This window comes from Streptomyces tanashiensis (assembly GCF_014648895.1).
GTDB classification, from domain to species: Bacteria; Actinomycetota; Actinomycetes; order Streptomycetales; family Streptomycetaceae; genus Streptomyces; species Streptomyces tanashiensis.
The window spans coordinates 56,290-113,960 of the sequence record NZ_BMRZ01000017.1 but is presented as its reverse complement, the minus strand read 5'-3'; the positions used below and the strand labels follow the sequence as shown (position 1 = coordinate 113,960).

47 protein-coding genes (2 of these 47 only partly in view) are annotated in these 57,671 nt (G+C 73.2%); 30 read left to right on the top strand and 17 right to left on the bottom strand.

Annotated features, from left to right (window positions below):
- A protein-coding gene (locus tag IE237_RS33440; RefSeq protein ID WP_189805917.1) for a siderophore-interacting protein crosses the window boundary here: on the bottom strand, window positions 1-411 show its 5' end (the start). The gene continues 438 nt to the left of window position 1, outside the view; the window shows 411 of its 849 coding nt (coding positions 1-411); its start codon is at window positions 409-411; its stop codon lies off the left edge, out of view.
- Window positions 412-571: 160 nt separating this feature from the next.
- On the opposite strand from IE237_RS33440, the gene IE237_RS33435 reads away from it, so the two are divergent.
- Together IE237_RS33435 and IE237_RS33430 are read left to right on the top strand one after the other, a co-directional pair.
- The gene (locus IE237_RS33435) at window positions 572-772 is read left to right on the top strand and encodes a hypothetical protein (protein WP_189805916.1); all 201 of its coding nucleotides are present in this window, start codon (window positions 572-574) and stop codon (window positions 770-772) included.
- A 188-nt stretch (window positions 773-960) separates the two neighbouring features.
- Complete coding sequence (locus IE237_RS33430; protein WP_189805915.1) at window positions 961-2,139, top strand: acyl-CoA dehydrogenase family protein; 1,179 nt, start codon at window positions 961-963, stop codon at window positions 2,137-2,139.
- Window positions 2,140-2,146: 7 nt separating this feature from the next.
- Here the strand turns inward: IE237_RS33430 and ppnP are convergent, their stop codons facing one another.
- The 3 genes from ppnP to IE237_RS33415 form a co-directional block, all read right to left on the bottom strand.
- Window positions 2,147-2,428, bottom strand: coding sequence for a pyrimidine/purine nucleoside phosphorylase (gene ppnP, locus IE237_RS33425; protein ID WP_189805914.1), 282 nt, complete (start codon window positions 2,426-2,428; stop codon window positions 2,147-2,149).
- A gap of 129 nt (window positions 2,429-2,557) precedes the next feature.
- Entirely contained in the window at window positions 2,558-3,124 is a 567-nt protein-coding gene (locus IE237_RS33420; RefSeq protein WP_189805913.1) for a YciI family protein, read from the bottom strand.
- A 52-nt stretch (window positions 3,125-3,176) separates the two neighbouring features.
- The gene (locus tag IE237_RS33415) at window positions 3,177-4,055 is read right to left on the bottom strand and encodes a potassium channel family protein (RefSeq protein ID WP_189805912.1); all 879 of its coding nucleotides are present in this window, start codon (window positions 4,053-4,055) and stop codon (window positions 3,177-3,179) included.
- Window positions 4,056-4,251: 196 nt separating this feature from the next.
- On the opposite strand from IE237_RS33415, the gene IE237_RS33410 reads away from it, so the two are divergent.
- From IE237_RS33410 to IE237_RS33370, 9 genes are all read left to right on the top strand, one after another.
- Window positions 4,252-5,160: an oxygenase MpaB family protein gene (locus IE237_RS33410; protein WP_189805911.1), complete on the top strand. Its 909-nt coding sequence runs from the start codon at window positions 4,252-4,254 to the stop codon at window positions 5,158-5,160.
- Entirely contained in the window at window positions 5,142-7,373 is a 2,232-nt protein-coding gene (locus IE237_RS33405) for a serine/threonine-protein kinase (protein WP_189805910.1), read from the top strand. The genes IE237_RS33410 and IE237_RS33405 overlap by 19 nt, the downstream gene beginning before the upstream one ends.
- A gap of 147 nt (window positions 7,374-7,520) precedes the next feature.
- The gene (locus IE237_RS33400; RefSeq protein WP_189805909.1) at window positions 7,521-7,745 is read left to right on the top strand and encodes a peptidoglycan-binding domain-containing protein; all 225 of its coding nucleotides are present in this window, start codon (window positions 7,521-7,523) and stop codon (window positions 7,743-7,745) included.
- Window positions 7,746-7,879: 134 nt separating this feature from the next.
- Window positions 7,880-8,155 (top strand): hypothetical protein, encoded by a 276-nt coding sequence (locus IE237_RS33395; RefSeq protein WP_189805908.1) that lies wholly within the window; start codon window positions 7,880-7,882, stop codon window positions 8,153-8,155.
- Window positions 8,156-8,233: 78 nt separating this feature from the next.
- Window positions 8,234-9,802, top strand: coding sequence for a phytoene desaturase family protein (locus IE237_RS33390; protein WP_189805907.1), 1,569 nt, complete (start codon window positions 8,234-8,236; stop codon window positions 9,800-9,802).
- Window positions 9,803-10,026: 224 nt separating this feature from the next.
- Entirely contained in the window at window positions 10,027-11,061 is a 1,035-nt protein-coding gene (gene tdh / locus IE237_RS33385; protein ID WP_189805906.1) for an L-threonine 3-dehydrogenase, read from the top strand.
- Window positions 11,062-11,064: 3 nt separating this feature from the next.
- Entirely contained in the window at window positions 11,065-12,264 is a 1,200-nt protein-coding gene (locus tag IE237_RS33380) for a glycine C-acetyltransferase (RefSeq protein ID WP_189805905.1), read from the top strand.
- 61 nt (window positions 12,265-12,325) lie between these two features.
- Window positions 12,326-13,234 carry a LysR family transcriptional regulator gene (locus tag IE237_RS33375; RefSeq protein ID WP_189805904.1) on the top strand — a complete coding sequence of 303 codons (909 nt, stop codon included), beginning with the start codon at window positions 12,326-12,328 and terminating at the stop codon, window positions 13,232-13,234.
- An 80-nt stretch (window positions 13,235-13,314) separates the two neighbouring features.
- The gene (locus IE237_RS33370) at window positions 13,315-14,091 is read left to right on the top strand and encodes an alpha/beta fold hydrolase (protein WP_189805979.1); all 777 of its coding nucleotides are present in this window, start codon (window positions 13,315-13,317) and stop codon (window positions 14,089-14,091) included.
- A gap of 24 nt (window positions 14,092-14,115) precedes the next feature.
- Here IE237_RS33370 and IE237_RS33365 read toward each other — a convergent pair whose 3' ends face one another.
- Both IE237_RS33365 and IE237_RS33360 read right to left on the bottom strand, forming a co-directional pair.
- Window positions 14,116-14,259: a hypothetical protein gene (locus IE237_RS33365; protein ID WP_189805903.1), complete on the bottom strand. Its 144-nt coding sequence runs from the start codon at window positions 14,257-14,259 to the stop codon at window positions 14,116-14,118.
- 108 nt (window positions 14,260-14,367) lie between these two features.
- Complete coding sequence (locus tag IE237_RS33360) at window positions 14,368-16,164, bottom strand: serine hydrolase domain-containing protein (protein ID WP_189805902.1); 1,797 nt, start codon at window positions 16,162-16,164, stop codon at window positions 14,368-14,370.
- Between the two features lie 117 nt (window positions 16,165-16,281).
- Here IE237_RS33360 and IE237_RS33355 point away from each other — a divergent pair, with 117 nt between their 5' ends.
- Window positions 16,282-17,394 carry an NAD(P)H-dependent flavin oxidoreductase gene (locus tag IE237_RS33355; protein WP_189805901.1) on the top strand — a complete coding sequence of 371 codons (1,113 nt, stop codon included), beginning with the start codon at window positions 16,282-16,284 and terminating at the stop codon, window positions 17,392-17,394.
- Window positions 17,391-18,968, top strand: coding sequence for an acyl-CoA synthetase (locus IE237_RS33350; protein ID WP_189805900.1), 1,578 nt, complete (start codon window positions 17,391-17,393; stop codon window positions 18,966-18,968). Before IE237_RS33355 ends, IE237_RS33350 begins: the two co-directional genes overlap by 4 nt.
- Here IE237_RS33350 and IE237_RS33345 read toward each other — a convergent pair whose 3' ends face one another.
- Entirely contained in the window at window positions 18,969-19,808 is an 840-nt protein-coding gene (locus IE237_RS33345) for a nitroreductase/quinone reductase family protein (RefSeq protein ID WP_189805899.1), read from the bottom strand.
- Between the two features lie 153 nt (window positions 19,809-19,961).
- Here IE237_RS33345 and IE237_RS33340 point away from each other — a divergent pair, with 153 nt between their 5' ends.
- Window positions 19,962-20,366: a MarR family winged helix-turn-helix transcriptional regulator gene (locus IE237_RS33340; protein ID WP_189805977.1), complete on the top strand. Its 405-nt coding sequence runs from the start codon at window positions 19,962-19,964 to the stop codon at window positions 20,364-20,366.
- Between the two features lie 40 nt (window positions 20,367-20,406).
- The gene (locus IE237_RS33335; protein WP_189805898.1) at window positions 20,407-21,504 is read left to right on the top strand and encodes a calcium:cation antiporter; all 1,098 of its coding nucleotides are present in this window, start codon (window positions 20,407-20,409) and stop codon (window positions 21,502-21,504) included.
- Window positions 21,505-21,575: 71 nt separating this feature from the next.
- Here IE237_RS33335 and IE237_RS33330 read toward each other — a convergent pair whose 3' ends face one another.
- Window positions 21,576-24,023: a penicillin acylase family protein gene (locus IE237_RS33330; RefSeq protein ID WP_189805897.1), complete on the bottom strand. Its 2,448-nt coding sequence runs from the start codon at window positions 24,021-24,023 to the stop codon at window positions 21,576-21,578.
- A gap of 156 nt (window positions 24,024-24,179) precedes the next feature.
- Here IE237_RS33330 and IE237_RS33325 point away from each other — a divergent pair, with 156 nt between their 5' ends.
- Window positions 24,180-25,688 (top strand): fatty acyl-CoA synthetase, encoded by a 1,509-nt coding sequence (locus tag IE237_RS33325; RefSeq protein ID WP_189805896.1) that lies wholly within the window; start codon window positions 24,180-24,182, stop codon window positions 25,686-25,688.
- Window positions 25,689-25,724: 36 nt separating this feature from the next.
- On the opposite strand, the gene IE237_RS33320 is transcribed toward IE237_RS33325, so the two are convergent.
- Window positions 25,725-26,105: a VOC family protein gene (locus IE237_RS33320; protein ID WP_189805895.1), complete on the bottom strand. Its 381-nt coding sequence runs from the start codon at window positions 26,103-26,105 to the stop codon at window positions 25,725-25,727.
- Between the two features lie 23 nt (window positions 26,106-26,128).
- Entirely contained in the window at window positions 26,129-27,415 is a 1,287-nt protein-coding gene (paaK, locus tag IE237_RS33315; RefSeq protein WP_189805894.1) for a phenylacetate--CoA ligase PaaK, read from the bottom strand.
- Window positions 27,416-27,605: 190 nt separating this feature from the next.
- Between paaK and IE237_RS33310 the strand changes: the two genes are divergently transcribed.
- Window positions 27,606-28,382, top strand: a complete 777-nt coding sequence (locus IE237_RS33310; protein ID WP_189805893.1) for a GNAT family N-acetyltransferase — start codon at window positions 27,606-27,608, stop codon at window positions 28,380-28,382.
- Window positions 28,383-28,402: 20 nt separating this feature from the next.
- Here the strand turns inward: IE237_RS33310 and IE237_RS33305 are convergent, their stop codons facing one another.
- The gene (locus IE237_RS33305; protein ID WP_189805892.1) at window positions 28,403-28,756 is read right to left on the bottom strand and encodes an ArsR/SmtB family transcription factor; all 354 of its coding nucleotides are present in this window, start codon (window positions 28,754-28,756) and stop codon (window positions 28,403-28,405) included.
- A 149-nt stretch (window positions 28,757-28,905) separates the two neighbouring features.
- Here IE237_RS33305 and IE237_RS33300 point away from each other — a divergent pair, with 149 nt between their 5' ends.
- A complete protein-coding gene (locus IE237_RS33300) occupies window positions 28,906-29,910 on the top strand; it encodes a zinc-dependent alcohol dehydrogenase family protein (RefSeq protein ID WP_189805891.1) in 1,005 nt (334 codons plus the stop codon).
- Between the two features lie 12 nt (window positions 29,911-29,922).
- Here IE237_RS33300 and IE237_RS33295 read toward each other — a convergent pair whose 3' ends face one another.
- Complete coding sequence (locus IE237_RS33295; RefSeq protein ID WP_189805890.1) at window positions 29,923-30,738, bottom strand: pentapeptide repeat-containing protein; 816 nt, start codon at window positions 30,736-30,738, stop codon at window positions 29,923-29,925.
- Window positions 30,739-30,868: 130 nt separating this feature from the next.
- On the opposite strand from IE237_RS33295, the gene IE237_RS33290 reads away from it, so the two are divergent.
- The 3 genes from IE237_RS33290 to IE237_RS33280 all read left to right on the top strand — a co-directional run bounded on the left by IE237_RS33290 (window position 30,869) and on the right by IE237_RS33280 (window position 38,241).
- Window positions 30,869-32,392 (top strand): alpha/beta fold hydrolase, encoded by a 1,524-nt coding sequence (locus tag IE237_RS33290; protein ID WP_189805889.1) that lies wholly within the window; start codon window positions 30,869-30,871, stop codon window positions 32,390-32,392.
- A gap of 76 nt (window positions 32,393-32,468) precedes the next feature.
- A complete protein-coding gene (locus IE237_RS41425) occupies window positions 32,469-37,229 on the top strand; it encodes a DUF6531 domain-containing protein (RefSeq protein WP_189805888.1) in 4,761 nt (1,586 codons plus the stop codon).
- Window positions 37,230-37,236: 7 nt separating this feature from the next.
- Window positions 37,237-38,241, top strand: a complete 1,005-nt coding sequence (locus IE237_RS33280) for a hypothetical protein (protein ID WP_189805887.1) — start codon at window positions 37,237-37,239, stop codon at window positions 38,239-38,241.
- Between the two features lie 5 nt (window positions 38,242-38,246).
- Here IE237_RS33280 and IE237_RS33275 read toward each other — a convergent pair whose 3' ends face one another.
- A complete protein-coding gene (locus tag IE237_RS33275; protein ID WP_189805886.1) occupies window positions 38,247-39,884 on the bottom strand; it encodes an acyl-CoA synthetase in 1,638 nt (545 codons plus the stop codon).
- Between the two features lie 174 nt (window positions 39,885-40,058).
- Between IE237_RS33275 and IE237_RS33270 the strand changes: the two genes are divergently transcribed.
- The 8 genes from IE237_RS33270 to IE237_RS33235 all read left to right on the top strand — a co-directional run bounded on the left by IE237_RS33270 (window position 40,059) and on the right by IE237_RS33235 (window position 48,810).
- Window positions 40,059-40,859 (top strand): crotonase/enoyl-CoA hydratase family protein, encoded by an 801-nt coding sequence (locus IE237_RS33270; RefSeq protein WP_189805885.1) that lies wholly within the window; start codon window positions 40,059-40,061, stop codon window positions 40,857-40,859.
- A 125-nt stretch (window positions 40,860-40,984) separates the two neighbouring features.
- Window positions 40,985-41,947: a Zn-ribbon domain-containing OB-fold protein gene (locus IE237_RS33265; RefSeq protein WP_189805884.1), complete on the top strand. Its 963-nt coding sequence runs from the start codon at window positions 40,985-40,987 to the stop codon at window positions 41,945-41,947.
- The gene (locus IE237_RS33260) at window positions 41,944-43,002 is read left to right on the top strand and encodes a thiolase family protein (protein ID WP_189805883.1); all 1,059 of its coding nucleotides are present in this window, start codon (window positions 41,944-41,946) and stop codon (window positions 43,000-43,002) included. Before IE237_RS33265 ends, IE237_RS33260 begins: the two co-directional genes overlap by 4 nt.
- On the top strand, window positions 42,995-44,161 hold the full coding sequence (locus tag IE237_RS33255; RefSeq protein ID WP_189805882.1) for a thiolase family protein: 1,167 nt from the start codon (window positions 42,995-42,997) through the stop codon (window positions 44,159-44,161). Before IE237_RS33260 ends, IE237_RS33255 begins: the two co-directional genes overlap by 8 nt.
- Window positions 44,162-44,194: 33 nt before the next feature.
- Window positions 44,195-44,605, top strand: a complete 411-nt coding sequence (locus IE237_RS33250; protein ID WP_189805881.1) for an ACT domain-containing protein — start codon at window positions 44,195-44,197, stop codon at window positions 44,603-44,605.
- 106 nt (window positions 44,606-44,711) lie between these two features.
- On the top strand, window positions 44,712-47,870 hold the full coding sequence (locus IE237_RS33245; RefSeq protein WP_229843250.1) for an ATP-binding protein: 3,159 nt from the start codon (window positions 44,712-44,714) through the stop codon (window positions 47,868-47,870).
- A 56-nt stretch (window positions 47,871-47,926) separates the two neighbouring features.
- Entirely contained in the window at window positions 47,927-48,427 is a 501-nt protein-coding gene (locus IE237_RS33240; RefSeq protein ID WP_024757478.1) for a hypothetical protein, read from the top strand.
- A gap of 17 nt (window positions 48,428-48,444) precedes the next feature.
- Window positions 48,445-48,810 (top strand): RNA-binding S4 domain-containing protein, encoded by a 366-nt coding sequence (locus tag IE237_RS33235; protein ID WP_189805880.1) that lies wholly within the window; start codon window positions 48,445-48,447, stop codon window positions 48,808-48,810.
- Between the two features lie 46 nt (window positions 48,811-48,856).
- On the opposite strand, the gene IE237_RS33230 is transcribed toward IE237_RS33235, so the two are convergent.
- From IE237_RS33230 to IE237_RS33220, 3 genes are all read right to left on the bottom strand, one after another.
- Complete coding sequence (locus IE237_RS33230) at window positions 48,857-51,055, bottom strand: terpene synthase family protein (RefSeq protein ID WP_189805879.1); 2,199 nt, start codon at window positions 51,053-51,055, stop codon at window positions 48,857-48,859.
- Window positions 51,056-51,214: 159 nt separating this feature from the next.
- A complete protein-coding gene (locus IE237_RS33225; RefSeq protein WP_189805878.1) occupies window positions 51,215-53,134 on the bottom strand; it encodes an N-acetylmuramoyl-L-alanine amidase in 1,920 nt (639 codons plus the stop codon).
- Window positions 53,135-53,525: 391 nt separating this feature from the next.
- Complete coding sequence (locus tag IE237_RS33220) at window positions 53,526-54,653, bottom strand: aminoglycoside phosphotransferase family protein (protein WP_189805877.1); 1,128 nt, start codon at window positions 54,651-54,653, stop codon at window positions 53,526-53,528.
- Between the two features lie 232 nt (window positions 54,654-54,885).
- Here IE237_RS33220 and IE237_RS33215 point away from each other — a divergent pair, with 232 nt between their 5' ends.
- Complete coding sequence (locus tag IE237_RS33215) at window positions 54,886-56,376, top strand: DNA-binding protein NsdB (protein ID WP_189805876.1); 1,491 nt, start codon at window positions 54,886-54,888, stop codon at window positions 56,374-56,376.
- 174 nt (window positions 56,377-56,550) lie between these two features.
- Here the strand turns inward: IE237_RS33215 and IE237_RS33210 are convergent, their stop codons facing one another.
- Window positions 56,551-57,671: the 3' portion of a PP2C family protein-serine/threonine phosphatase gene (locus IE237_RS33210; protein WP_189805875.1), read on the bottom strand. Its footprint extends 361 nt past the window's final position; only the last 1,121 of its 1,482 coding nucleotides appear in the window; the start codon falls outside the window, past its right edge; the stop codon is at window positions 56,551-56,553.

Below are 57,671 nucleotides of genomic sequence, written 5' to 3'. Positions count from 1 at the left end.
CGCCGCCGAGGGCCCGAACATGCCCAGCCTGTCCCCGGGCCGCGCGGACCGGGCCCAGGCCGTCGCGGGGCCCGCGTCCTCGCCCTCCCCGTGGAGGAAGAAGTCGATGTCGAGGGTCCCGGCGGCCGGGTCGTGCGCCCGGAGGGTGTAGCTCCGCATCCACGGGCGCTCCGCCTCGGGGAGCGCCGCGTAGGCCGCGTACCAGCGCATCGCGTCGCCGTCGGGCCCGGGCACCGGCAGTACCGGCTCCGTCTGGCCCGGCCGGGGGAAGAACAGCTTCACCTGCTGGTCGGGGCCGGCCAGGACGAAGCCGTCGAGGCCGGGGCCGCCGAGGGTCACCCGGCGCATGCGTGGGGTCACCGGGCGGACGGCGGTCACCCGCAGGCGGTGCAGGGGCAGGGGCTGGGGCATCGGGTACTCCTCGGGGCGGCGGGGCTGGGCCCCCACCCTTCCCGTACCGGTCGACACGCCGCCGACAGCCCGTCGACACGTGAGGACCGACGGCCCCGGATGCGCGCACGGGGACCGGACACGAGAATGGCGAGTGCCGGACGAACACGTAGGAGGCGGCATGAACGCTGAGCCCGACAAGACGTCCCCGGGGGACTTCCCGACGCCCGACCGGCTGCTGCACACAGGGTCGGAGGGCGAGTACACGCCGGAGGACGTCGTCCTCGCCTCCGGCCGCGACGTGAATCCGAAGAACCTCGCCTGGGCGGAACGCCGTATGGCGGAGAAGGGCCGCGCCTGTATGGACGAGCTCCTGCCGTAGGACGCCCCTCACCCTCCCGCAGGCCCCGGATCGGTCACTCCGAGCCGGGGTCGCGGGCGTTCCGGGAGAGTCCCGAGGCTTCCGCATTTGTGGAACACGTTCTACCGTGTGCGCCGTCGCACGTCGCACCGCACGAGGACGCCGCGGTTGCAGCAGGACGCCGCAGGACGCCGCCACGGGAGGACGCCATGCACCTCGAGTACACGCCCGCACAGAACAGCCTGCGCGCCGAGCTGCGGGCGTACTTCGCCGAGCTGGTCCCGGACGACGTCCACACCCGCTACGAGGACCCGGCCGCCCAGAAGCGCTTCTACCGCGAGACCGTGCGGCGCCTTGGCACCGACGGCTGGCTCGGGGTGGGCTGGCCCACCGAGTACGGCGGGCGCGGGCTGACCCCCATGGAACAGTTCATCTTCTTCGACGAGGCCGCGCAGGCCGGCGTGCCGCTGCCGCTGATGGCGCTGAACACCGTGGGCCCGACGATCATGCGGTACGGCACGGACGAGCAGAAGGCCTACTTCCTGCCCCGGATCCTCTCCGGCGAGATCGACTTCGCCATCGGCTACAGCGAGCCCGACGCGGGCACCGACCTGGCGGCCCTGAAGACCCGCGCGGTGCGGGAGGGGGACACGTACGTCGTCAACGGGCAGAAGATCTGGACGACGAACGGCGACACCGCCGACTGGGTCTGGCTCGCCGTCCGCACGGACCCCGACGCCCCGCCGCACAAGGGCATCACCATGCTCCTCGTGCCGACGAGCGACCCCGGCTACTCCTGCACGATCATCAACACCCTCGCGTCGCACGACACCACCGCGAGCTACTACGACGACGTCCGCGTCCCGGTCTCCCGCCGCGTCGGCGAGGAGAACAAGGGCTGGCGGCTCATCACCAACCAGCTCAACCACGAACGCGTCACCCTCGCCGCCCACGGCACCATGGCGATCCGCGCCCTCCACGACGTGCAGCGCTGGGCCGCCGGCACCCCGCTCTCCGACGGCCGCCGCGTCATCGACCTGCCCTGGGTCCGCCGCACCCTGGCCCGCACCCACGCCCGCCTCGACGCGATGAAGCTCCTCAACTGGCAGATGGTGAACGCCGTCCAGCACGGCACCCTCACCCCGCAGGACGCCTCCGCCGTCAAGGTGTACGGCTCCGAGGCCCGCCGTGACGCCTACGCCGCCCTCATGGAGGTGGTCGGCTCTGCGGGCGCCCTCAAGGAGGGCTCGGCGGGCGCCGTGCTCCACGGCGAACTGGAACGCGGCTACCGCTCGGCCGTCATCTTCACCTTCGGGGGCGGCAACAACGAGATCCAGCGCGAGATCATCTCCTGGATCGGCCTGGGCATGCCCCGCGTCCGCCGTTAGGGAGTGCTCAGCGGTACTCGCAGAGGTAGGCGGTGTCCACCGCGACCTTGAGCTGGAACCTGCTGTCGCCGGGGACCTCGAAGTGGTTCCCGGCCGTGAAGGTCTCCCACTCCTCGGCGCCGGGCAGCCTGACCGTCAGAGCGCCGCTGACCACGTGCATGATCTCCGGGGCGGCCGTGCCGAACTCGTACTCTCCGGGGGCCATGACGCCGATCGTCGCCGCGCCTTCCTCCTGGGTGAAGGCGATCGACTTGACCGTGCCGTCGAAGTACTCGTTGACCGTAAACATGGACATCCTCGGGGAAATCGAGCGGAACAGGCGGCCGGAGCATCGCCCGCCGGCCACGGGTAGGGGCACTGTAACGGCGCGGGGGCGCCCGGCCCGCAGCCCCCGCGCCCGGTCTCACGTGCTGGACGGTCAGGTCGTCGGGCGGCCGCCGAACGACCAGTCGTGGACCTCGATGTCGGCGTACCGCTCGGGGGTTCGCAGCACGGCCGCGGCCGTCGCCGCGTCCGTGGCGCGGACCAGAGCCGCCGTGCCCACCCAGGTGGTGCCGTCGTCGGCCAGCAGCGGCCCGTAGGCGATCAGGTCGTCCCGGTCCGTGAAGGCGGGCGGGGGCGTGAGGTCGGCGGGCTCGCCCTCCCCGAGGCCCAGGACCAGATAGCGGTTGCCGCCCTCACGGCCGCCGGGAAACTCCCACATCGTCCGTCCCAGCGTGTTGCGCCACCGCCGCAGCAGGACGTCCCGGTACACCCCCGCCTGGTAGTTGGGCTCGTCGAAGGCGAAGCCCCGGGCCGCGGCGGCATCGGGCAGATCGACGATGTGCACGCTCCCGGTGCACGCCTCGCCGGACGCGTCGAAGGTGGGGCCGCGCGCGATCAGCTGCTTCGCGAAGCCGTCCATGTACGCCCAGTGCGCCTCGAGGAGGGCCTGCCGCAGGGGCATCGACGCGGACCGGTCACGGTGGTAGCAGAGGAATTCCATGGGACCAAGGATGTGGTGCCCGAAGCGATCATGTCGAGAGGATTCGCCCTCGTCACGGCTCTGCCGGGGAGCGGCCGTGGTCCGCCGCGTACGCCGCGAACACCTCCTCGGGAGGGCGCCCCGTGCGCAGGAAGCGCTCGTCGAGGACGGTGGCCAGGTCGTCGAGTGCCGTGCGCAGGACGGACGCGGAGAGCCGCACGTCCGGATGGCGGGCCCGCTCCGCCCGGTCCGCCAGACCGACGACGAGGCCGAGCTGTTCGGCCAGGGAGATCTTCTCGTCGCCGTCGTAGAAGTAGTAGGACTCGGCGTACTGCAGGAAGTCCACGGTCGCGGTCGAGAGCGCCGAGGCGAGACCGTCCAGGATGGCGGCACCCCCGGCGGAGTCCAGGGCCCCGGCCGTGACGCGGCTGCCGCGCAGGTGGGACAGGCGCAGGGCGAGCGCCCTGCGCCGGGCCAGGGCAGGGTAGACGCCGAGGACCCAGGCGACGGTCGCGGAGAGCAGGGCGAAGCCCACGAGTGCCTCCACCGGCGCGAGGACGCGCAGCCACCCCGAGGTCGGCGCGATGTCCCCGAGACCGAGGGTGGCCAGGGTGACCAGCGAGACGTACAGCGCGTCGACCGGGCCCGCGTGCTCGCCGGGGGTGAGCCCCGTGGCGTACGAGAAGTCGTCCGGCATGTGGGGCCAGTAGATGAGGCCCCAGCCGACGGCGACGGCCAGCGCCCAGAGGGCGACGACCGCCATCATGCCCAGCGGCCCCGCGAGACCGACGGGCCGCCGGCGCACCCCGCGGAGGGACGACAGCCGCCACATGCCCCGCATCACCAGCCTGCTCAGTCCGCCGTGCCGGGTGGGGTGCCAGATCGTGTGGAAGACGTCCCGCAGGATGAACAGGATCAGGACCGCTCCGGCGAGGACGGGCAGCCACGTCATGCCGGCACCGTCCGTCCCGCGCCCGTCCGTCCGGGCCGATCGACACCGTCGCAGGCCATGCTTCGAGCATGCGCGGCCGGACGGCACCCCGCACGGGGACGGGGGTCCGCCGGGTGCCGCGGCGCCCCGGCCCGCGTTCGACTTCGGACGGTCCCGACCGGTTCCCCGGGGCCGGATCCGGCGTAGCCTGAGCGCCATGAGGCAGGACGCCGACCCCGGGCTCTTCGGTCCCCGCTCCGTGACCTGGCAGCTGCACAGCGACCCGGTGATGTGGATCGCCGGCGTCCGGGCCCTCTGGCTCCAGGCGCTGCACCCCGTCGCCGTCCGCGGCGTCATGATCAACAGCGGTTTCCGCGAGGACCCCTGGGGCCGGCTGATGCGGACCGCGGACTTCGTCGGGACCCTCAGCTACGGGACCACCGAGGCAGCCGAGGCGGCGGGCGCCCGCGTCCGGCGCATCCACCGGCTGCTCGGCGTGGACGACCCCGAACTGCTGCTCTGGGTCCACTGCGCCGAGACCGACTCGTACCTCTCCGTCGTGCGCCGCTCCGGGATCCCCCTCACCGACGCCCAGGCCGACCGGTACGTCGACGAACACCGCACCTCGGCCCGGCTCGTCGGCCTCGACCCGGACTCCGTCCCGGCGTCCACCGCCGAACTCGCCGCCTACTTCGACGCGGTGCGTCCCGGCCTCGCCGCCGGGCCGGACGCCCGGACCGTCGAGGACTTCCTGCGCCGCCCGCCCGTCGAACCCGCCCTGGTCCCGGCGCGCGAGGTGATCTGGCGGCGCGTCACCGCACTCGCGTACGACACCCTGCCCCTCTACGCCCACGCGCTCTACGGCCGCCCCGCGCCGCCGCCGGAGACCGTCACCCACCGGCTCGTCGCGACGGCCAACCTCCTGCGCTGCGTCCCCGCCCGGCTGCGGTGGCGGCTCCCGCCCCGGCACATCCTGCGCGCCATGGAACGGCTCGGCCCCGAGACCCGGCCCGACCCGTACCCCGCCCCGTATTCACTGTCCGACCCGGCGGCCATACTGGAGGAGCCGAGAAGGCAGTACGGAATCGACGGGGGCGGCAGCACACGATGGGGGACTCCAGACTGATCCAGGGCCGGTACCGCCTGCACGAGGTCATCGGTCGCGGAGGCATGGGCGAGGTGTGGCGCGCCACCGACGAGGCGCTCGGGCGCGGCGTCGCCGTGAAGTGCCTCAAACCGCTCGGACCGCAGCAGGACCCGCAGGTCCTCACCGTGGTGCGCGAGCGCTTCCGGCGCGAGGCCCGGGTGGCGGCGGCGCTCCAGCACCGGGGCATCACCGTCGTGCACGACTTCGGCGAGTACGACGGCGTGCTCTTCCTCGTCATGGAGCTCCTGGAGGGGCGCAACCTCAGCCAGCTCCTCGTCTCCAACGACCAGCGGCCGCTGCCCGTCCAGGACGTCGTCGAGATCGCCGACCAGGTCGCCGACGCCCTCGCGTACACGCACCGGCAGGGGATCGTGCACCGTGACCTGAAGCCCGCGAACATCATGCGGCTGGAGGACGGCACGGTGAAGATCTGCGACTTCGGGATAGCGCGGCTCGGCGCCGACATGGGCTTCACGTCCAAGCTCACCGGGACCGGCATCGCCATGGGGACGCCGCACTACATGTCCCCGGAGCAGATCGGGGGCGGCGGGGAGATCGACCACCGCAGCGACCTCTACTCGCTGGGCTGCGTCCTGTACGAACTGGCCACCGGCGCCCCGCCCTTCGACCTCGGCGACTCCTGGGCCATCCTCATCGGCCACCGGGACACCGTGCCGAGCCCGCCGCGCGCGCTCCGCGCCGAGCTGCCCGACTACTTCGACCGGATCGTCGTCGACCTGCTCGCGAAGGCGCCCGAGGAACGGCCGGCCGACGCGGGCGACCTGCGCCGCCGGATCGTCTCGGGCCGCTTCGGCACGGGCCCGTTCACGCCGCCCGCCGAGGGGCCCGCGCACCCCGCCCTGCCGGTCACCGTGCCCGTGCCCGTACCCGTGGCCGAGGAGACGGCCCCCGCGCCCGCGTGGGTCCGGGGGATCACCGGAGGGCACCGTCCGGCCGCCGCCCCCGGGCCGCGCCCGGTCGCCCACGATCCGGCCGCCGCCGTCCTCACCACCGAGTGGACCACCGCGGCACCCGACGGCCCGCCGCCGCCCGCCCCCGAGCCCCCGGCGGAGCTGATCGCGGTGCTCGCCGGCCGGTTCCGGGCCGGGATGGGCCTCGGCCGGCTCGGCCGCTGGGAAGAGGCCGAATCCGTGCACCGGTCCGTCGCCCAGGACCGCGCGCGGACCCTCGGCGAGGACCATCCCTCCACGCTGACCAGCCACTACGAGGTCGGCTTCGCCCTCGCCCGGCTCGACCGCCCCGCCGACGCGCTGCACGTCTTCGGGAAGGTCGCCGAGGCCCGCGCCCGCGTGCTCGGCGACGACCACCCCGACACCCTGGCGGCACGTCAGGAGCGGGCCTACGCCCTGGGCCGCCTCGGACGGCACCCCGAGGCGTACGAGGTGTACGCCGAGGTGCTCGCCGCCCGCGAGCGCACCGTGGGCCCGGACCACCCCGACACCCTGCGCTGCCGCCACAACCTGGCCTTCACGCTGGGCCGGCTCGGCCGCCTGGAGGAGTCGTACCGTACGGCGCACGAGGTCGCCGAGGCCCGGGCCCGGCTGCTCGGCGAGGCCCACCCCGACACCCTGGTGACCCGCCACGAGGTGGCGTTCACCCTCACCCGCCTCGGACGCGGGGAGGAGGCGCTCGTCCAGTACCGCGCGGTCGCCGACGCGCGCGCCACGGCCCTCGGCCCCGACCACCCGGACACCCTCGCCGCCCGCTACGACACCGGGGTCTGCCTCGGCCGGATCGGCCAGGCGGCGGACGCCCTCGACGTCTGCCGCGACCTCGTCGCGGCCCGCACCCGGGCCCAGGGCCCCGACAGCCCGGAGACGCTGCGCGCCCGCCAGGCCCTCGCCGTCAACCTCGGCCGGCTCGGACGCTGGACGGAGGCGCTCGCCGAGTCCGAGCGTGTGCACACCGACCGCGAGCGGGTGCTCGGCGCCGACCACCCGGACACGCTCCTCAGCCGGTGGGAGACGGCCGTCGCCCTCGGCAGGCTCGACCGCTGGGAGGAGGCGCTGGAATGCCATCGGGCGATCGCCGCCGCCCGCGCCCGGCTGCTCGGCCCCGCGCACCCCGACACCCTGGCCGCGCTCGACGACGAGGCCCTCAGCCTGGAGCGCCTCGGTCGCCACGAGGAAGCGGCCGAACTCCTCCTGAGAGCCGCCACCCTGTCACCCTGAGAAGTTCTCGTTCTTCCCAACCGTTCCGGAAACGTCTGGCGGTCGTCCTGGAAACGTTCCGGAAACGGCAAAAGGCATTTTGAGCTGCAGGCTTCATGTGTGCGGTGTTACGTTCGACGTAAGTGCCGTTCGACCGGGAGATCTGAGATGCCTCACATGGTCAGAAAAGGCGACAGTGGTCCGACCGTTTCTCGCCTGCAAACGGACCTGGATATCCACGGATACCCCGTCGGGCAAGTGGACGGAATATTCGGCAAGAAGACGGACGCCGCAGTGAGGAAGTTTCAGTCCGAACACGATCTCGTCGTTACGGGATCGTCGGGCCGGCTACATGGGGTGCGCTGGAGGAGCCTGTTCCTGCTGCGGAGGTGACCTTCGAGCTGTCCGACTTCCCGTCCCTCGCGATGGCGTTCCGCTTCGGGGTCGACGACGATGTGGACGGATATCTGACTGAACTCGGAATAACGTCTTGATGTGGAATTGAATCCGACCGTCGGAGCGTCATCATGGCATGCGAGATTCAGAAGGTAGCAGCCGCTGTTGCCGCGGTGAATGCGGTGGCCTCGACTCCCGGCGCCGCGTTCGGAACCGTGGTTCCCCCTCTCGAACCGTTGCTGGCCGTCAGGATGTGGGCCTCCTGGTTCGCCCTGTTGATAGCGCTCGGATCCCTCGCGAAATGCCTTGAGGATGCCGGCCAGGGCCAGGACGCCGCCACGCTGAGACGGGAGATCGACAGGCTGAAAGGCGAGATGGAAAAGATAAAGCAGACCGTTCCTCATTGACCCGGCCCGGCCCCCCTCGGTCTTCCCCGGCCGCCCCCGTGGTCTTCCCCGGCCGCCGCCCGCGTGTGAGCATGAGCCATGACCGCCCGTGAGCCGCTCCCCGACGCCTCGGCCCCCGCCCGCTCGTACGACGCCGTCGTCGTCGGAGGCGGGCACAACGGGCTCGTCGCCGCCGCCTACCTGGCCCGTGCCGGACGGACCGTCCTCGTCCTGGAACGGCTCGGCTCCACCGGTGGGGCGGCCGTGTCGACCAGGCCGTTCGCCGGTGTCGACGCCCGGCTCTCCCGGTACTCGTACCTGGTCTCGCTCCTCCCGGAGAAGATCGTGCGGGAGCTCGGGCTGCGGTTCGCCGTGCGGAAACGGTCCGTCTCCTCGTACACGCCGAAGGGCGACGGCGGCCTCCTCGTCGGCGGCGGACCGGACCGCACCCGGGCCTCCTTCGCGGCGCTCACCGGCTCCGACCGGGCCCACGAGGCCTGGCAGGCCTTCTACGCCCGCACCGGCGACGCCGCCCGGCGGATCTTCCCCACCCTCACCGAACCCCTCCCCACCCGCGCCGAGCTGCGCGGGCGCGTCGACGACGACGACACCTGGCGGATGCTCTTCGAGGAACCCCTCGGCGTCACCGTCGAGAAGACCTTCGCCGACGACCTCGTACGGGGCGTGGTGCTCACGGACGCCCTCATCGGCACCTTCGCCGACGCCCACGACCCCACGCTCCTGCAGAACCGCTGCTTCCTTTACCACGTCATCGGCGGCGGCACCGGCGACTGGGACGTGCCCGTCGGCGGCATGGGAGCCCTCACCGACGCCCTCGCCGACGCCGCCCGCGCCGCCGGAGCGCGCATCCTCACCGGCCACGAGGCCACCCGGATCGAGACCGACGGGCACCGTGCCGCGATCACCTACCGCACGGCGGACGGGGAGGGCACCGTCGAGGCCGGCCAGGTCCTCGTCAACGCCTCCCCGCAGGAGCTCGCCGCCCTGCTCGGCGAGACGCCCCCACCCGCCCCGGAGGGCGCCCAGCTCAAGGTCAACATGCTGCTGACCCGGCTGCCCAGGCTCCGCGACCGCTCCGTCGACCCGCGCGAGGCCTTCGCCGGCACCTTCCACATCGCCGAGGGGTACGGGCAGCTGGCCACCGCCCACGCCGAGGCCGCCGCCGGGCACCTGCCCTCCGCCCCGCCGTCCGAGATCTACTGCCACTCCCTCACCGACCCGACGATCCTCGGCCCGGAACTGGCCGCCACGGGCCACCAGACGCTCACCCTGTTCGGCCTGCACACCCCCGCCCGGCTCTTCGCCGCCGACAACGAGGGCACGCGCGCGAAGCTCCTCGCGGCGACCCTCGCCCAGCTCGACGCCCACCTGGACGAGCCGATCGCCGAATGCCTCGCCCTCGACGGGGAGGGCCGTCCCTGCATCGAGGCGAAGACCCCACTCGACCTCGAGCGCGAGCTGCGGCTGCCCGGCGGCCACATCTTCCACCGCGACCTCTCCTTCCCGTACGCGGCGGAGGACACCGGCCGCTGGGGCGTCGAGACCCGGCACGCCAACCTCCTGCTGTGCGGGGCGGGCGCCGTCCGCGGCGGGGGAGTGAGCGGCATCCCCGGCCACAACGCGGCGATGGCGGCTCTGGGGCGGTAGCGGCCCGGGGCCCGCGGGGCCGCTCCCGGCGGTCGATTCTCCGTTCGGCCCCGTTGACGTCGCCCCCTCCCCGCCTGGGGTGTGAAGCTGATCTGCGAGCGCGCTTAAGAAATCCTCGATGGACCGCGGGCCTCGCGTACGGAAGATTCTCTTCCGGGGATCTTGGGCGCGCAGCCGTGCCCGCACACCCACATCACAGGACACGCACGTCGGGAGCCGTTGCATTGAAGGCGCTGGTCAAGCTGAAGGCGGAGCCGGGACTCTGGCTCACGGACGTGCCGGAGCCGGAGACGGGCCCCGGAGACGTCCTCATCAAGGTCAAGCGGACCGGTATCTGCGGGACCGACCTGCACATCCGTTCCTGGGACGGCTGGGCGCAGAAGACGATCGCCACGCCGCTGACGATCGGCCACGAGTTCGTCGGCGAGGTCGTCTCCGTCGGCCGTGACGTCGCCGACATCGCCATCGGCGATCTGGTCAGCGGCGAGGGCCACCTCGTCTGCGGCAAGTGCCGCAACTGTCTGGCCGGCCGCCGTCACCTCTGCCGCGCCACCGTCGGCCTCGGCGTCGGCCGGGACGGCGCCTTCGCCGAGTACGTGGCGCTGCCCGCCTCCAACGTGTGGGTGCACCGCGTCCCCGTCGACCTCGACGTCGCCGCGATCTTCGACCCCTTCGGCAACGCCGTGCACACCGCCCTCTCCTTCCCGCTCGTCGGCGAGGACGTCCTGGTCACCGGCGCGGGCCCGATCGGCATCATGGCCGCCGCCGTGGCCAAGCACGCCGGCGCCCGCAACGTCGTCATCACCGACGTCAGCGAGGAGCGCCTCGCCCTGGCGCGCAAGACGGGCGTCTCGCTCGCCCTCAACGTCGCCGAGCAGTCCATCGCGGACGGCCAGCGCACCCTCGGGCTGAAGGAGGGCTTCGACGTCGGCCTGGAGATGTCCGGCAACCCGCGGGCGATGCGCGACATGGTCGCCAACATGACCAACGGCGGCAAGATCGCCATGCTCGGCCTGCCCGCCGAGGACTTCGCCGTCGACTGGGCGAAGATCGTCACCTCCATGATCACGATCAAGGGCATCTACGGCCGCGAGATGTTCGAGACCTGGTACGCGATGTCGGTCCTCCTGGAGGGCGGCCTCGACCTCAGCCCGGTCATCACCGGCCGCTACGACTACCGCGACTTCGGCGCCGCCTTCGACGACGCGGCCTCCGGCAAGAGCGGCAAGATCATCCTCGACTGGACCACGGGAGCCTGACCCATGTTCGATTCCGTACGCGACTCCGTCCGTGCCACCCTCGAAGAGATCGAGCAGGCCGGACTGCACAAGCCCGAGCGGGTCATCGGCACCCCCCAGTCCGCGACCGTCGAGGTCACCGCGGGCGGCCGCCCCGGCGAGGTGCTCAACTTCTGCGCCAACAACTACCTGGGCCTCGCCGACCACCCCGAGGTCGTCGCCGCCGCCCACGCGGCCCTCGACCGCTGGGGCTACGGCATGGCCTCCGTCCGCTTCATCTGCGGCACGCAGGAGGTGCACAAGGAGCTGGAGGCCCGGATCTCCGCCTTCCTCGGCCAGGAGGACACGATCCTCTACTCCTCCTGCTTCGACGCCAACGGCGGCGTCTTCGAGACGATCCTCGGCCCCGAGGACGCCGTCATCTCCGACGCCCTCAACCACGCCTCGATCATCGACGGCATCCGCCTCTCCAAGGCCCGCCGCTTCCGCTACGCCAACCGCGACATGGCCGACCTGGAGCAGCAGCTCAAGGAGGCCTCGGAGGGCGGCGCCCGGCGCAAGCTGATCGTCACCGACGGCGTCTTCTCCATGGACGGGTACGTCGCCCCGCTCGACGAGATCTGCGACCTGGCCGAGCGCTACGACGCCATGGTGATGGTCGACGACTCGCACGCGGTCGGCTTCGTCGGCCCCGGCGGCCGCGGCACCCCCGAGCTGCACGGCGTCATGGACCGCGTCGACATCATCACCGGCACCCTCGGCAAGGCCCTCGGCGGCGCCTCCGGCGGTTATGTCGCGGCCCGCGCCGAGATCGTCGCCCTGCTGCGCCAGCGCTCGCGCCCGTACCTCTTCTCGAACACCCTCGCCCCGGTCATCGCCGCCGCCTCCCTGAAGGTCCTCGACCTCCTGGAGTCCGCCGGCGACCTGCGCGAGCGCCTCAACGCCAACACGGCGCTGTTCCGCTCCCGCATGACCGAGGAGGGCTTCGACATCCTCCCCGGCGACCACGCCATCGCCCCCGTCATGATCGGCGACGCCGCCGAGGCCGGCCGCATGGCCGAGCTGCTCCTGGAGCGCGGGGTGTACGTGATCGGCTTCTCGTACCCGGTCGTGCCCCAGGGCCAGGCCCGCATCCGCGTCCAGCTCTCCGCCGCCCACTCGACGGAGGACGTGAACCGGGCCGTGGACGCGTTCGTCGACGCCCGCGCCGCCCTGCGCGGCTGAGTCCCGTCCGGCGGACCGGGCCCGTACAGGTCCGGTGTCCGAAGGCTGAGACACTGGGTGCATGATCGAAGCGCGGCGGTTGCACATCCTCCGTGCGGTGGCCGACCACCGCACGGTCACGGCGGCGGCCGCCGCGCTCTATCTCACCCCCTCCGCCGTCTCCCAGCAGCTCGCCGCCCTGGAGCAGGAGACCGGGCACCGGCTCGTGGACCGCAGCGCGCGCGGCGCGCGCCTCACCCCGGCCGGGGAGATCCTGCTCAGCCACGCCAACGCCGTGCTCGCCCAGCTGGAGCGCGCCGAGGCCGAGCTCGCCGCCTACGGATCCGGGGACGCCGGCACGGTCACGGTGGCCGCGTTCGCCACCGGCATCGGGCTCGTGGTGGCCCCTGCCATCACGGCCCTCGCCCGCACCGCGCCCGGCATCCGGGTCCGGGTCCGGGACGCGGAGGGCGACGAGAGCCTGCTCATGGTCCTGGACCGGCAGGTCGACGTGGCCGTCGCGGTCGAGTACCGGGGCGCCCCCGGCGAGGACGACGCCCGGCTCACCCGGGTCCCGCTCTACGCGGAGCCCTTCGACGCGGTGCTGCCGCCCGGCCACCCGCTGGCCGCCGGCGAGCGGGTTGCCCTCGGCGACCTCGCGAAGGACGCCTGGATCGGCCAGTCCGCGGGGAACCCCTGCCATGACGTGACCGTCCTGGCCTGCGAGTACGCCGGATTCACCCTGAACCCGGAGCACTCGTCCGACGACTTCCGCGCCGTCGTCGCCCTCGCGGCGGCCTCCGCCGGCGTGGCGCTGGTGCCGCGTTCGGCCCTGCGCGGGATGGAGCTCACCGGCGTGGAGGTCCGCCCGATCGAGGGCGTCGCCCCGACCCGCAGGGTCTTCGCCGCCGTCCGGCGGGGCGCGGAGGACCACCCCCTCATCAGCCCCGTCCTGACCGCCCTTCGCGCGGCGTCCGAGAACGGCGCCTGACGCGCGTCCGGTCGGCCGAAACACCGGAGGCGTACTGGCGGAGCTCCCGGACCTCCCACCAGACTGGGCCCGTGGACACCATGATCTCTGTCAAGGACGGCGAAGTCTGGGCGGACGACTCGGGAGGGGAGGGCCTGCCGCTGGTCCTGCTCCATCCCGGCGTCGGAGACTCCAGGGTGTGGGACCCGGTCCTGTCGGCGTTCCGCGCGCGGCGCCGTGTGATCCGCTACGACGTGCGCGGCTACGGACGTTCACCCGCGCCCACCGCCCCGTACTCCCCGGTCCACGATCTGGCCGAGGTCCTCGACCGCTTCGGGATCGAGCGGGCGGTCCTGGTGGGTTCCAGCATGGGCGGGGCCACCTCGGTCGACTACGCCCTGGAGGCGCCCGAGCGGGTGGCGGGACTCGCCCTGTTCGTCCCCGGGGTGTCGGGTTACGAGGGGCTGGACGCGGGCGAGTTCTTCGAGCGCCTCGAACCCCTGGCCAAGGCCGGTGACACGGACGGCATCGTCCGGCTCGGCCTCGCCGCCTGGGGGCAGGCCGGCGGCGGGACGCCCGAGTCCGACCCGGTCGCGGCGGAGTTCCTCCGGGCCGTGCTCCCCGCCTGGTTCGGCAACATCGGCCACCAGCTCATCGGCCCGCCCGCCTTCGACCGGCTCGGGGAGGTCTCCGCGCCGACCCTGCTCGCCCTGGGCGAGCAGGACCGGCCGGAGGTGGTGCGCTGCAACGAGGAGATGGCCGAACGGATCCCCGGCTGCCGCCTCGTCAGGCTGGCCGCCTCCGACCACTACCCGACGCTGCGGGAGCCGGAGCGCGTCGCCCGGCTGATCGAGGAGCTGTACGCCGAGGCGGTGTGATCCGCCGGCGGGGGCGTCGCCCGTCTACCAGATGGTGGAGAAACGCGGAGCTTCTCGTTCGTCGTCGCCACGTCGAGATCCGGCCTTCACAGCGGCTGCCTCGTCGGTGGTGAGGGCGGTGTCGAAGAGCCGCGCGTCGTCCAGGCCGCCGCGGTAGAGCTGGGTCACCCCGGCCGGCTGGTTGGGGAAGTCGGGCCGGGCACCGATGTGGATGTTGAACTCGCCTGCCGGGGTGAGGTTCCGCCCCGAGCCGCCCCCGACGGTTCGTCAGCTCGCTCAATCGGCGGACCTCGTCCAGCCGTTGGCCTCGATCCGCGCCCCGTCGGCCGGCCGCGCCTCGTCGAACACCGGCCGCCCGGTGCCGTCGAGAAGCCGCAGCCCGTCCACGTACACGCCCCGTCCGACGTACCGCTGGTCCGTGGTGTACCGCCAGCGCAGGAGGGCGTTCGCCCCGGGCAGCGGAGCGGACACGGCGTGCCAGACGCGGCCGGACCAGCCGCCGACCGTGCCCGTCGGATGCCCGGCGCGGCCGTCGGTGGTGAAGGGCATCGGCCGCCAGGTCGTGCCGCCATCGGCCGAGGCCTCCAGGGCGACCGGATCGGCGCCGGGCTCGGTGTCCCACCACAGGGCGCACTCCAGGCGTGCGGCGCCCGGCACCTGAGGGAGCGTCAGGGTGGCCGTCGTGGCGCTCGCCATGCCGGAGAACCATGAGGTGCGGCCCCGCGCCGGGCGGACGGGGACGGCGCGGGCCAGGTGGTTCGCCGCGGCGACCCGGGGCGCCGAGCCGGACCGCCAGGACCGCACCGGGTGGACGGAGTTGCCGAGCACGATCAGGAACGCGTCGGTCGTCGGGTCGAGGACGAGGCTGGTGCCGGTGAAGCCGGTGTGTCCGGCCGTGCGCGGGGTGGCCAGGGCGCCCATGTACCAGTGCTGGTAGAGCTCGAAGCCGAGCCCGTGCTCGTCGCCGGGGAACGCGGTGTTGAAGTCGGTGAACATCAGCTCCACCGACTCGGGGGCCAGGATGCGGGCCCGGCCGTACGCGCCGCCGTTGAGCAGGGTGCGGGCGAGGACCGCGAGGTCCCAGGCGCGGGAGAAGATCCCGGCGTGGCCCGCGACGCCGCCGAGCGCGTAGGCGTTCTCGTCGTGGACCTCGCCGTGGACCATGCCGCGGTCGAGGCCGGACCAGGGCGGCCGGGCGTCCTCGGTGGCGGCGATCTCCGGCCGCCAGGACGGCGGCGGGTTGAAGCGCGTGCGGTGCATCCCGAGCGGAGCGGTGATCTCGTCGTGGAGCAGGGTGTCCAGAGTGTGACCGGTGATCTCCTCCAGGATCAGCTGCAGCGAGATCAGGTTCAGGTCGGAGTAGAGGTACGCGGTCCCCGGCGCGTTCGGCAGGGTCTCGGCCCACAGCAGCCGCAGCTTCCCCTCCCGCGTCGGCTCCCGGTAGAGCGGGATCCACGACCGGAACCCCGAGGTGTGGGTGAGCAGCTGCCGTACCGTGACGTCCTGCTTCCCGCCGCCGCCGAACTCCGGCAGGTACGCGGTGACCTTCGCCTCCAGCTCCAGCGCCCCGCGCTCGATCTGCTGCACCGCCAGGATCGAGGTGAACAGCTTGGAGACCGAGGCCAGGTCGAAGACGGTGTCCTCGGTCATGGGGAGCTGCCGCTCCGGCGGCAGCTCGACCCCGCTGTCGGTCTTCTCGTCGTACGCCGCGTACCGCACGGCCGAGCCGATCGCCCGGTGCAGGGCGACGGTCCCGCCGCGCCCGGCGAGCAGGACGGCGCCCGCGTACCAGGGGTGGGTGGGGGAGGGGGCGAGGAAGCGCTCGGCCTCCGCGACGAGCCCGTCCAGGTGCGGCGCGAGCAGCCCGGCGCGCTCCGCCGAACCGCGCCGCAGCGTGGTCCGCCGAGCCGCCGCCGACTCCCGGTCCGCGCGGCCGGCGAACCCCGCCCCGCCTTCCGGGGAGGCCGCCGCCCCCGGCACCGCACCGATCATCAGCGCACCTCCGAGGGCCAGTACGCCGCCGCCGAACGCGCGGCGGCTCGGCCTTCCGTCTCGTTTCGCTTGCTCCGTCATGCCCACCCTCTCCCACCGGGAGCGGCGGTGAAACGCCGACGTGCCGCCCGCAAAGAATCTGACGATGCATCAGAAAAAGTCTTCCCTCCGCCGCGCCGCTGCGGCATCCTGCCGCCCATGGAGACGGAGCTGAGTCGCACACTGGGGATCGAGCACGCCATCTTCGGCTTCACGCCCTTCCCCGCGGTGGCCGCCGCACTCACCAGAGCCGGCGGGTTCGGCGTCCTCGGCGCGGTCCGCTACACCGCGCCCGACGACCTCGCCCGCGACCTCGACTGGATGCAGGAGCACACCGACGGCCTGCCCTACGGGCTGGACGTCGTGATGCCCGCGAAGAAGGCGGTCGAAGGGGTCACCGAGGCCGAGATCGAGGCCATGATCCCCGAGGAGCACCGGGCGTTCGTCCGCGCCACCCTCGCCAAGCACGGCGTCCCCGAACTGGCCGAGGGCGAGGCCTCCGGCTGGCGGATCACCGGCTGGATGGAGCAGGTCGCCCGGAGCCAGCTCGACGTGGCCTTCGACTACCCGATCAAACTCCTCGCCAACGCCCTCGGCTCACCTCCGCCCGACGTCGTCGCCCGCGCCCACGACCACGGCGTCCTCGTCGCCGCCCTCGCGGGCAGCGCCCGCCACGCCCGCCACCACGCCGACGCCGGCATCGACATCGTCGTCGCCCAGGGATACGAGGCGGGCGGCCACACCGGCGAGATCGCCTCCATGGTCCTCACCCCCGAGGTCGTCGACGCCGTCTCCCCGCTGCCCGTGCTCGCCGCGGGCGGCATCGGCAGCGGCGAGCAGATCGCCGCCGGACTCGCCCTCGGCGCCCAGGGCGTCTGGCTCGGCTCGATCTGGCTCACCACCACCGAGGCCGAGCTGCACTCCCGCGCCCTCACCGCCAAGCTCCTCGCCGCGGGCTCCGGGGACACGGTCCGCTCCCGCGCCCTGACCGGCAAGCCCGCCCGCCAGCTCCGTACCGAGTGGACCGACGCCTGGGACGACCCGGCGGGACCGGGCCCGCTGCCCATGCCGCTCCAGGGACTCCTGGTCGCCGAGGCCGTCTCCCGTATCCAGCGGTACGAGGTCGAGCCGCTCCTCGGCACCCCCGTCGGACAGATCGTCGGCCGGATGAACTCCGAGCGGAGCGTCCGGCAGGTCGTCGACGAGCTCACCCGCGGCTTCGAGAAGGCCGTCGACCGCATCAACCGCATCGCCGGACGGAGCACCCAGTGACGCAAGGTCCCACCGGATTCTGGGCCCAGGCCGCCGCCGACCCCGGACGCACGGTCCTCGTCGCACCCGACGGCGAGGAGTGGAGCGCCGGCCGGCTGCACGCCGAGGCCAACCGTCTCGTCCACGGGCTGCGCGCCGCCGGACTCGAACGCGGCGACGCGTTCGCCGTCGTCCTGCCCAACGGCCCCGAATTCTTCACCGCCCATCTCGCCGCCACCCAGGCCGGGTTCTACCTCGTCCCGGTCAACCACCACTTCGTCGGCCCCGAGATCGCCTGGATCGTCGCCGACTCCGGCGCCAAGGTCCTCGTCGCCCACGAACGGTTCGCGGAGGCCGTGACCGCCGCCGCCGACGAGGCCGGACTCGCGCCCACCCACCGGTACGCCGTCGGCACGATCCCCGGCTTCCGCCCGTACGCCGAACTCCTCGACGGACAGGACGGCTCGGCCCCGGCCGACCGCACCCTCGGCTGGGTCATGAACTACACCTCCGGGACCACCGGCCGGCCCCGGGGCATCCGCCGCCCGCTCCCCGGGAAACTCCCCGAGGAGACCCATCTCGGCGGCTTCCTCGGCATCTTCGGCATCCGGCCCGCCGAGGGCAACGTCCACCTCGTCTGCTCGCCGCTCTACCACACGGCGGTGCTCCAGTTCGCGGCCGCGGCCCTGCACATCGGGCACCCGCTCGTCCTCATGGACCGGTGGACGCCCGAGGAGATGCTGCGGCTGATCGACCGCCACTCCTGCACCCACACGCACATGGTCCCCACCCAGTTCCACCGCCTGCTGGCCCTCCCTGCGGAGGTGCGGGAGCGGTACGACGTCTCCTCCATGCGCCACGCCATCCACGGCGCCGCGCCCTGCCCCGAGCACGTCAAGCGGGCGATGATCGACTGGTGGGGCCGCTGCGTGGAGGAGTACTACGCGGCCAGCGAGGGCGGCGGAGCCTTCGCCACCGCCGAGGAGTGGCTCAAGCGGCCCGGGACGGTCGGCAGGGCCTGGCCCATCAGCGAGCTCGCCGTCTTCGACGACGACGGGAAGCGCCTGCCGCCGGGTGAACTCGGCACCGTCTACCTCAAGATGAACACCGGCGGCTTCCAGTACCACAGGGACGAGGCGAAGACCGCGAAGAACCGCATCGGCGACTTCTTCACCGTCGGCGACCTCGGGGTCCTCGACGAGGACGGCTATCTCTTCCTCCGTGACCGCAAGATCGACATGATCATCTCCGGCGGGGTCAACATCTATCCCGCCGAGATCGAGGCGGCGCTGCTCGCCCACCCCGCCGTCGCGGACGCCGCCGCCTTCGGCATTCCGCACGCGGACTGGGGCGAGGAGGTCAAGGCGGTCGTCGAGGCGGCGGAGGGGTACGAGCCGGGGCCCGCGCTCGCCGCCGAGATCCTGGCCCACTGCGGGGACCGCCTCGCCGGCTTCAAGCGCCCGAAGTCGGTCGACTTCGTCCCGGCCATGCCCCGCGACCCCAACGGCAAGCTGTACAAGCGCCGCCTCCGCGACCCGTACTGGGAGGGCCACGAGCGCCCGCTCCAGGGCGGCCCGCCGCCTCGGCGCGCCTGATCAGCCTTCCGGTGCCAGGGCCGGGAGCAGCTGGGACTCCTCGTACGCGAAGTGCTCCTCCAGGCGCGCCGCCAGGCGGTCGACCTCGGGGCGCAGGGTCTCCGGGGCGGCGCCGGAGGCGAGGAGGGCCTCCAGTTCGTCGACCGTCCGGGCGACGACGCGGTGCTCCCGACGCATCCGGTCCAGGGAGTCGGCGAGGTCCGGGAACTGCCCCTCCAGGAGGTCGAAGACGCTGTCCTCGTTGTGGTGGTGGGCGTGGAGCGCGCCGCAGAAGGTGAGGCAGTGGCGGGCGAGCTGCCGCCCGAGTGTGGGCGCGGGAGAGTCCAGGCCCTCGCGGAGCGCGGCGAGTTCGGCGCGGAGCTCGTCGTGGACCTTCACGAGGTGGGCGGCGATCGCCCGGTGCCGCGCGGGGTCCGTGAGGTCCACGCGGTGCAGCGCGACGACGGGGATGATCCGGTCCGTGCCGGCCTGGTAGGCGGCGAACGCGGGATCCCGGGCGGACTGCTCGGCGTACAGCCGGTCCCGCTCCCCGCCCTCGGTCACGACCGCCCGCGCCGCGAAGCGTTCGACGGTCCCCTCGGCGGTGCCGAGCTCGACGGTCAGGTGGGGGTCGGCGCGGAGGTTGTGGAACCAGGCCGGGTGCTTCGGTCCGCCGGCGTTCGACGCGAAGACGAGGAGCCGGGCTCCGTCGCGGACGAACACGACCGGGTTGGTGTGGGGGCGTCCGCTGCGGGCGCCGGTCGTGGTGAGGAGGAGTAAGGAGGCGCCTTCGAACATCCCGCCCACGCGGCCGCCGTTGGCGCGGAACTCCTCGATGACCTGCTGGTTGAAATCGGACATGACGGTGCCCTTCGGTAGCATCGATCACGACAGATCTATTTGCTTTGAAAGCAAAGCTAAATCGGAGGGTGCAGGGTGTCAATCGCGGACAACGGCGACGGGCGCGCCGACGGGCCGGACGTGGACGACGCCGTCCGGACGCTGCTGCTGCTCATGCCCCGGATGGTCGGGCGGGTCAAGCGCATCAGGATCCCCGAGGAGTTGCAGTCCCTCACCCTCGCGCCGCGCCACCTCTCCCTGCTCGCCTATCTGCTCTTCGACGGGCCGCTCGGGGTCAACGAGCTGGCGGCCCGGCTGGAGGTCGCCCCGACCACGGTGAGCCTGATGGTCGGCGACCTCGCGAAGAAGGGGGTCCTGGAGCGGGCCGAGGATCCCGCCGACCGGCGGCGCAAGATCGTCTCCATCGCCGAGGCGCACCGCCCCGCCATCGACGGCTGGCTGGGTCGCAGTGCCGGCGCCTGGCGCGCGGCCCTCGCGCCGCTCGGCCCGGCCGAACGGCAGATGTTCGTCGAGACCCTCGCCGCGTACGAGCGCGGTCTCGCCGACCACGACGACTGAACGAAACGGGCGAAAGCCCCCTTGTGGCAGGATGCGGATCATGAGTTCGAGCACGGCGTCAGTGACACGGCAGTGGACCACCTGGGGGCCGGTGGTGGCCGCGCTTGTGCTTGTCGCGGCCTGGGGGCGCGACCTCCCGGGCTTCGCCGTCGGGCTCATCGCCCTCTGCCTCATGACCGCCGTCCTCGCGGCGGTCCACCACGCCGAGGTCATCGCCCACCGCGTCGGCGAACCCTTCGGCTCGCTCGTCCTCGCCGTGGCCGTCACCGTCATCGAGGTCGGACTCATCGTCACCCTGATGGCGGGAGGCGGCGAGAAGACCTCGACCTACGCCCGCGACACGGTCTTCGCCGCCGTCATGATCACCTGCAACGGCATCGTCGGCCTGTCCCTCCTCGTCGCCGCCCTCCGCAACCGGGTCGCGGTCTTCAACGCCGAGGGCTCCGGCGGCGCGCTCGCCACCGTCTGCACCCTGGCGACGATGACCCTGGTCCTGCCGACCTTCACCACGAGCCACCCGGGCCCCGAGTTCTCCTCCGCCCAGCTCGCCTTCGCCGCCGTCTCCTCCCTCTGCCTGTACGCGGTGTTCGTCGGCGTCCAGACCTTCCGGCACCGGGACTACTTCCTGCCCGTGGAGCGTCCCGGGCAGGAGACGGAGGACGACCATGCCGACCCGCCGTCCCGGCGCGATGCCTGGACCAGCCTCGGCCTCCTCGTCCTCGCCCTCGTCGCCGTCGTCGGCAACGCCAAGCTGATCTCGCCCACCATCGAGGACGGCGTCGAGTCGGCGGGCCTGCCCAAGGCGGTCGTCGGTGTCGTCATCGCCCTGATGGTGCTGCTGCCCGAGACCCTCGCCGCCGTCCGCGCGGCCCGCAGGGACCGCATGCAGACCAGCCTCAACCTCGCCTACGGCTCCGCGATCGCCAGCATCGGCCTGACGATTCCGGCGATCGCGCTCGCCTCGATCTGGCTGTCCGGGCCCCTGGTGCTCGGTCTGGGACCGCTCCACATGGTCCTGCTCGCCCTCACCGGTGTGGTGAGCGCCCTGACCGTGGTGCCCGGACGGGCCACCCTCCTCCAGGGCGGCGTCCATCTCTCGATCTTCGCCGCCTTCGTGTTCCTGTCGTTCAGCCCGTGACGGACCGGTTCAGCGCCCGTGACGGACCGGTTCAGCCCGTGACGGACCAGGTCAGCCCCTGACGGACCCGCTCAGCCCCTGACGACCACCACCCGCAGGCCGGGCGAGCGCAGGATGTCCTTCTCGCAGAACCGGGAGGTCACCCAGCGCTCGCCCGCGTACAGCCGGGTCTGGTCGCTGTAGTGCGGCGACGCCGGGTTCGACGACTGGGAGTACGAGAGCAGGGTGCGGGCCACGGGGCAGCGGCTGCCGTCCCAGCCCACGGCCTGCACATGGCTGGTCCCGTGCGCCACCTCCACATAGCCGCCGCCCGCCGCGTTCCACACGGGCTCGGCCTTGTTCCAGACGCCCAGCGACTCGGTCCCGCCGCTCACCGGGATCCGCTCCCCGTTCCGTACGACGAACTGGTGGGCGCCGAGCGGCGCGTCCAGCGCGATGCCCGCCGCCCGCAGCTCCGCCGCCGCGTCCACGAGGGCCTGCGCGAAGCCGGGCGCCTCCGTGTTCAGGGTGTGCGGGGTGCGGACCGGGTCGGCCGCCGAGAACGGCACCTTCCACTGGTCGGCCGGTTTCACCGTGCCGGTGAACTTCCGCCAGAACCGGTCGAAGAGCAGCGCGCCCCGGCTGTCGGTGTTCACCGTCCGGTCCCAGGCCCCGATCACCCGGCAGACCTCCGGGTCCTCCGGCAGCACCGACGCGCAGGCCTTCGCCGCGTCGGCCGCCGCCATGTCACCGGCCGGCGCCCGGTTCGCGAACTGCTGGCGCTGGAGGTCGGCCACCGTGAGCCGGCCCCGGTCCGCCATCGCCGACACGTCCTCGATCCCGCCCCGGGTGCGCAGCGAGCGCGGGGTCGCGACCGTGCCGAAGATCCGCTCGTAGCCGGTCAGCGGCCGGTCGGCGTTGGCCAGCCAGGCGCTGTCGTTGGAGTTCTCCACGTACGGGGTGTCCCGCAGGACCGGCATCCGCGCCGGGCCGAAGACGCCCGGCTGCACCGCGTCGGGGTCGGATCCCAGCGCGCAGTCCGACCGTGAACCGTCGAGCACGGCGACGCCCGAGGCCGGGTAGGTGGCCCGGCCGAGCGGGGTGGAGCAGCGCGCCGCGAGCTCGTCGGTGATCCGGGGGAGCACCTGGGACTGGGTGAAGAGCGAGTGGCCCGCCGAGTCCGCCGCGATCGTGTTCACCCAGGGCAGCCCCTGCGTGCGCCTCAGGGTGTCGGCGATGTCCCGTGCGGACCGGGCCCTGCCGAAGCCGAGCGCGGTGTCGGAGCCGCGCAGGTTGGCGGCGTTGGGGTCGTTCAGCGCGTACGCCGTGGTCGCGGTCCAGGGCAGCGGCAGCTGTGCGCCGAGGCCGCCGACGACGGGTCCGTACCGGGTCCACCACTGGGTACGGGTGACGGGGGCGCCGCCCTTGACGGCCACGGTGACCTCGCGCGGGGTCATCCGCTCCGGCCTGCCGTCCACGAGGTACGAGGTCGGGTCGCCGGGCGCGAGCGTCAGCTGGTGCAGGTTGAGCGGCACCCCGGTGGCGACGGTGTGGCTCCAGGCGACCTTGTCGTTGAAGCCGATGCTGACGACGGTCGTGCCGAGGAGCGAGGCGCCGGAGACGTTCAGCTCGCCCGGGATGGTCTGCTGCGAATGCCAGAACCGGCGGCCGCCCTGCCAGGGGTAGTGCGGGTTCCCCAGGAGCAGTCCGCGCCCGTTCGCGGTCGTGGCCCCGGAGAACGCGACGGCGTTGGAACCCATGGTGGCGTTCTCGGGAGCGAACAGTTCCCGTGCGGCCTCGGCCGTACGGTCCGGGTCGGGCGCCTCCGGGCCGGGCACCGACGGTCCGTCGGCCTTCCGGGCGGTGGCCCCCGAGCCGGCGGCCGGGCGCGCGGCCGAGGGGGGAGAGGCCGGCGGCCGGGCGGCGGTGATGCCGTCCACGGCCCTGCCCTGTCCGCCGAGCACCGAGACGGCGAAGCCGCGCCGGGCCACGTCGAGGGCGGTCACCGGACGGACCCAGTCGGCGTTCGCGCAGGCCGGATCGGTGACGCGGTTCTTCCGCAGCCAGGCGTTGTACCCGGCCGCCCAGCCGCGCATCAGCTCCTTGAGGTCGCGGCTCGGCCCGGCCGGTGCCGGCGTGCCGAGCAGGTCCTCGACGGTGCCGGCGTCCTTGACGCCGCGGAAGTACAGGTCGCTGGAGAGGTTCGTCGTGGCGGAGGAGAGCGAGCCGTCGGGGGCGGCGTCCGGGCCGAAGTACCGGGAGCGTTCGCCGTTCACGGTCAGGAAGCCGTCGGCGAGCACACAGACCTGGTCGGCGGCCTGGGCCCAGCCCGTGCCGAAGCCGAGGTTCGCGTAGTCCTTGGCCACGATGTGCGGGATGCCGTACTCGGTGTAGCGGATGACGGCCGACAGACCCCGGTCGGAGGGATGGCGGCCCCGGTCCCCGGAGTCGGCGGCCGCCGCGCCGGGCAGCGAGGCCGTGACGACGGCGAGGGCCGCGCCGGTGAGCGCCAGGTGTTTCAGACGGGTACGGAGGTGCAAGATGCCTCCCAACGGGCTGATGAGCACTGCGGGTTGGACCATGCACGCAGTTGCACGCCCCCTTGTCAACATCCCGTTCGGTATCCGAGGTCCGGGCATGTACGCCGCGCCGCGCGGTACTTGACCTTCCGCCCTCCCCGCGCCGAGGATCACCGCATGGATCGACTCCTCAGCCGCGCCGTCGACGGTGTCCTGCGCATGAGCGCCCAGCGCGTGCCCGACCGGATCGCCCTCCGGTACGCCGACCGGACCTGGACGTACGCGGAGCTGGACGCCGCCGTCTCCACCGCCGCCGCCGTGCTGCGGGAGCCGCGCCACGGCCTCGGCCTGCCCGACGCCGCCCGGGTCGCGACCTACGGCCACAACTCGGACGCCTATCTCATCGCGTTCCTCGCCTGCTCCCGGGCCGGCCTGATCCACGTGCCGGTGAACCACCACCTGACCGGCGACGACCTCACGTACATCCTGGAGCAGTCGGACGCCTCGCTGGTGCTCGCCGACCCCGCCCTCGCGGACCGCGTCCCGGACGGCTTCCCGGTCAAGGCGCTGCGGGACGCCCCCGGTTCACTCCTCGACGCGCTCGCCGAGCCGGACACGTACGACACCGACCGCGACGCCCGCGAGTACGTCCAGCTGCTCTACACCTCGGGCACCACCGCACTGCCCAAGGGCGCGATGATGACCCACCACGCGCTCGTCCACGAGTACGCGAGCGCGATCGAGGCGCTCGACCTGCGCGAGGACGACCGGCCCGTGCACGCGCTGCCGCTCTACCACTCGGCGCAGATGCACGTCTTCCTGCTGCCCTACCTCGCCGTCGGCGCGGAGAACACCCTCGTCGACGGACCCGACCCGGCCGTCCTGTTCGACCTGATCGAGGCGGGCCGCGCCGACAGCGTCTTCGCCCCGCCGACCGTCTGGATCGCTCTCGCCAACCACCCGGGGTTCGCCGACCGCGATCTCTCCGCCCTGCGCAAGGCCTACTACGGGGCCTCGATCATGCCCGTGCCGGTCCTGGAACGGCTGCGCGCCCGGCTCCCGGAGCTCGCCTTCTACAACTGCTTCGGCCAGTCGGAGATCGGCCCGCTCGCCACCGTCCTCGGCCCCGACGAGCACGAGGGGCGGATGGACTCCTGCGGCCGTCCCGTGCGCCACGTCGAGGCCCGCGTCGTCGGCGAGGACGGCGAGGACGTCCCCGACGGCACTCCCGGCGAGATCGTCTACCGCTCCCCGCAGCTGTGCGACGGCTACTGGCGCAAGCCCGACGAGACGAAGGAGGCCTTCCGGGGCGGCTGGTTCCACTCGGGGGACCTCGCGGTCCGTGACGCCGAGGGCTATCTCACGATCGTCGACCGGGTGAAGGACGTCATCAACTCCGGTGGCGTGCTCGTCGCCTCGCGTCAGGTCGAGGACGCGCTCTACACCCACCCGGGGGTCGCCGAGGTGGCCGTCATCGGCCTCCCCGACGAGCGCTGGATCGAGGCGGTCACGGCCGTCGTGGTCCCGCGCGGGGAGGTCACCGAGGCCGAACTCCTCGACCACGCCCGCGAGAACCTCGCCCACTTCAAGGCACCGAAGCGCGTCTTCCTCGTGGACGCCCTTCCCCGCAACGCCAGCGGAAAGATCCTCAAGAGGGACCTGAGGGACCGCTTCGGCGCCTCATGACACGGCGGGACGCCCCGTGCCCCCGGCGCGGGTGCGTCAGCCCTTGCGCTCCTCCACGACGCAGAGAATGTTGCCCTCGCTGTCCTTGAACCAGGCACCCCGCATGGTGTCCGACTCGGCCACGCCGTCGACCGTCTTGATGCCCGGCAGGTCGTACTCCTCGAAGGTGACACCCTTGGAGCGCAGCTCCTTCATCTCGCCGTCGAGGTCGTCGACCTTCCAGCTGGCCAGCGTGTGGCCGGCCTGGCCGCCGTAGGGCGTCTCGTAGAGGCCGATCGTCGTTCCACCGCACTCGTACCGGGTGTCCTCGGCCGACTCCCGGGTGAGAGGCAGACCGAGGGTCTCCGAGTAGAAGCGCTTGGCCCGGTCCATGTCATTGACCGGAATGATCGCGGCTATGGGGGAGTCCGACAGCATCGCAACCACCTCCTCCCTCCAGGCTACGCGCCCCGGAGGTCCACGATCCGCTTGATCTTGCCCACCGAGCGCTCCAGCGTCTCCGGGTCGACCACCTCCACGTCCACCGAGACGCCGACCCCGTCCTTCACCGCGGCCGCGACCGCCCGGGCCGCCTCCGCGCGCTCCTCCGGCGTCGCGTCCGGACGGGCCTCGGCCCGCACGGTCAGGGCGTCGAGCCGGCCCTCCCGGGTCAGCCGCAGCTGGAAGTGCGGGGCGACGCCCGGGGTGCGGAGCACGATCTCCTCGATCTGGGTGGGGAAGAGGTTCACCCCGCGCAGGATGATCATGTCGTCGCTGCGGCCGGTGACCTTCTCCATCCGGCGGAACACCCGCGCGGTCCCGGGAAGGAGCCGGGTGAGGTCGCGGGTCCGGTAGCGGATCACCGGCATGGCCTCCTTGGTGAGCGAGGTGAAGACCAGCTCGCCCTCCTCCCCGTCGGGCAGCACCTCGCCGGTGAACGGGTCCACGACCTCCGGGTAGAAGTGGTCCTCCCAGATGTGCAGGCCGTCCTTGGTCTCCACGCACTCCTGGGCCACGCCGGGGCCGATGACCTCCGAGAGGCCGTAGATGTCGACGGCGTCGATCGCGAACCGCTCCTCGATCTCCTTGCGCATCTCCTCCGTCCACGGCTCGGCGCCGAAGACGCCCACCTTCAGCGAGGTGGACCGCGGGTCCACGCCCTGCCGTTCGAACTCGTCGAGCAGGGTCAGCATGTACGAGGGGGTGACCATGATGATCTCGGGCCGGAAGTCCTGGATGAGCTGGACCTGCCGGGCCGTCATGCCGCCGGAGGCCGGGATCACCGTGCACCCCAGGCGCTCCGCGCCGTAGTGGGCGCCCAGTCCTCCGGTGAACAGACCGTATCCGTAGGCCACATGGACCTTGTGGCCGGGGCGCGCCCCGGCGGCGCGCAGGGAGCGGGCCACCACGTCGGCCCACATGTCCAGGTCGGCCTCGGTGTAGCCGACGACGGTCGGGCGGCCGGTGGTGCCGCTGGAGGCGTGGATCCGCCGGATCCGCGACGGGTCGACGGCGAACATGCCGAAGGGGTAGTGGTCGCGCAGGTCCGACTTGGCGGTGAACGGGAAGCGGGACAGGTCCGCGAGCGTACGGCAGTCGTCCGGGGTCAGTCCGGCGGCGTCGAAGGAGCGCCGGTAGAAGTCCACGTTCTCGTACGCGTGGCGCAGGGTCGCGCGCAGCCGCTCCAGCTGGAGGGCCGCCAGCTCCTCGCGCCCGAGCCGTTCGCCGCTGTCCAGCAGTTCCGTCATGCGCCACTCCTCCGCCGTCGTAAAACGGACTACCGATCATTCGGTCGATCCGTTCCGGGTCAGTAAAACCGGAGGTACCCGGGGCTTGGCAAGGGGGTGGACGAACTTTTCGAGGTCCGTCCGCGCGCCCGACCGCCGGCCGGGCAAATCCCTTTGCCCGGGACCGCGCATCGGTGCTGGAGTGGCGGCCATGGAACCCCAGCACCTGCGCGACCTCTACGACCTCCAGCTGCGCCGCGAGGCCCGCCCCGACGGGCCCGGCTGCCGCGTCGAGCGCGTCGGATCCGTCGTCCGGCAGACCGGCCCCGCCCACGCGTGGAACGGCGTCCTCTGGTCCGGACTCGACGAGCCCGCCGCCGACGCCGCCATCGCCGCACAGGTCGACCACTACCGCGCCGCCGGCGTCTCCTTCGAGTGGAAGCTGTACGCGCACGACACCCCCGCCGATCTCGGCGAGCGGCTCCGCGCGGCGGGCTTCACCCCCGAGGACCCCGAGACCCTGATGGCCGCCGAGGCGGCCGACCTCCCCGGGGAGGTCCCGCTCCCCGAGGGCGTCGAGCTCCGCGCGGTCACCGACGAGGCGGGGGTCCGCCAGGTGGTCGAGGTCCACGACCGCGCCTTCGGCACCGACAGCTCCCACATCGGCCGCCAGCTCCTGGACCGCCTCGCGGCCGACCCCGACACGGTCACCGCGGTCGTCGCGCTCGCCGACGACGAGCCCGTCAGCGCTGCCCGACTGGAGCTGTACCCCGGCACGGACTTCGCCGGCCTCTGGGGCGGCGGCACCGTCGAGGGCTGGCGCGGTCGCGGCCTCTACCGCGCCCTGGTCGCCCACCGCGCCCGCATCGCCGCGGCCCGGGGCCACCGCTACGTCCAGGTCGACGCGGCGGACACCAGCCGCCCGATCCTCCTGCGCCTCGGCTTCCTGCCGCTGACGACCACGACGCCGTACGTGTACGAGGTCTAGTCCGGTGGGCGTCCGCGGCGCTACTCGGCGGCGCCGTCGCCGCCGTGTGCGTCCACCACGGCCCGCAGGAGGCCCGGGAAGCGGGCGTCGAACTCCTCGCGGCGCAGGGCGTTCATGCGGGAGGTGCCGGCGTAGTGCTGGCGGATGAGGCCGGCCTCGCGCAGCACGTGGAAGTGGTGGGTGGCCGTGGACTTGCTGACCGGCAGGTCGATGGTGCCGCAGGCCAGGTCCTCGCCCGCCGCGTACAGCTCGGCGACGATCCGGCGCCTGACCGGGTCGACCAGGGCCTCCAGGACCTGCTGCAGGCCGATCTCGCTCATGTCCGGGTGGGGCGGGACGCGGTCCCGCCGGCCGGTGCGTGCCGCTGCTGTCATCGTCGTGTCGACCTCCGGGAGCATCGTACGACAGCCGTCGAAGTTTCACGACCATCGAAGTTTGACAGTGGTCGAACCTTGCGCTTGGCTGGGGTCCGGCGGCGGAGCGGTCCGCGCGCCGCCGTCACCGAACGGGGAGGGGAAGCCCGATGAGCAAGGCCAGGACGGTGCTGTTCCACGAGTACGGCGGTCCGGAGGTGCTCCGCCTCGAAGACGTGGAGGTCGGCGAGCCGGGCCCCGGCGACGTCCTCCTGCGCGTGGAGGCGATCGGCCTCAACCGCGCCGAGGCGCTCTTCCGCGGCGGCCACTACATCGAGCCCGTCCGGCGCTTTCCCGCCCGGATCGGCCTGGAGGCGGCGGGCGTCGTCGAGGCCGTGGGGGACGGGGTGAGCGGATTCGCGGCCGGGCAGGCGGTCAGCGTCGTGCCCTCCTTCTCCATGAACGACCACGGCGTCTACGCCGAGCGCGCGATCGTCCCGGCGTCCTCGCTCGTGCCCCGCCCCGAGGGACTCGGCCCCGTCGAGGGTGCCGCCGTGTGGATGCCGTACGTCACGGCGTACGGCGGCCTCGTCGAGGTCGGCGGGATGCGCGCCGGGGACACCGTCGTCCTGACCGGGGCCTCCAGCAGCGTCGGCCTGGCCGCCATCAGGACCGCCCACCGGATCGGCGCCACGCCCCTCGCCACCACCCGCACCCGGGCCAAGAAGGACGCCCTGCTCGAGGCGGGGGCCGCCGAGGTCATCGTCACCGAGGAGGAGGACGTCGCCGAGCGGGTGCGGGAGCTCACGGGCGGACGCGGCGCCGACCTCGCCTTCGACGGTGTCGCGGGACCCGGCGTCACCGACCTCGTCAGGGCCGTCGCCCCCGGCGGCACCGTGCTGCTCTACGGAGCCGTGAGCGGGCTGCCGACCCCGTACCCCGGCTTCGACCTCGGAATGCCCGCCGTCTCCCTCCGGACCTACACGATGCCGGAGACGACCAGGGACCCGGAGCGGCTGCGCCGGGCCCGCGCCTTCGTCGAGTCCGGGCTGCGCACCGGGTCCCTCGAACCGGCCGTCGACCGCATCTTCACGCTCGACGAGATCGTGGCGGCGCACCGGGCCATGGAGGCCGGCCACCAGGTGGGCAAGATCGTCGTGACCGTGCCCCACTGACGTCCCGGGGTGTCAGGCCGTCCAGTGCGTCGGGCGGTCGAAGCCCTCCGGGAGACGGGTCGCCGCGTTCCCGCGGGCCGAGTTCAGCTGGGGCTGCGTCAGGAAGAGGGCTCCCGTGAGGTCCGCGTCCGACAGGTCGGCGTCCCGCAGGTCGGCACCGATCAGGTCCGCGAGCGACAGGTCCGCCCCCGTCAGGTCCGCGGCGATGAGCAGAGCCCCGCGCAGGTCCGTGCCCCGCAGCTTCGCCCCGCGCAGCCGCTTGCCGATCAGGTCGGCGCCGCGCCGGCTCTTCGACCGGCCGCCGGCCGTGGCGCGGACCAGCTCGCTCGTCCTGAGGAGCAGCGGATTGACCTCGGCGCGCACCGCGGCGACGTCCAGCTTCTCCAGGGCGTCCGGCGTGCCCGCGGCGAGCTCCTCGACCCGGTCCAGCGCGGCCCGCAGACCGGCGTGGACGGGGCGGGCCGTCCGCAGCGCCAGGGCCTCCGTGAGGTAGCGCAGCAGCTCGTGCAGCTGGCGCACCACCGGGAACACCTCGTACATCTGCCGGGCCGTCTCCGGAGCCTCGCGCCAGGACACGCCGCCGAAGGTCACCTGGGAGACCCGCTGACCGGCGCCGAAGCAGTCGTACACCGTGCAGCCCTGGAAACCGCTCGGCCGCAGCCGGGTGTGGATCCCGCAGCGGAAGTCCTCCTGGAGGTTCCGGCAGGGCTCGCCCGACGGCTTGTTCACGGCGAAATCGGCCGACTTCGCGAACGGCAGCGCCACGCAGCACAGGCCGAAGCAGTTCGCGCAGTCGCCGCGGAGTGCGGAATCCCGGGTGTCGGGCACGGTGGAACGGTTCCTTCGCGGTTCGGGGACGGTCCTCCACCGTATCGCGCCCCCGGCCTGCGGCTCTCGGCACGGCGCTCACGGCGAAACCCCATTGCATGATCCACCGGGTCCCGTGAGGATCGTCGGCATGCCGACGTTCACGACGTATGACGGAACCCAACTCGCCTACCGCGTCCGGGGGGAGGGAGAGCCGCTCGTGTGCCTGGCGGGCGGGCCGATGCGCGACGCCGGCTACCTCGGGGACCTCGGCGGACTCGCCGCCCACCGCACCCTCGTCCTGCTCGACGCCCGCGGCACCGGGGCGAGCGCCGAGCCCGCCGACCCCGGCACGTACCGCTGCGACCGGCAGGTCGGCGACGTCGAGGCCCTCCGCGCCCACCTCGGCCTGGAGCGGATCGACCTCCTCGGCCACTCGGCGGCCGGGAACCTGGCCGTCCTCTACGCCGCCGCCCACCCCGAGCGGATCCGCTCCCTCGTCCTCGTCACCTCCGCCGCGCGCGCCCTCGGCGTCGAGAGCACCGACGAGGAGTGGGACAAGGCCGTCGAGGTCTTCGCCGACCTGCCCTGGTACCCGGAGGCCAGGGCCGCACTCGACGCGGCCGGCCCCGACACCCCGCTGCGGCGCCTCTACGAGCTCGTCGCCCCCTTCGCCTACGGCCGCTGGGACGCCGCCGCCCAGGAGCACGCGGCGGCCAACGGGCGGGAGACCAACTGGGCGGCCGCCCCCGCCTACCACGGCGAGGGCGCCTACGACCCGGAGACCACCCGCCGCGCGATCGGGGCGCTCACCGAGCCGGTCCTGATCCTGGCGGGCGCGTACGACGGCAGCCCCACGCCCGCCCAGGCGGCCGAGGCGGCGACCCGCTTCCCGCACGCGGAGCTCGTCGTCCAGCCGGGCGCCGGACACTTCCCCTGGGTCGACGACGCGGAGGCCTTCGTCCGCCAGGTCGCCGCCTTCCTCGACCCGGCCGTCAGCACGGTCACCGTCGACGGCGTACGCCTCTCCTACCGGGTCGCCGGACCCGAGGACGCCCGGCCCGTGGTCCTCGTCCACGGCCGCGGCGAGTCCAGCACGACGTGGGCCGAGATCACCGCGGACCTGGCCGCCGACCACCGGGTGTACGCCCTCGACCTGCCCGGCCATGGACTCAGCGACCGGACCGGCCGCTACGGCTTCGAGGACTTCCGCGACGAACTCGGCGGCTTCCTCCGGGCCCTCGGCCTCACCGGCGCCACCGTCGTCGCCCACTCGATGGGCGCCGGCGCCGCGTACCTCCTCGCCCAGCGCGAGCCCGGCCTCATCGGCCGCCTCGTCCTGGAGGAGGCCCCGGCCTTCGTCCCGCTCGACCCGCCGCGTCCCGTGGCCGAACGCCCCGAGGGCGCCCTCGCCTTCGACTGGGACATCGTCCCGGCCACCGACGCCCAGCTGAACGCGCCCGATCCCGCCTGGCGCGAGGGGGCCTCCGCGATCCCGGCACCCACCCTCGTCCTCGCCGGCGGCCCGGCCAGCCACATCCCGCAGGACCAACTCGCCCGCCTCGCCCAGGACATACCGGGTGCCAGCCTCGTCACCATCGAGGCCGGACACCTCGTCCACGAGACCCGCCCGGCCGAGTTCCTCGCCGTACTAAGGGAGTTCGGCACGCGGTGAGGGCCCGATGACTCCCGTCGCCGGTCGTGGTAGGACTGTTCGGTATCGCAAACAGTCTGCGGCGGGGGAGTGAAACGTGGCTGTCACGATTCCGGGCTGGGCCGACACCCTTCTCGATCTGATCGGTGTCGCCTGGCCGAACGTCGACGAGGACGCGTACCGCGAGATGGCGGACGCGCTCAGGGAGTTCGCGGAGGACCTGGAGGACGACGGCCAGCTCGCGAACAACCACTTCGAGCGGTTGCTGTCCTCGGGCCAGGGCGAGTCGATGGACGCGCTCAACGAGCACTGGTCCAAGGTCAAGGGCAAGCACATCAAGGACATCGCCGGTGCCGCCCGCACGATCGCGGGCGGCCTGGACACGGCGGCCGGCGCGATCGAGGGGATGAAGCTCGCCGCTCTGGTGCAGCTGGGGTACCTCGCCTCCGAAGCGGGCATCGCGCTCTCCCTGATCCCGGTCACGGGCGGCCTGTCCGCGCTGATCGGCGCGGGGGCGATGCGGGCCACCCAGGAGGTGATCAAGCGGCTGATCAAGGAGTGCGTCGAGGAGGCCGTCGGGTACGTCGTCGCGGCGATGACCGAGCCCGCGGTGGCAGCCCTGGAGGGCATGGCGGCGGACCTGGTCGTACAGCTCGGCGCCGTCGCGATCGGCCTGCAGGACGGGGTCGACCTCGACCAGACCGGGAACGCCGGCAAGCAGGGGTTCAAGGACGGGGTCCAGTCCGGCAAGGAGGCCATGAACCTCGCCTCGGCCGGCAGCGGCGCGAAGGGCCCGGGGAGCGGTCTGAAGAACCTGCACATCGAGCACGCCGAGCACACGCACGCCTCGACCCAGCTCAACGGCGTCAGCGTGAGCATCCACGGCAGGACCACGGGCAAACTCACGAAGGCGAAGACCGCGCACGGACGGACCCGGGGCCGTGACTCGATCGCGGATGCGATCGACCCGATCGCCGACAAGGCGATGGAGGCGCTGACCAAGGCCGCCAAGTCGATGGGCGACCACGTCGGCAAGACGCTTCCCAAGGTCGTCAAGCAGATCTCCGTCGACCACAAGAACACCGACGACGACCTCCGCGACCGCTTCGCCCGGCAGCGCAAGGGCGACCACGACGACGGCAAGGACGGACGCGGTGGCGGCCCGGGCCGCGGCCCGCGCAAGGACGGCCCGCTCCGCTCGCGCCCCGAACCCCTGCGCGACGCCAAGGACGACCCCCGCCGCAACGGCATCCCGCTCGACAGGAAGACCTGCAAGAACGACCCCGTCGACGTGGCGACCGGCGTGATGACGCTCCCACAGACGGACCTGACCCTCCCGGGCACCCTCCCGCTCGCCCTGGAACGCACCCATCTCTCCGACTACCGCTACGGACAGTGGTTCGGCCGCAGCTGGGCCTCCACCCTCGACGAGCGCCTCGAACCCGACCCGGTGGGCGGCGGCGCGGTCTGGGCGAGGGAGGACGGCTCCCTGCTCGTCTACCCGAGCCTGCCCCACCCGGAGGGCGAGCCCGTCCTGCCCGTCGAGGGCCCGAGGGTGCCGCTCGCACACGGCGGCACGTACGACGACCTGACCACGTACACCGTCACCGAGCCCGACACCGGCCTCACCCGCTCCTTCACCGGCAGCCCCTACCGGACGTCGACCGCCTACTGGCTCACCGAACTGACCGACCGCAACGACAACTCCGTCACGTTCTCCCGCCGTTCCGACGGCGCGCCGACCGCCGTCTCGCACAGCGGGGGGTACGTGGTCCGCGTCGCCACCGACGACGACCGCGTCACCGCCCTGGCCGTGCACACGCCGCAGGGCCCGGTGGACGTCGTGTCGTACGGGTACGACACCGAGGGCAACCTCGACGCCGTCGTCAACTCCTCGGGCCTGCCGCTGCGCCTCACGTACGACCAAGCCGCCCGGGTCACCTCCTGGACCGACCGCAACGGCTCCACCTTCCGCTACTGGTACGACGGCGCCGGACGCGTCGTCGAGACCGTCGGACCCGACGGACACCTCTCCTCCGCGTTCGCCTACGACACCGAGCGGCGCACCACCCGCTACACCGACTCCACGGGCGCCACCACCGTCTTCCTCCTCAACGACCGGCTCCAGGTCGTCGCCGAGACCGACCCGCTCGGCAACACCGTCAGCCAGGCCTGGGACCGCTACGACCGGCTCCTGAGCCGCGTCGACACCCACGGCAGGACCGCGACCTGGACCTGGGACGACGACGGGCACCTCACGGCCGTCACGACGCCCGGCGGCGCCGTGACCACGGCCGAGTACGACGAACACGGCATGCCGGTCGCCACGACCGCCCCGAACGGCGCGCGCTGGACCCGGACGTACGACGAGCGCGGCAACCAGCTGACGCTGGTGGGCCCGGACGGCTCCGCGGTCCGCTTCACGTACGACGGACACGGCGCACTGCTCTCCATCACCGACATCGACGACCGCACGGAGAGCTTCGTGCCGGACCGGGCCGGTCTGCCGCTCTCCCGCACCGACCAGGCGGGGAACACCGTCACGTTCACCCGCGACGCCTTCGGCCGCCCGGTCACCGCCGACGCGGGCGGCGCCGTCACCACCCTCGAATGGACCGTCGAGGGCCTGCCGGCACGGCGGACCGCTCCGGACGGCACCACGCACACCTGGGAGTACGACGGCGAGGGCAACTGCGTCGCCGAGGCCGGTCCCGGCGGCCTCACCCTCCACGAGTACACCCACTTCGACCTCCCCTCGGCCCGGACCACGCCGGACGGCGCACGCCATGAGTTCGCCTACGACACCGAGCTGCGCCTCACCGAGGTCCGCAACGCCGCCGGCCGCGCCTGGCGGTACGCCTACGACACCGTCGGCCGCGTCGTCTCGGAGACCGACTTCGACGGCCGCGCGGTCCACTACGCCTACGACCCCGCGGGCCGGTGGAGCGCGCGGAGGAACGTCCTCGGCCAGACCGTCACGCACCACTTCGACGACGACGGCCTGCTGGTCGCCAAGGACGCGGACGGCATCGTCACCCGCCTCACCCACGACGTGATGGGACGCCTGACCTCGGCGACCTCGCCGCAGTCGGCCCTCACCATCGCACGCGACGACCGCGGCCGGGTCACCGCCGAGACCGTCGACGGCCGCACCACGCGCTTCACCCATGACGCACTCGGCCGGCGCACCGGCCGGACCACACCGGGCGGCGTGACCACCACGCTGACCTACGACGCGCACGGCAACCGCTCGGCGCTCGACCTCGCGGGCCACACCCTGGACTTCGTCCACGACGCGCTCGGCAGGGAGGTGAGCCGCACCCTCGGACCCCTGGACGCCCCGGTGACGCTCTCCACCGACTGGGACGGCGCGGGCAGGATCCGGGAGCAGACCCTCGCCGTACCGGGCCGCCTGCTGCGCTCGCGCGCGTACGACTACCGGCCCGACGACCGGGTGCGTGCCGTCACCGACCTGATCACGGGACAGACCCGCGCCTTCGACCGCGATCCGGCCGGGCGCGCGCTGAGGATCGACGCCCCCGGCTGGACCGAGACGTACGCCTACGACATCGAGGGCAACCAGACCTCGGCCCAGTGGCCGGACCGCGCGCCGCACACCGAGTCGCGGGGCCCCCGCGGATACGAGGGCACGTCCGTCCGCACCGCCGGCGCCATGAGCTACACCCACGACGCCGCGGGGCGGGTCGTCGAGCGACGCAGGAAGCGGCTCTCCCGCAGGCCCGACGTCTGGCGGTACACCTGGGACGCCGAGGACCGGCTGACCTCGTGCACGACACCCGACGGCGTGCTGTGGACGTACGCGTACGACGCGTTCGGCCGGCGGACGGCGAAGCGGCGGCACGGGCCCGACGGGGCCGTCGTCGCGGAGACGCTGTTCACCTGGGACGACGCGCGGCTGGTCGAACAGACCGACAGCACCACCACACTCACCTGGGAGCACGACGGCCTCCGCCCGCTGGCCCAGTTCGAGCACCGGACCCCGGCCCCGGGCGGGGCGGGCGAGGACGGGGCGGGCCCGGACGACGACGGCCGGGCCGGGGTCGACGCACGGTTCTTCGCGATCGTGACCGACCTCATCGGCACCCCCACCGAACTCGTCGACGGGACGGGCCGGATCGCCTGGCACAGCCGGGCCACCCACTGGGGCGTCACCAGCTGGAACCAGGACGCCGACGCGTACACACCGCTCCGCTTCCCCGGCCAGTACGCGGACCCGGAGACCGGCCTCCACTACAACTGCTTCCGGCACTACGACCCGGAGGCCGGCCGCTACGTCACCCCCGACCCGCTCGGCCTCGACCCCGCGCCCAACCCCGTCGGGTACATCGCCGACCCGCTCACCGAGTCGGACCCCCTGGGCCTCGCGCCGTGCCTCCAGGCGCTCCAGGACATGGCCACGAAGATCGCGCACGTCTTCCCGGAGGACAAGCGGAAGTACCAGACCGTCTCGGTCATCCACGCGATCACCCCGAAGGGTCCCCGCATGTTCGTCGCGGGCACCAGCAGGGTGCCGCTGAACAAGGCCCAGCTGAAGCTGGCCGAGGAGATGGGGCTCATCCCGATCCCGTCGGACGAGTACCTGCCCAAGCCCCCGCCCGGGGAACGGGGCGGCCACGCCGAACAGAACATCCTCCACTTCCTGAACCGGAGGCACCAGGCGAACGGCGGGGAGAGCTGGCTCCCGACCCACGGCGCGGCCTCCCGGCCGGTCTGCCCGGACGTCTGCCCGCCGATCATCCGCGCCGCGGCCGGCGACGGCAAGGTCGTCGCGTACTACGAACCCAACGGCACCTATCTAAAGTTCTACTGGCCCGACAACTACCTGAGGAAGAAGTAGGCAGACCATGGAGTACGAAGCCGTCGGAGCCGAGCTCACCGCCACCGAGGACCTGCCGGGGCTCGGCTCGGCGCTGGGGCAGCTCGACTGCCTGCTCGTCAGGAACGGCGCGCACTGGATCGTCGCCCGGAACGGCGTGTCCGTGGAGGTGGGCCGCGTGTCGGGCGACACCGGCGCCGTCTTCGACACCCGGTACGGCGGCCGGCTGTCCGACGGGGAGGGCGTGTCCGTCAGCCCCCTCCCCGGCGGCGGACTGGCCGTGAGCGGCCGCGACTCCGTCACCGTCCAGGAGGCGGACGGAACCGTCCGATGGGCCCTCGCGCACCGTCCGTGGCCGAGCGGAGCCCGGGGCGCCTGCGCCCCCGACCCCTCCGGGACCGCACTGCTCGCCGTCGTGCAGCCCGCCCTGGAGACCGACCGGGCCGAGGTGCTCCTGGCCCTGGACCTGGCGACCGGCGTGGTCCTGGCCGAGGCGCCGCTCCCGACGAGCTGGGGGACGTACGAGTTCCAGCAGCCGCTCGGCCCCGCCGGGTCGGCGGACCTCTTCCTCGACGCGGCGCAGGGACAGGAGGAGGCCTACTCCCTGCTCGCCGCCCTCGCGGGGAAGGAGCTCGCGGTCACGCGCGTCGGCGGCTTCGACGAACCCTTCACGGGCAGCAGCGACCGGGCCGGTGCGTTCCTGACCGTCGCCGTCGCCGGGGAGCAGCTCACCCGCTACGACGTTCCCGCGCACCCCCGCACGGTGGCGCGGGCGGACGACGTCCTCCCCGGCGACCTGGTCTTCATGGGACGGCCCGGCTTCCTCGACGCGACGCGGGTCCTCGCCGCGGTGGGCGAGGACCCGTGGGAGGAGGAGTGCCGGCACGTGCTGCTCGACGCCGTCGACCTGCGCCCGCGTGCCGAGGTCACGTATCCCACGGGCGGCGAGCCGGTGTCCCGGGTGCTGCCGCTCGGCGACGGCACCTGGCTCACCTTCGACGGGGACACCGTGAACAGGTGGCGTACCGGCTGACTCCCTCAGGCGGTCTCCGTGTCCGCCTCGACCGCCACCGCGCGCGCCCAGCGGTAGTCCGCCTTGCCGCTGGGGGAGCGCTGGATGCGGTCGGTGAGGACCAGCTGGCGGGGGACCTTGTAGCCCGCCAGCTGCTGCCGGCAGTGGGTCTGGACGGACTCCAGGTCCAGTGTTCCCGCCCCGTCCCTGAGCTGGACGACGGCGGCGACGTGGTTGCCCCAGCGGGCGTCGGGGACTCCGGCGACCAGCGCGTCGTACACGTCGGGGTGGGACTTCAGCGCCTGCTCCACCTCCTCCGGATAGACCTTCTCGCCACCGGTGTTGATGCACTGGGAGCCGCGGCCCAGGACGGTGACCACCCCGCTCTCGTCCACGGTGGCCATGTCGCCGAGGAGCACCCACCGCACCCCGTCCCGCTCGAAGAAGGTCTCGGCGGTCTTGGCCGGGTCGTTGTAGTAGCCGAGCGGCACGTGGCCGCGCTGGGCGAGGCGGCCGGTCTCTCCTGGTGCGACGGGGACCCGGGTCGCCGGGTCGACGACCTGGGTGCGCTCGTTGACGTGCAGCCGGAAGCCCTTGGCGGGGCCCGAGTCGTCGGTCGCGCGCCCGTTGGAACCGGACTCGGTGGAGCCGAAGTTGTTGAGGAGCAGGACGTTCGGCATGAGCTCCTGGAGCTGGGCCCGCACCGTCTCGGACATGATCGCCCCGGACGAGGAGAGGCTGAAGAGGGCGGAGAGGTCCGTGCCCCTGAGCGGGCCGCGCAGCGCGTCCACGAGCGGGCGCAGCATCGCGTCCCCGACCAGGGAGATGCTGGACACCTTCTCCTTCTCCAGGGTGCGCAGCACCTCCTCGGGCACGTACTTGCGGTGCAGGACGACCCGCTGCCCGTAGTTGAGGGCGATGAACGCCGTCAGCGTGGAGGTGCCGTGCATGAGGGGCGGCGCGGGGAAGAAGGTGATGCCGGCGCCGCCGGCCGCGACCCGCTCGGCCAGCTCCTCGGGGCGCTTGACGGGCTCGCCCGAGGGGTCGCCCCCGAAGAGCCCCGCGAAGAAGAGGTCCTCCTGGCGCCACAGGACGCCCTTGGGCATGCCGGTCGTGCCGCCGGTGTAGATGATGAAGAGGTCGTCGGGCGAGCGGGTTCCGAAGCCGCGCCCGGGCGAACCGGAGGCCTCCGCCTCCGTGAACGCGACGCAGTCGAGCGCCGGGCCGCCGGGGGTGTCCTCGGGCGGGGTCCCCACCCGCACGAGGTGCCGCAGCTTCTCCGTCTGCGGCAGCGCCGCCGCGACCCGGCCGGTGAACTCGGCGTCGAAGACGAGCGCGGCGAGATCCGCGTCCCGGTAGAGGTAGACCAACTCCTCTTCCACATAACGGTAGTTCACATTGACCGGCACGATCCGGGCCTTGAGGCAGGCCAGGACGGTCTGCAGGTACTCGACGCCGTTGTAGAGGTGGAGGCCGAGGTGCTCGCCGGGGCGGATGCCCGCGTCGATCAGGTGGTGCGCGAGCCGGTTGGCGGCGGCGTCGAGCTCGGCGTAGGTGAGCCGGCGCTCCGCGCCCGTGCCCGGATGGTCGACGTACACCAGCGCTTCGCGGTCGGGGACCACGTCGACGACCGATTCGAACAGGTCGGCAAGGTTGTACTCCACCGTTCCTCCTGACCCCGGCTCGCACTGGCTCTCATGGACGTGGCGGTCATTAGAGCGCCGACCGGTCGCCGGGGGAAGGGGGTGCGCAGAAGAATCTGACTGAGTGTCAGAAAACTATTGAACTGGACCCCCGGCTCCTGCAACCTGTTCCAGAACTGGAGACGGGAGACCCCCATGGGCGGCACCGAACACCTCAGCGTCCGGCGCGAAGGCGCCACGCTCGTCCTCACCTTGAACCGACCCGAGGCCAAGAACGCCCTCTCACTGCCGATGCTCGTCGGCCTGTACGACGGCTGGCTGGAGGCCGACGCCGACGACGGCGTCCGCTCCGTCGTCCTCACCGGCGCGGGCGGTGCCTTCTGCGCCGGCATGGACCTCAAGGCCCTGGCGGGGAAGGGCATGGAGGGCGAGCAGTACCGGGACCGGCTCAAGGCCGACCCCGACCTGCACTGGAAGGCGATGCTCCGCCACCACCGCCCCCGCAAGCCGGTCATCGCCGCCGTCGAGGGGTACTGCGTCGCCGGCGGCACCGAGATCCTCCAGGGCACCGACATCAGGGTCGCCGCGGCCTCCGCCACCTTCGGCCTCTTCGAGGTCCGGCGGGGCCTCTTCCCCATCGGGGGCTCCACCGTCCGCCTGCCCCGCCAGATCGCCCGCACCCACGCCCTCGAAATGCTCCTCACCGGCCGCCCGTACAGCGCCGGGGAAGCCGCCGCCATCGGCCTCGTCGGACGCGTGGTCCCCGACGGCACCGCCCTCGACGCCGCCCTCGACATCGCCGAACGCATCAACGCGTGCGGGCCGCTGGCCGTGGAGGCGGTGAAGGCGTCGGTGTACGAGACGGCCGAGATGACCGAGACGGAGGGGCTCGCCGCCGAGCTGAAGCGGGGGTGGCCGATCTTCGACACGGCGGACGCGAAGGAGGGGGCGAGGGCGTTCGCGGAGAAGCGGGCGCCGGTGTACCGGAGGGAGTGACTCGTTCCCCATCCCGCCCCGTCCCGTAACCGGGGGCTCCGCCCCCGGACCCCCGCGCCTCTAACGCCGACGGGGCTGAAGTCACCCCTCCCCGCCCCGCCCGCCGCACCCCAAGGAGCCGTCCCATGACAGCCGTCACCCCACCGCCGGAGGCCCTCCGCGCCCCCCTCGTCGTCGAGTTCCCCTTCACCCGCTCCCTCGGCCCCGTCCAGTCCGCCTTCCTCACCGGACTGCGCGAGCGCACCGTCCTCGGTGTGCGCACCGAGGCGGGTGAGGTGCTCGTCCCACCCGTCGAGTACGACCCCGCGACCGCCGCGGAGCTCCGCGAGCTCGTCGAGGTCGCCACCACCGGCACCGTCACCACCTGGGCCTGGAACCCCGAGCCCCGGCCCGGGCAGCCCCTCGCGACCCCCTTCGCCTGGGTCCTCGTCCGTCTCGACGGCGCCGACACCGCCCTCCTGCACGCCCTCGACGCCCCCGGCCCCGAAGCCGTCCGCACCGGTCTGCGGGTGCGGATCCGCTGGGCCGCCGAACGCGCCGGCGCCATCACGGACATCGCCTGCTTCGAACCGCACGAGAGCGCGCGGGAGCACGAACCGGCCCCGCACGACGGCCGGTTCGACGCACCGGTGACCGGCATCGTCGCCCCGGCCCGCCTCGACTACACGTACAGCCCCGGCCGCGCCCAGACCCGCTATCTGCACGCCCTCGGCGAGCGCCGCACCGTGGGCGAACGCTGCCCCTCCTGCGCCAAGGTGTACGTGCCGCCCCGCGGCGCCTGCCCCACCTGCGGCGTCGCCACCACCGACCAGGTCGAGGTCGGCCCCCGCGGCACCGTCACCACCTTCTGCATCGTCAACATCAAGGCGAAGAACCTCGACATCGAGGTCCCGTACGTCTACGCCCACATCGCCCTCGACGGCGCCGGGCTCGCCCTCCACGGCCGCATCGGCGGCATCCCCTACGACCAGGTCCGCATGGGCCTGCGCGTCGAACCCGTGTGGAGCGAGGACGGCCGCTACCCCGACCACTACCGGCCCACCGGCGAGCCCGACGCCGACTACGACACCTACAAGGAGCTGCTGTGAGGCCGGACCGAGAGGTGGCGATCGTCGCCTTCGCCCAGAGCGACCACCGGCGGCGCACCGACGACCTCTCCGAGGTCGAGATGGTGATGCCCGTGCTGCACGAGGTGCAGCGGCAGACCGGCCTGAAGGCCTCCGACATCGGATTCACCTGCTCCGGCTCCTCCGACTACCTGGCCGGGCGCGCCTTCTCCTTCACCATGGCCCTCGACGGCGTCGGCGCCTGGCCGCCGATCTCCGAGTCCCATGTCGAGACGGACGGCGCCTGGGCGCTCTACGAGGCGTGGGTGAAGCTGCTGACCGGCGAGGCCGACACGGCCCTCGTCTACTCCTACGGCAAGGCCTCGCCGGGCTCCGTCCGCGACGTCCTCACCCGCCAGCTCGACCCGTACTACCTCGCCCCGCTCTGGCCCGACTCGGTCGCCCTCGCCGCCCTCCAGGCCCAGGCCCTCGTCGACGCGGGCGACACCGACGAACCGGCCCTCGCCGCGATCGCCGCCCGCAGCAGGCAGGACGCGACGGCGAACCCCCACGCCCAGCTGCGCGGCGCCCGACCCCAGGGCGACTACACCGTCCAGCCCCTCCGCACGGGCGACTGCCCGCCCATCGGCGACGGCGCCGCCGCGGTGATCCTCGCGGTCGGCGACCGGGCCCGCGAGCTGTGCGAACGCCCCGCCTGGATCCGCGGCATGGACCACCGGATCGAGGCCCACTCGCTCGGCGTCCGCGACCTCACCGACTCGCCCTCCACCCGCCTCGCCGCCGAACGCGCCGGAGCCTTCGAACGGCCCGTCGACACCGCCGAACTCCACGCGCCCTTCACCTCCCAGGAGGTCGTCCTGCGCAAGGCCCTCGGCCTCGACGGAAGCGTGCGGGTCAACCCCTCCGGCGGCGCCCTCGCCGCCAACCCCGTCATGGCCGCGGGACTCATCCGGCTCGGCGAGGCCGCCGCCCGCATCCACCGCGGCGAGTCCGACCGCGCCCTCGCCCACGCGACCTCCGGCCCCTGCCTCCAGCAGAACCTGGTCGCCGTCCTGGAAGGAGAGAACCGTGCCTAAGGAGCCCGTCGCCGTCGTCGGCATCGGCCAGACCAAGCACGTAGCGGCCCGCAGGGACGTCTCCATCGCCGGACTCGTCCGCGAGGCCGCCCTCCGCGCCCTGGCGGACGCCGAACTGACCTGGGCGGACATCGACGCGGTCGTCATCGGCAAGGCCCCCGACTTCTTCGAGGGCGTCATGATGCCGGAGCTGTACCTCGCCGACGCGCTCGGCGCGGTCGGCAAGCCCATGCTCCGCGTGCACACGGCGGGATCGGTCGGCGGCTCCACCGCGCTGGTCGCCGCCAACCTGGTCGCCGCGCGCGTGCACCGGACCGTCCTCACCCTCGCCTTCGAGAAGCAGTCCGAGTCCAACGCCATGTGGGGCCTCTCCCTGCCCGTCCCCTTCCAGCAGCCGCTGCTCGCCGGCGCCGGAGGGTTCTTCGCCCCCCACGTCCGGGCCTACATGCGCCGCACCGGCGCACCCGACACGATCGGCTCCCTCGTCGCGTACAAGGACCGGCGCAACGCCCTCAAGAACCCCTACGCCCACCTCCACGAGCACGACCTCACCCTGGAGAAGGTCCAGGCCTCGCCGATGCTCTGGGACCCGATCCGCTACTCCGAGACCTGCCCCTCCTCGGACGGCGCCTGCGCCATGATCCTCACCGACCGCGCCGGCGCCGACCGCGCGCCGCGGCCGGCCGCCTGGGTGCACGGCGGGGCGATGCGCAGCGAACCCACCCTCTTCGCGGGCAAGGACTTCGTCTCCCCGCAGGCCGGACAGGACTGCGCCGCCGACGTCTACCGGCAGGCGGGCATCACCGACCCCCGGCGGGAGATCGACGCCGTCGAGATGTACGTGCCGTTCTCCTGGTACGAGCCGATGTGGCTGGAGAACCTGGGCTTCGCCGAGGAGGGCGAGGGCTGGAAGCTCACCGAGGCGGGGGCGACCGAACTCGACGGAGACCTGCCGGTCAACCCCTCGGGCGGGGTGCTGTCCACCAACCCCATCGGAGCCTCCGGGATGATCCGCTTCGCCGAGGCGGCCCTGCAGGTACGGGGGGACGCCGGCGAGCACCAGGTCGAGGGCGCGCGCCGGGCACTCGGCCACGCCTACGGAGGCGGCGCCCAGTTCTTCTCCATGTGGCTCGTGGGGGACACCCCGCCCGCCGGCTGAGCCGCAGGAGCGGGGGCGCCTACCCTGACCCCCATGAACGCGGAACGTGATCTGACCCGCCTGCTCGCCGGGATGCGCCCGGAGCTCGACCCCGGCCGCTATGTCTTCACCACGGTGGACGGCCCCGCCCCGGCCGGGGTCGCCCCCGTCGTCACCGTCACCGAACCCGAGGGCCTCACCCTCGTCGTACGGCAGGAGGAGGCGGACGCCGCCGGGCTCGCGTACGACTACGTGGCGGGGTGGATCACGCTCCGGGTGCACTCCGCGCTCGACGCCGTCGGACTCACGGCGGCCGTCGCCGGCGAGCTCGCGGCGGCGGGCATGAGCTGCAACGTCGTGGCCGGATTCCACCACGACCACCTCTTCGTCGAACACGACCGCGCAGATGAGGCGTTGGCCGTCCTGAGCCGGCTCTCGCACCGGTCGGCCGGCTTGGCCGAATGACGGTCCCCGACGGCCCCGCCCGGCGTACGCTGGGGCCTTCGCGGGGCCACTCGCCCGGTCCTCCCGATCATGCGCCGGGCGTGCGCCCTCGGTGTGGGGGTGGAACGTGGCACGACAGGGTGACCGGCCGACCCGTCGGGGATTCGGCCTGTTCGAACGCGAAGCGGCGCTCGACGCGGCCGAGGACGCTCTCGACCTCCTGACCGGCCTGGCCGACCGGCCGGCCTGGCCCGAGCGGATGCCCACTCCGACCCGGCCCGACCGTGCCCCGGCTCAGGGCCGGCCCGACCGGACGCCGGCTCAGGGCCGGTTCGAGCGCGCCCCGGCTCCCGACCGTGCCCCGGCTCCGGACCGGCCCGAACGTGCCCCGGCTCCGAGCAGCCGGCCCGAGCGGGATCCCGCGTCCCACCGGCCCGAGCGGGTCCCCCGGCCCCGCGAGGCCACGAGCCCGTATCTCGTCGTGGTCCCGGACCCGGCCGTGCCCGGACCCCGCGCGCGCGGGGAAGCCGAAGCCTTCGACGGACAGGGGACCGGCTTCCCCGACGCCACCGGCTTCCCCGACACCACCGACGCCCCCGACACCCCCGGTCGCCCCCGCGCCGCCGCCCGGCGCGGCGGCGTCCTCGCCTACGCCGCGCCCGCCGGGCTCGGCAAGACGACCCTGCTCGCCGAGATCCGCCGCCGCGCCGCCGCCCGCGGCTGCACCGTGCTCTCGGCGCGCGGCGGAGACCAGGAGCAGCGGGTCGCCTTCCACGTCGCCCGGCAGCTCCTCCAGCCGCAGCTGGCCCAGGCCTCCGACACCGAACTGCGCGAACGCCTCGGCTCCTGGTACGACATCGTCGGCCCCGCGCTGGGACTGCGCGCCGCCGGCGAGGGCTCGCCGCCCGACCCGCAGGGCCTGCGCGACGGACTCGACTGGGTCCTCACCCATCTCGCCGTGCGCCGCGACCCGCTCGTCGTCGTCCTCGACGACGTCCACTGGGCCGACCCGGAGTCCCTCGGCTGGCTCGCCGCCTTCGCGCCGCGCGCCGAGGAACTGCCCATGCTCCTCGTCGCCGCCTACCGCCCCGACGAACTGCCCGACGAGGGGCGGGAGTTCACCGGTCTCCGCTCCGGGCAGCGGCCCCACGGCCTTGCCCCGCTCACCTCCGCCGCCGTCGCGCACCTCGTCCGCGACCACGTCGGCGCCCACGCCGACGACACCTTCTGCCGCGACTTCTGGACCGTCACCTCCGGCAACCCCTTCGAAGCCGTCGAACTCGCCGCCAAGGTCCGTGACCGCGGCCTCGAACCGACCGCACGCGGCGCCCGCGAACTGCGCGACCTCGCCGCCGCCCTCAAGGGCAGCGGCCTCGTCGCCCGTCTCGAACGCCTCGGCACCGCCACCGTCCGCCTCGCCTGGGCCTGCGCCGTCCTCGGCACCGAGATCTCCCCGCAGCTCGCCGGGGCCGTCGCGGGGCTCGGCGGCGAGGCGGTCGCCGACAGCGCCGCGCGCCTGCGCGAGGCCCGCGTCCTCGCCGAGGCCGAAGGGCCGGACGAACCGCTGGAGTTCGTCCACCCCCTCATCGCCACCACCGTCTACCGGTCCATCCCCGCGGCCACCCGCGTCGCCCTGCACGGCCAGGCCGCCTGGTGCGTCGTCGACGCCGGACTCGGCCCCGCCGCGGCCGCCCGCCACCTCCTGGAGACCCACCCCGAGGGCGACCCGTGGGTGGTCCACCAACTGCGCGCCGCCGCCGGGGAGAACCTCCGCGCCGGAGCCCCCGACGCGGCCCGCCGCTGCCTCGCCCGCGCCCTGCGCGAACCGCCCGCCGCGGACGACCGGGCCGCCGTCCTCTTCGAACTCGGATGCTCGTCCCTCCTCACCGAACCCGCCACCACCGTCAACCATCTGCGCGCGGCCCTGGAGGAACCCGTCGCCGACCCGGCGCTCCGCCACGGCATCGTCTACCGCCTCTCCCAGGTCCTCGCCCACAGCGACCGGCTCGTCGAGGCCTCCGAGCTGCTCGGCCGCGAGGCCGGCCGCACCACCGACGCCCGCGGCCGGCTGCGGATGCAGGCCGAGAAGTTCATGTGGGACGCGTTCCGCGCCGACGAACCCGAGTCACCCGCCCGCTCCCGCCGCCTCGCCGCCCTCGCCGACCGGCTCACCGGACGCGATCTCACCGAGCGCTATGTCATCGGCCTGCGCGCCTGGGACGCCACCCTCCGCGCCGAACCCTCCGCCGTCGCCCTCCACCACGCCGAGCGCGCCCTCGAAGGCGGCCTGAGCTGGGCCGACGAGAGCCGGGGCTTCGAGGTCCCGGTCCTCACGGCCCTCACCTTCCTCTACGCCGACCGCCCCGGCCGCGCCGAGGAGCTCTTCGCCGCCGGAACCGCCGAGTTCGAGCGCCAGGGCTGGCGCGGGGCCCACCTCTCCTTCGCGTACACCCTCCTCGGATACATCCGCCACCGGCGCGGGCGCCTCGTCGAGGCCGAGGACTTCGTCCGTGCCGGCCTGCGTCTCGCCGAACGCGTCGGACCCCGCACCCCCGCCCAGTGGTACGCGGTCGGCGTCCTGATCGAGGTCCTCCTCGCCCGGGGCCGCACCGAGGAGGCGGCCGCCGAGCTCGCCGCCGTGGGCCGCCGCCTCGACCCGCGCGGCATGCGCAACCCCGCCTGGTGCCCCTGGCAGCTCCACCTCGCTCTCGCCGAGGCCGCCACCACTCCCGAGCGGGCCCGCCGCACCGCCGAGGACGCCGTCGCCCGCGCCCGGCAGTACGGTGCGCCCTCCGCGATCGGACAGGCGCTCCGGGTGACCGCCGAGGTCTCCGAGCCCTCCGCGCGCGTGAAGCTCCTGGAGGAGTCCGTCGACCTGCTCGACCAGTCGCCCGCCGCGTACGAGCTGGCCCGCTCCCTCGTCGCCCTCGGCACCGCCCTGCGCCGCACCGAACGCGCCGGGGAGGCCGCCGAGCACCTCTACCGGGGTCTGGAGACCGCCCAGGACTGCGGCGCCGACGGCCTCGTCGACGAGGCGCGGGCCGAGCTCGCCGCGGCCGGGCTCCGTCCCCGGGCGCTCCACACCGCCGGGACGGACACGCTCACCGCCCGTGAGCGGACGGCCGCCGAGCTCACGGTCCGCGACCGGGACGCGGCCGGCGTCCTCGGCGTCGACGCGACCACCCTCGGCAGGCTCCTGTCGTCCGTCTACCGCAAGCTCGGGACCGACCGCTCGGGCCTCGCCCAGGCCCTGCGGACGATCGACGGCCCCGGCGGCCAGGGCTGACGGGAGGCGGCCGCCCGGCGCGTCGCGTCGCGCGCCGGGGCACGTACCATGGCCGTATGTCCTTCCTCCGCCGCCGCAGCGCCGCCACACCCGCGGGCCCGGACTTCGACGTCCTGGCCATGGATCCCGGGGACTGGCCCGGCAATCTCGGCGCCGGTCTGCTGCCCGCACCCGACGGCTCCTGCCAGGGCGTGTTCCTCCGCTACGACCTGTTCGGCGGCCGCGGACCCGCGATGATCATCGGCAACCTCCCGGAGGGCTCCCCGGCGCGCGAGCTCGCCGACGGCCAGATCCCCTTCGAGGTGGCGCAGCTCCTCGCCGCCCTGGAGAACGACGAGCCGGTCGAGGTCCTCGACACCGAGGACGTCCCCGTCATGCAGGGCGACAACCTCCTCATCGTGCGCCGTCTCAAGCTCTCCGAGAGCCGCATCTCCTGCGTCCAGTTCGACCGCAGCGACAACGTCCTCGTGACGATCGCCAGTTGGGACCGGCCGATCACCGACGACCTGTACGCGCTGCTCAAGCCGCTGCCCGCCGAGCTGTTCCAGCAGGGCTGACGGGGGAGCGGGGGCCGATGAGCGCGCGCGTCGACGCCTGGATCTGGGCGGTCCGTCTGACCAAGACCCGCTCGCAGGCCGCGGCCGCCTGCCGGGCCGGCCACGTCAAGGTCAACGGCGAGCGGGTCAAGCCCGCCCAGGCCGTGAAGCCCGGTGACGAGGTCCGGATCCTCCACGGCGGACGGGAGCGGATCGTCGAGGTCAAGGAGCTCCACATCAAGCGGGTCGGTCCGCCCGTGGCCGCCGAGGCGTACGTGGACAACAGTCCGCCCCCGCCGCCGCGCGAGCACGTCGCCGTCGCCGCCGTGCGCGACCGGGGTGCGGGGCGTCCCACCAAGCGCGAGCGCCGCGAGATCGACGAACTGCGAGGCCGCCGCCCCTGACCGGCACCGAAGGCCTCCGGGAGCACCCGGAGGCCTTCGCCCTCCCTCAGCGCGGCCCCGCGCCGAGCAGCTCGGAGATCCGTGCCGCCGAGGTGCCGATACCCCTCGGCCCGCCCCGCAGCAGGGCGCTGCCGCTGCCCGCCCGGACGTCCTCCGCACCGTAACGCCGCACCGTGCGGTGCCAGTTGAGGACGCCGGCGAGCCAGTCCTCAAGCCCCCGCAGGTACGCCTCGAAGGCCTCCCGTCCCGCCGCGTCGAGCCCGAAGTCCGCGTAGAGCAGCGGGACCTCACGCTGCTTCAGGTTCTCGTACTGACGCAGCCGGCCCCGCATCAGATCGTCGACCATCGACACGGCGGTCGGGTAGTCGCAGTCGAAGAACGTCTGCAGCACGAGAACGCCGTTGTGCACCTCGCCCTCGACCTCGATCTCCTTCTGGTACGAGAACAGGTCGTTGACGAGCGCCCCGTAGTCCATCACCGCGTTCTCCAGGCTGCGCACCGTGCCCGAGCGGAAGATCTCCGGCGGCAGCGCAGCCTCCTGCCGCAGCCGGCACAGCAGCGTGGTGAGTTCGGAGCCGAAGGTGCTGCGGCGCATCTCGATGTAGTCGACCGGGTCGGGCACCCGGTGCTGCACCACGTTGTGCATCTCCCAGAGCCAGCTGTCGAGCATCACGTCCAGCGAGGCCCGCAGCTCCGCGCGCACCGCGGGCGTCATCGGCGCGGCGGTCCGCACCCAGACGTCGGCGAGCGCACGCTCCAGCGGGTTCACCGCGAACGCCGCGCCCGCCGCCGGCTCGTCGAGCGGCATGCAGGCCTTGAGCCGGTCGGTCTGCTCCTTCGCGGCGGCCAGACCGCCCGTCCGCCCGAAGACCGCCGGATAGTAGTCGTCCGCGTACGTTCCCCAGGTCAGCCAGTCGGCGCTGACCTTCAGTTCCTCGGCGGGGGCGTCCGGATCGAGGCCCGCCGCGCACAGCGCGAGGTCGAAGCCGACCGCCATCGACCGGTCCCACAGATCGTCGAGGAGCCCCATCCGCTCGGCCCAGTCGACCGTGTGCCGCGCCGCCTCCTGGTGGTGGGGGTTGATGGTGAGCGGGTACGGCAGATCGAACTCGGGCAGCAGCGACGGCCCCACGTGCTGGTGCGGCGCGTGCGTGAACGCCCGGTGCCGGGCGGCCGCGGGCCGCCCGAAGAGGGTCCGGATGTCGAGCGCGGAGGTGCCGATGATCCCGTCCAGGTGCGAAGGCCCGCCGACCATGCCCTCGTTCATGTACCGGCTGGAGCGCATGTGCCACTCGTGGCCGCCGGACTGCCAGTCCTGGAGACCCTTCGCGTACGCCGCCACGGCCGCGCACTCCTGAGGGGTGAGGCCCTTCTCGGCGGCGAGCAGCGGCACTTCGGTCAAAGCCGTGTTCTCGAACTGCTGGACCCGCGAGGTCAGCAGGTCGTTGACGGCGTTCGCCGCCTCCTGGGTCGTGCAGCCGAGGAACCGCTCCAGGACCAGGACGCCGTTGCTGTTCTCGCCCTCGTCCTCCACCTCGCGCTGGTACGAGAAGAGGTCGTTGCGCAGGTGCACGGCGTCCGAGAAGGCGTCCCTGAGCACGCGCAGCGGCCGCGACCAGGCCACCTGCCCGGGGACCTCGGCCCCCGCCGCGTACTCGACGAGCCCGGCCGACCAGGGCGCGCCGCCCACCTTGCGGCGCATCTCGATGTACTCCAGGGGGTTGGCGACCCGTCCCTCGTTGATGTTGTCGAGCTCCCACAGCGACTCGTACAGCAGGTGCTCCGTCGCCTCCGCGAACCGCACCCGCCAGCCCTCGGACATCGAGGGGACGGTCCGCCGCCAGAGGTCCGCGAGACCCGCCTCGACGGGGTTGGTCGGCTCGGGCATGCCCGCCGCCGGGTCCGCCGGCATGAAGAGCGGCAGCCGGTCCAGATAGGCCTTGCTGCCCGCACGGTCCTGGGTGCGCTTGAAGACCTCCAGGAAGTGGTCGTCGAAGAAGAAGACCCACGTGTACCAGTCGGTGACGAGGTTCAGGACCCCCTCGTCGCAGTCCGGGTGCGTGTACGCGCAGAGCAGCGCGTAGTCGTGGGAGTCGAGGTCGTGCTCCTCCCAGACTCCCGAGCCCTCCAGCATCCCCATCTCCCGCGCCCAGTCACGCGTGTGCGTGCGGGCGGCCTCCACATGGGGATTGAGCCGTGCCGGATACGGGACATAGAAATCCGGCATAACGAAGGGCTGAGGCATGTGCTGGGGGGCCTTCCGGTGAGCTGGGTCGGTGACCGGCCCAGCCTTACCCGTCGCCCGTACGGCGCACGCGATCTCCCGAATAGTCGTATGAACGCCGGAAGGGTGGTGCCGGACCCCACGTCCGGCACCACCCCGCACCTTTCGGCCGGTCCGTCCTCAGGCCCGGGAAACCCGCACGTCAGCCGCCTTCACGAAGGCGACCCGGTGGCCGAACTGGATCTGGTAGTACTCCTCCTGGCCCCGGACGACCGTGTGGCCGCTCGGATCGAACACCGGCGCGAAGTAGTACTCGCCGGGGGTGCGCCCGCCCACCACGTACCGCTGGCCCGCGAGCAGCTTGTACGGCAGCGGCGACACCGACTGCACCGGCACACCCGCCGGATAGGCCGAGGCCTCCGGATACGCCCGCCCGTACACCGGCACCTCCGCGAGACCCTCCCGGGGCGTCAGGACGAGACCCCGCGCGTTCACCGCGGTCGGCTCCTTCACCGGGTTCGAGAACCACGCCTTCTGCCCGAGGTACCAGACCGCCGTCCAGTCCCCCCGGCGCTCCGCCACCGCGAAGCTCTGTCCGGTCGAGGCCCGCGCCCCGGTGTCGTTGACCCCGGTCGTGGAGTCCTGCCCGCCCGGCCGCAGGCCGATGTCCTTCACCAGGGGCGCGTCGGCGCTCGGGGCGGTGTGCAGGCGCACCGCCCCGCTGCCGTGCGGCACACACGCCTGCCCCGCCGTCACACAGCCCGTGTAGACCGGCTGGTGGGAGCTGTAGTCGGGCCGGACCGTCACCACGCCCGCGTGCGGACCGGCGCTCGGGGTGATCGGACGGCCGAGCAGCCGGAAGTAGTGCGCCCAGTCCCAGTACGGGCCGGGGTCGGTGTGCATGTTCTTGATCGTGGACGCCACCGTGCCCGGCACGTTGTCGTGGCCCAGGATGTGCTGCCGGTCCAGCGGGATGCCGTACCGGCCGGCGAGGTACCGCACCAGGCGCGCCGACGTCCGGTACATCGCCTCCGTGTACCAGGAGTCCGGCGAGGTCAGGAAGCCCTCGTGCTCCAGCCCCACCGACTTGGCGTTCACGAACCAGTTGCCCGCGTGCCAGGCCACGTCCTTCAGCGGCACGTGCTGGGCGATGTGCCCGTCGGAGGACCGCAGCGAGTACTGCCAGGACACGTACGTCGGATCCTGCACCAGCTTCAGGGTGGTGTTCCAGTCGGCCTCGGTGTCATGGATCACGATGTAGTCGATCGACTGGGATGCGGGCCGGTTCGCCTTGTCGTGGTTGCCGTAGTCGCCGTCGCCGAACTCCTCGTACGGCGCCGGGACCCACTCGCAGGCCACGGAGGCCGGGCACTCCACGGGCCCGGCGGCGGGCCGGCGCAGCCCCAGATCCGCCACCTGACCGGTGGCGGGCGCGACCGCCGGGGCGGCCGTGAGCGTCACCACCTGCCCGCTGTCCGTCGTCCGGGTCTCCCCGGTCCGGATCACGTCGAACACGTCGTCCGCGTACGTCGCCGCCGTCGCGGAGTCGTCCGCGCCGGAGTACCGCGCCACCGCCCCGTACCAGTCGGCCGGGTCCGCGCTCGCCGGAAGCCCGGCCTCCCGCTGCGCCGCCGCGAGCAGCGCCGCCCCGCCCTCGATGTTCGCCGCAGGCACGGTGCGCAGCTCCTCGGCCGGGATCCCGGACAGCGCGGACGCACGCTCCAGCGTCCGCAGGCGCTCGGGCGGCTCGGCGGGCGCCGGCACCGGGGCGTCGCCGCCCGTGCGGACCGGGCGCGAGGAGTCGCCGCGGGCGTCCTCCTCGCCCTCGGAGTGGTGCGGGGCGGTCCGGGCCAGCGCCGTCACCGCGTCCGTCAGGTGCATCGGCCCGTAGCCGCCGGTCACACTCGGCGCCCCGCCGTGGGTGTCCCACCGCGACTGCAGGTAGGAGACGGCGAGCAGCACGCTCACGGGCACGCCCTGACGCTCGGCCGCCCGAGCGAACTGCCCTTGCAGGACACCCGCCTCGGGCACGTCGGCGCCGGCGGGCGGGGCGGCGGACAGCAGGGGAAGCAGCAGGGCGACGGACGCCAGGGCGCCCACCGCCCCCGGCACTCGGATCGGTGACGGACGTCTGCGCGACGCGGGACGGAGCAAGGCAGCCTCCAGAGGCAGGGGGTGACACGGGGGCGTGCGGGGCCGAACCCGTACAGGGGTATCGGCTCCCGGACGTCCCGTCAATCACGCCTGCGCAAAAGGAAGTTCCCACGTCAGGGCGGGAATGGAGGCCATTCGGCGGAGTTTCGCGGAGACGGGTCCCGGGCCTGGGACGCGTCACTGGAGTGGACCATTGAAGGTCTCTCGGGAACGATCCGGCCCGCACGAGCCAGGTCGGGAAAGATCTGGCTCGGACAAGCCGGCGCGCCGTGTCCCGGTGTGTCGGCACCGGGCTCACGGCGCACCGCCCCCGTGTGGTCGGTCGGACCCCGCCCCTTCAGCGCGTCCCGACCGCCGCGCGCACGGCCCGCCGTGCCATGGCGCAGTCGTCGTGCAGCCGCCTCAGCAGCAGCCGCTGTTCCTCGCCGGGCGCGAGCGCCCCCGAGGGCACCGGCACGGACCCGGCCGGCGGAGCCTCCTTCATGGTGCGCTGCACCGCCGTCTCGTAGGTACGGATCTCCCGCGTCAGCACGATCATCAGGTTCACCAGGAAGGCGTCCCGGGAGGCCGGCCCCGCCTGCTGGGCGAGCTGACTGATCTGGCGCCGGGCCAGCGGCGCGTCACCGAGCACCGCCCACAGGGTCGCCAGGTCGTAGCCGGGCAGGTACCAGCCCGCGTGCTCCCAGTCGACGAGGACCGGTCCGGCGGGGGAGAGCAGGATGTTGGAGAGCAGGGCGTCCCCGTGACAGAACTGGCCCATGCCCTGACGGCCGCCCGCGTGCGCCAGACCGTGCAGCAGCTTCTGCAGGTCGTCCCGGTCCCGGTCCGTGAACAGCCCGAGCTCGTGGTAGCGCGCGATCCGGGCGCCGTAGTCCAGCGGGGCGTCGAAGGTACCGGCCGGCGGCCGCCAGGCGTTGAGCCGCGCGATCGCACCGAGCGCGGCCCGCACGTCCGCCCGGGGCGGAGCCTCGACGGGGTGGCGCGACAGTGCCGCCGCCCGCCCGGGCATCCGCTCGATCACCAGCGTGCAGTTCTCCGGATCCGCGGCGATCAGCCGCGGCGCCCGCACCGGAGGACGGTGACGGACGAAGGAGCGGTAGGAAGCTATCTCGTGCCTGAACCGCTCGACCCACGCGGGGGAGTGGTCCAGTAAACACTTCGCGACCGCCGTGGTCCGCCCGGTCGTCCCGACGATGAGTACGGAACGGCCGCTGCGCCGCAGCACCTGCACCGGGTTGAACTCCGGGCAGATGCGGTGGACCGACGCGATCGCCATCTTCAGCTGCGCCCCCTGGGGGCCGGACAGATCGATCCTCCCGCTGACCGGCTGGGTACCGGTGCCACCCGTCCAGCGCCTCGGCCTGACGGCCTGGGGCGCGGGGGCGAGGTACGGTCCGGCGCCTGCCGGGACGATGCGGTGCTGCGGCCGGGGCGGTGCGGACACGGAGGACGATGCTGTGTACATGGAGGACAGATCCCTTCGTGTGCCGACGAGTTGCGTGCGTCGCCCCGCCCGCCCCCCGGTCCGCACCCTGGGGAATGAGGGCCGGTCGGCGGGGCGGGGTGGCGCGTTCCTACCTGACACCCGGGCGCGGGTGGCGGAACATCTCGCGCACCCTGGCGAAGGCTGGCGAATTGTCGCCAGGCCTATGACAGGGGGCTAGATTCAACTCAGCCGAGAACCTGGGGGCTTAGACGTGACCGGACAAACCAACACCCGCCTGGCAGACCTGTTCGGCCTGGCCGGCTGGTCCAAGGGCGAACTCGCGAGACTCGTCAACCGGCAGGCGGCGGCCATGGGCCACCCCCAGCTGGCGACGGACACCTCGCGGGTGCGGCGGTGGATCGACCGGGGCGAGACCCCGCGCGATCCCGTCCCCCGGGTGCTGGCAGCACTGTTCACCGAGCGACTCGGCCGTGTCGTGACCATCGAGGACCTCGGGTTCGTACGACACGGGCGCGCCGGAAAGAAGCAGGACGTCAGGAAGACGGAGAACCCTGACGGGCTGCCCTGGGCACCCGATCGTACGGCGGCGGTCCTCACCGAATTCACGGGAATGGACCTCATGCTCAACCGACGCGGCCTGGTGGGCGCGGGTGCCGCGCTTGCCGCCGGCTCCGTACTCAGCAACGCCATGCACGACTGGCTGCAGACCGACCCCGCACGCAAGGGCGTCCCTCCGCAGGCCACCGATCCCCTCCACGCCGACCCCGCTGGGTTCGACCGCTACGAGGCCGCCCCCATCGGGTCGGAGGAGATCGAGGCCCTGGAGCACTCGGTGGAGGTGTTCCGCGCCTGGGACGCCTCCCGGGGCGGCGGTCTCCAGCGCAAGGCGGTCGTGGGCCAGCTCAACGAGGTGGGCGGCATGCTCGCCTACCGGCACGCCGACCACCTCCAGCGACGCCTGTGGGGCGTGGCCGCCAACCTGGCGGTCCTCGCGGGCTGGATGTCCCACGACGTCGGTCTCGAACCGACGGCGCAGAAGTACTTCGTCATCGCCGCCCACGCGGCGCGCGAGGGCGGTGACCGGCCCAGGGCCGGCGAGGCGCTCTCCCGGGCCGCCCGCCAGATGGTGCACCTGGGCCGCCCCGACGACGCCCTCGACCTCATGAAGCTCGCCAAGGAGGGATCGGGCGAGCGGGTGCTGCCCCGTACCCAGGCCATGTTCCACACCATCGAGGCCTGGGCGCAGGCGTCGATGGGCCGGGGGCAGGCGATGCGGCGGACCCTCGGCGAGGCCGAGGAACTGTTCGTGTCCGACCGGCAGGACGAGAAGCCGAGCTGGATGCAGAACTTCGACGAGGCCGACATGCACGGCATGCAGGCCCTCGCCTACCGCACCCTCGCCGAGCACGACCCGGCGGCGGCGGTCCCCGCGCAGCGCCACGCCAAGCTGGCCCTGGAACTGCGGCGCGGCGGGCACGACCGGTCGAAGCTCTTCGACCACATCTCGCTCGCCTCGGCCTGCTTCATCGCGGACGATCCGGAACAGGCCGACCGGTACGCCCGGCTCGCCCTGATGTCCATGGGGGACACCTCGTCCCACCGGACCTGGGACCGGCTGCGGGAGATGTACCGGCTCACTGGGCAGTACGCGGGCTACTCGAGGATCGAGAACCTGCGCGAGGAGATCGAGCTGGCCCTGCCCAGGTCCCCCGTCAACCGCCCCAGGACCGGACAGGCCTGAGCCTCCCCGTCCTGCGGGACGCGGGGAGGCTCAGGAGGTCGTCGTATGGCCGCGTGTCTTCCAACGTGGGCACGGGGCGTGTGCAGCGGGTGATACGGGTTCGTATCAGCGTGCGACACGAGGCCTGTCCAGCGGATGACCCGGGCTCGTGCCGGCAGGTGACACGAGGCCCGTTCAGCGGGTGACCCGGACCACCATCACGCAGGCGTCGTCCTCGCGCGACTCCTCGCCGAACTCCTCCACCACCGCGCGCACGCCGTCCTGCGCGTCCCGCGCCTCCGCGAGCCGGGGGCCGAGAGCGAGCAGGCGTCGGGCACCCGTGTCGTCGTCGTCCGCGGCACTCCCCCGGGTCAGCCCGTCGGTGTGCAGGACCAGCAGGTCCCCCGGGACCAGCCGGGTCTCGGCCTCGCCGTACACGGCGCCGGCCGTGGCCCCGAGCAGGACACCCTCGGGCCGCCGCAGCGCGTGCCCCGTCCCGTCGCGGAACAGCAGCGGGGCGGGGTGGCCGGCCTGTGCCCAGGCCAGGGTCTGGGCCACCGGGTCGTACCGGCAGCACATCGCGCTGCCGAGCGCGGGCTGTACGGAGGTCTCCAGGAGCTGGTTGAGGTGCCCCATCAGTGCCGCGGGGCGGATTCCGGCGACGGCCATGCCGCGCAGCGCTCCGAGCAGCATGGCCATGGAGGAGGTCGCGGCGACCCCGTGGCCCGTGAGGTCGCCGACGGTCAGCAGGGCGTCCCCGTCGGGCAGCGCGAGCGCGTCGTACCAGTCGCCGCCGATCAGGCCTGTGCTGGCGGCGGGGAGGTAGTGCGCGGCGACGTCGAGCGGGGCGGGCCCGTCGTGGGCGAAGCGGAGCGAACCGCGCCACGGCGGGAGCACCGCCTCCTGCAGCTCGACGGCCACCCGCCGCTCGGTGATCTCGATGTGACGGCTGCGCTCCAGGCTGTCCCGGCTCTCGCGGACCGCCCGCTCGCTGCGCCGCAGCTCGCTGACGTCCCGGAGGACGGCCCACATGGAGGCCGTGCAGCCGTCGGTGTCGAGCACGGGTTCGCCGGTCATGTGCACGGTCCGCACCCGGCCGTCCGTCCGGACGATCCGGAACTCGCCGTCGATCGGCTTCCCGTCGATCAGACAGTCCGTCACCAGCCCCTGAAGGACGGGCTGGTCCTCGGCGAAGACCATCGTGGGCATCTCGTCGAGCGACATCGGGCCGCTCTCGCGGGGTCGTCCGAAGATCTGGAACAGTTCCTCGGACCAGCTGACCTCGTCGGTGAGCAGGTTCCACTCGGCGCTGCCGA

Excerpts from the sequence above, each read along its gene's own strand:
- IE237_RS33320 (WP_189805895.1), bottom strand. The coding sequence starts at position 26,105 with ATGCTGTCGGACTCCCCCATAGCCGCGATCATTCCGGTCAATGACATG.
- IE237_RS33230 (WP_189805879.1), bottom strand. The coding sequence starts at position 51,055 with ATGCCTCAGCCCTTCGTTATGCCGGATTTCTATGTCCCGTATCCGGCA.
- IE237_RS33240 (WP_024757478.1), top strand. The coding sequence starts at position 47,927 with ATGTCCTTCCTCCGCCGCCGCAGCGCCGCCACACCCGCGGGCCCGGAC.
- paaK (WP_189805894.1), bottom strand. The coding sequence starts at position 27,415 with ATGACGGAACTGCTGGACAGCGGCGAACGGCTCGGGCGCGAGGAGCTG.
- IE237_RS33420 (WP_189805913.1), bottom strand. The coding sequence starts at position 3,124 with ATGGAATTCCTCTGCTACCACCGTGACCGGTCCGCGTCGATGCCCCTG.
- IE237_RS33325 (WP_189805896.1), top strand. The coding sequence starts at position 24,180 with ATGGATCGACTCCTCAGCCGCGCCGTCGACGGTGTCCTGCGCATGAGC.
- IE237_RS33360 (WP_189805902.1), bottom strand. The coding sequence starts at position 16,164 with ATGACGGAGCAAGCGAAACGAGACGGAAGGCCGAGCCGCCGCGCGTTC.
- IE237_RS33335 (WP_189805898.1), top strand. The coding sequence starts at position 20,407 with ATGAGTTCGAGCACGGCGTCAGTGACACGGCAGTGGACCACCTGGGGG.
- IE237_RS33355 (WP_189805901.1), top strand. The coding sequence starts at position 16,282 with ATGGAGACGGAGCTGAGTCGCACACTGGGGATCGAGCACGCCATCTTC.
- IE237_RS33290 (WP_189805889.1), top strand. The coding sequence starts at position 30,869 with ATGCCGACGTTCACGACGTATGACGGAACCCAACTCGCCTACCGCGTC.
- IE237_RS33370 (WP_189805979.1), top strand. The coding sequence starts at position 13,315 with ATGATCTCTGTCAAGGACGGCGAAGTCTGGGCGGACGACTCGGGAGGG.
- IE237_RS33390 (WP_189805907.1), top strand. The coding sequence starts at position 8,234 with ATGACCGCCCGTGAGCCGCTCCCCGACGCCTCGGCCCCCGCCCGCTCG.
- IE237_RS33220 (WP_189805877.1), bottom strand. The coding sequence starts at position 54,653 with ATGTACACAGCATCGTCCTCCGTGTCCGCACCGCCCCGGCCGCAGCAC.
- IE237_RS33345 (WP_189805899.1), bottom strand. The coding sequence starts at position 19,808 with ATGTCCGATTTCAACCAGCAGGTCATCGAGGAGTTCCGCGCCAACGGC.
- IE237_RS33235 (WP_189805880.1), top strand. The coding sequence starts at position 48,445 with ATGAGCGCGCGCGTCGACGCCTGGATCTGGGCGGTCCGTCTGACCAAG.
- IE237_RS33380 (WP_189805905.1), top strand. The coding sequence starts at position 11,065 with ATGTTCGATTCCGTACGCGACTCCGTCCGTGCCACCCTCGAAGAGATC.
- IE237_RS33310 (WP_189805893.1), top strand. The coding sequence starts at position 27,606 with ATGGAACCCCAGCACCTGCGCGACCTCTACGACCTCCAGCTGCGCCGC.
- IE237_RS33410 (WP_189805911.1), top strand. The coding sequence starts at position 4,252 with ATGAGGCAGGACGCCGACCCCGGGCTCTTCGGTCCCCGCTCCGTGACC.
- IE237_RS33405 (WP_189805910.1), top strand. The coding sequence starts at position 5,142 with ATGGGGGACTCCAGACTGATCCAGGGCCGGTACCGCCTGCACGAGGTC.
- IE237_RS33300 (WP_189805891.1), top strand. The coding sequence starts at position 28,906 with ATGAGCAAGGCCAGGACGGTGCTGTTCCACGAGTACGGCGGTCCGGAG.
- ppnP (WP_189805914.1), bottom strand. The coding sequence starts at position 2,428 with ATGTTTACGGTCAACGAGTACTTCGACGGCACGGTCAAGTCGATCGCC.
- IE237_RS33280 (WP_189805887.1), top strand. The coding sequence starts at position 37,237 with ATGGAGTACGAAGCCGTCGGAGCCGAGCTCACCGCCACCGAGGACCTG.
- IE237_RS33415 (WP_189805912.1), bottom strand. The coding sequence starts at position 4,055 with ATGACGTGGCTGCCCGTCCTCGCCGGAGCGGTCCTGATCCTGTTCATC.
- IE237_RS33375 (WP_189805904.1), top strand. The coding sequence starts at position 12,326 with ATGATCGAAGCGCGGCGGTTGCACATCCTCCGTGCGGTGGCCGACCAC.
- IE237_RS33430 (WP_189805915.1), top strand. The coding sequence starts at position 961 with ATGCACCTCGAGTACACGCCCGCACAGAACAGCCTGCGCGCCGAGCTG.
- IE237_RS33395 (WP_189805908.1), top strand. The coding sequence starts at position 7,880 with ATGGCATGCGAGATTCAGAAGGTAGCAGCCGCTGTTGCCGCGGTGAAT.
- IE237_RS33250 (WP_189805881.1), top strand. The coding sequence starts at position 44,195 with ATGAACGCGGAACGTGATCTGACCCGCCTGCTCGCCGGGATGCGCCCG.
- IE237_RS33265 (WP_189805884.1), top strand. The coding sequence starts at position 40,985 with ATGACAGCCGTCACCCCACCGCCGGAGGCCCTCCGCGCCCCCCTCGTC.
- IE237_RS33270 (WP_189805885.1), top strand. The coding sequence starts at position 40,059 with ATGGGCGGCACCGAACACCTCAGCGTCCGGCGCGAAGGCGCCACGCTC.
- IE237_RS33435 (WP_189805916.1), top strand. The coding sequence starts at position 572 with ATGAACGCTGAGCCCGACAAGACGTCCCCGGGGGACTTCCCGACGCCC.
- IE237_RS33400 (WP_189805909.1), top strand. The coding sequence starts at position 7,521 with ATGCCTCACATGGTCAGAAAAGGCGACAGTGGTCCGACCGTTTCTCGC.
- IE237_RS33340 (WP_189805977.1), top strand. The coding sequence starts at position 19,962 with ATGCCCCGGATGGTCGGGCGGGTCAAGCGCATCAGGATCCCCGAGGAG.
- IE237_RS33305 (WP_189805892.1), bottom strand. The coding sequence starts at position 28,756 with ATGACAGCAGCGGCACGCACCGGCCGGCGGGACCGCGTCCCGCCCCAC.